This is a genomic window from Flavobacterium poyangense, from assembly GCF_011751075.1.
Classification (GTDB): Bacteria; Bacteroidota; Bacteroidia; order Flavobacteriales; family Flavobacteriaceae; genus Flavobacterium; species Flavobacterium poyangense.
Genome location: NZ_JAALLN010000019.1, coordinates 1 through 57,671 on the forward strand (window position 1 = coordinate 1; position 57,671 = coordinate 57,671).

Genomic DNA, 57,671 nt, shown 5'->3' on the forward strand with positions numbered 1-57,671 from the left:
TAGTAGTAGGTACTGCAGCAGGGAATGTACAAATCACATCAAGTACGGTTCCAGTAGGATCAGGACTAGTAGTAAATGCAGATGGAACAGTAACAGTTCCGGCCAACACCCCATCTGGAAACTATGCAGTAAGCTATACGATTTGTGAAGTAAACAACCCATTGAATTGTAGTACAATTAGCTCTACGGTAGTAGTAAGTGCCCCGGCGATTGTTGCGGTAACAGAAACGACCCCTTCGGTTAATGGATTACCAGGTGGCACCACCACGGCATTAACGAACAACGATACCTTAAATGGAAGTCCAGTAGTAGTAGGTACTGCAGCAGGGAATGTACAAATCACATCAAGTACGGTTCCAGTAGGATCAGGACTAGTAGTAAATGCAGATGGAACAGTAACAGTTCCGGCCAACACCCCATCTGGAAACTATGCAGTAAGCTATACGATTTGTGAAGTAAACAACCCATTGAATTGTAGTACAATTAGCTCTACGGTAGTAGTAAGTGCCCCGGCGATTGTTGAAGTTCCATCAATTGCCATAATTAAGACAGCGGTATTTAATGATGAAAATAGTAATGGGAATGCTGATGCTGGCGAAACAATAACTTATAACTTCAAGGTTACTAATACTGGAAATGTTCCTTTGTACAATATTACTGTTTCGGATCCATTAGCTGGTATTATTATGTCAGGAGGTCCAATAGATTTGAATGTAAATGATACGGATGAAGTTTCTTTTAGTGCTCAATATAGCATCACGCAAAATGATATTAATAATGGAAGTATTAGTAATCAGGCTAGTGTAATGGGTAGTGCTCTAAGTGGAATTAAAGTTGAGGATAAGTCCGATAATATAAATAATCTAGGTGACAATCCAACAGTTTTATTATTAAGTGGTTGTGTAATCAAAATTTTTAATGCCGTTTCAATAAATGGTGATAGTATGAACGAAAGATTCTATATACAAGGAATAGAATGTTATCCTGACAACACAGTTCAAATTTATAATCGTTGGGGTGTATTGGTTTTTGAAAGAGATCATTACAATAATACCGATGTTGCCTTTAGAGGAATTTCAGAAGGACGTGTTACCATTAAAGAATCAAAAGGATTACCAGAGGGAACATATTATTATATCGTAAAATATAAAGACCATCAATCTACTCCTCATCAGGAAGCGGGTTATCTGTACTTGACCAAATAATATTCTATGCTAATTAATTGGCTTGTTGAAGTTGAGCTGTAATTAAAAATGAAAAAAATGAAAAAGTTAATTTTAGTTTTACTGTTTTGTTCAACTGCGAGCTTTGCACAGCAGGATGCACAATTTACACAATACATGTACAATACCATTAATGTGAATCCTGCTTATGCGGGATCACGTGGAGTACTGAGTATTTTTGGTATATATCGTACCCAATGGGTTGGGTTAGATGGCGCGCCGGAAACAAGTAGTTTTTCTGTAAATACACCAGTTGGCAATAACGTTGGGTTAGGAGTTTCATTAATCAATGATAAAATAGGTCCAACGAATGAGAATAACTTATCGGCAGATTTTTCGTATTCTATACCAACATCGGCTACAGCCAAATTATCTTTTGGTATAAAAGGATCAGCAAATTTATTCAAATTAGATCCGACTAAATTAACACCAGAAGATCAGGGAGATCCGCAATTTCAGGATTTTAAAAATAAATTCACGCCTAATATTGGAGCCGGAGTTTACTGGCATACAGATAAAGCTTATGTAGGTTTATCGGTTCCTAATTTCATTCAGACCAATCGTTATGATGATAATGATGTTGCGATTTACAAAGACAAAATCAACTATTATTTAATCGCAGGTTATGTATTTGAATTAGATCGTTATGAAACCGTAAAATTTAAACCGGCTATAATGACAAAAATGGTCGAAGGTTCACCATTGCAAGTAGATGCATCGGCTAACTTTATGTTCAACGATAAATTTGTAATTGGAGTGGCTTACAGATGGAGTGCTTCGGTAAGTGCACTGGCTGGTTTTCAAATCACAGATGGTTTGTATTTGGGTTATGCTTACGATCGTGAAACAACCAAATTAGTGAATTATAATTCAGGATCGCACGAGATATTCCTCCGTTTTGAATTCTTAAATAAATATGGACGTATAACTTCACCAAGATTTTTCTAATTATGAAAGTTAAAAATATAATTTATGCTGCTGTTTTGTCGTCTGTTTGTTTTAACGGAACGGCTCAAAAAACAGTTTTAAATAAAGCAGAGAAGGAGTACAATCAATATGCTTTTGTAGACGCTATCGCTATTTATGAAAAAGTAGCAGAAAGCGGATATAAGGATGAAAAAATGTTTCAGAGATTAGGAAACTCCTATTATTTTAATGCCGAATTACCGAACGCTGCAAAGTGGTATGACGCCCTTTTTGCTTTTAACGAGCAACAAGAACCTGAATATTATTACAGATATGCTCAGACGTTGAAATCTGTGGGTGATTATGCCAAAGCAGATAAAATGCTTGAAATTTTTAATGTGAAAGTTAAAACTGATACAAGAGGCGTTTTATTCGAAAACAATAAAAATTATCTGGAGCAGATTAAAGCGAATTCAGGAAGATTTGATATTGCAAATGCCGGAATTAATTCGAAACAATCAGATTACGGAAGTACAATTTATAATAATAAATTAGTATTTGCTTCTGCTCGTGATACTGGAAGTGTTATTAAAAAAACATTTAAATGGACAAATAAATCGTTTACGAATTTATATGCTGCGGAATTAAAAGCGGATGGAACTTTAGATAATCCAATTCGGTTTGAGAAAAAAATCAATTCAAAATTCAATGAATCTTCTCCGGTTTTCACCAAAGATGGAAAGACAATGTATTTTACCCGAAACAATTTTTTAGGAGGTAAAAAAGGAAAAGACAAAAAAAGAATTACATTATTAAAGTTGTACAAAGCCGAATTTGTAAATGATAAATGGACAAATATTATTGAGTTGCCTTTTAATAGTGATCAATACAGTATTGCACATCCGGCTTTAAGTCTGGACGAAAAAAAGCTGTATTTTGCATCAGATATGCCGGGAACTTTAGGACAATCGGATTTGTTTAGTGTTGTTATTAATGAAGATGGAACATTCGGGAAACCGGAAAATTTAGGAACAGCAATTAATACCGAAGGAAGAGAAACATTCCCGTTTATATCCGGAGATAATGAACTTTATTTTTCAAGCGACGGACGTCCTGGATTAGGCGGACTTGATGTATTTGTGGCAAAAATCAAGGAAGATGCTACCTTTGATCTGGTACAAAATATTGGAGAACCCGTAAATACCAAGTTGGATGATTTTGCCTTTATAATTGACAGCAATACACGTAAAGGTTACTTCTCATCCAACAAAGAAGGCGGAATTGGAAATGATGATATCTATAAATTCACAGAAACAAAAAGACTGGATTGTGAAAAAAAATTATTTGGAATTGTTTCAGATTCTCAAACGAACGAAGCTTTAGCCGATGCAAAAGTAATTTTGCTTGACGATAAGTTTAAGGAAATTGCAACAATAATTTCGGATAAAAACGGAAATTACAATTTTGATGTAAAATGCAATCAAACTTATTATGTAAGAGTTTCAAAACAAGATTATGAAACTAATGAAAGTCAGGTTACAATTCAGCCAACAAATGATAAACCCGAAGTAGATATTAAATTAAATAAACAAATCAAGCAAATACAAGTAGGGACAGATTTGGCTAAAACCTTAGAGATTCCTATTATTTATTTTGATCTGGATAAATCATTTATTCGTGAGGAAGCTGCTTTTGAATTAGAGAAAGTACTTGCTGTAATGAAACAATATCCTAAAATGAAAATCGATGTTCGTTCTCATACAGACAGTAGACAGACTCTGGAATATAATATGAGATTGTCTAATAAAAGAGCAAAAGTAACAATCGAATGGTTTGTAAAACGAGGAATTGCCCCAACCAGAATATCAGGGAAAGGATATGGCGAAAGTCAGTTAATCAATAAATGTTCAGATAATGTAGCTTGTACAGAAGATGAACATCAGTTAAACAGAAGAAGTGAATTTGTAATTGTTTCAATGCAATAAGAACTTACAAATCATTATCGATAAAAACACAGTCATAAAATGTGTGAGTTTTAAAAATAACGGGGTTTAACTTTTTAAATAAAGTTGAACCCCTTTTTCAAATATAGTTAAGAACTGATTGAGTATTAATTCCTAATTATGGATTAGAATAGCCCGTTTTTTGGTCAGTTCTATTCAAATAGACCTATATTTCTTAAAAGGGTTCTGTCGCATTTGGGAATAGCTTTTATCTTTGGAATTTTAAAACTAAAAAAAAACGAATACCAAAGGTCAGAGCTATCCAAAATCTATTATTCTTCGGGCAGTGTATTTTAAATTAAGATTTACCCCTAAGTTACCGGGATGTATAAGAGATCATGAACATGTGAGGAGTTCATGTTGATCATGCTACCATTCAGCGCTGGGTTTATAAGTTTACACCTTTCATCGAGTTAGAAATGAAGAAGAGAAAAGGCAGAGTGGGGACGAGCTGGAGATTGGATGAGACCTATATCAAAGTAAAAGGTATATTGTGTTATTTATATCGAGCGGTAGATAAATTAGGTAATACGGTTGACTTTCTTTTGACCAGAAAAAGACAAAGAATGAGCGCTCAGTCTTTTCTAATTAAAGCAATTAATAATAATTGCCGGCCAAGAGTAATAAACATTGATAAAAGCGGTTCTAATACTGCAGCGATCAAAGTCTAGAACAAACGTTCATTCTCAAAGATTAAAATCCGGCAATGTAAATATCTCAACAATATTGTTGAACAGGACCATCGATTTATAAAATGGAGGATACAAAATGGGTTAGGTTTTAAAAGTTTTGAATCGGCCAGACGAACATTGAGCGGAATTGAAGTTGTACATATGCTAAGAAAGAATCAGATGGTCAGACCAGGGGTAACTATGTTTAAATCATTCTGTAAATTGGCGGACTAACTTTAAAAATACTTAAAGTGTTATATTTGATTCTGACAGATGCGACAGAACCATTGTTGAAGGATTTCTTTATGAAATGTAATAATCAAAAAAATTAAAAAAGCCCTTTACAAAGAGTAAAGGACTTTTTGTTTAAATTCAAATCTTCCAAATTTAAATTTGTTTAGGGGACTAAACTAAAGTAAATATAGATAAATTAAGCTTTAGTTTAGGTTTTTATAAGTAAAATAAATAGAAAAAGCTGTCAAAAATTTGACAGTTTTTTTATCAATACTTAACGCGTTTAAAATGTTCAATGTTTTAATCTATATTTGGATAAAAGTCTGAGGCTTTAAGTATAAAAATATACCCTATAAATAAAAATGAACATAAATACAATCCAACATCACAGCTATGAAAAAGGACTTCCTCAAGAAGGAAATTTTATACTTGGACAAAAACACGGAGACAATATATTTGTATATCAGGCATTCAATGATAAAATTGCAGACTATGCTATAGAAAAACAAAAATTTGGAGGACAAGAGTACAGCTTTGACAGAATGACTTAGATAAAACCAAACTTTTTGTGGATGATGTACAGGAGTGATTGGGCGAACAAAGACAGCAACCAAAGTCGAATTTTAGCTATTGAAATGACTTTTGAAGGTTTTCAAGAGTTTCTTGCCAAAGGCATTTTAACAAGCTATAATGAAGCCTACGGCGATGAATCTGTATGGAAAGAAAAACTAAATACTAGCAACGTAAGAATTCAGTGGGATCCTGACCATAATATTAAAGGAGAAAAGTTAAAACGCAGGGCTGTTCAAATAGGAATTAAAAATGAAGCTTTAAAAAAGTTTAATAGCAAATTTATAAAATCAATTCAAGACATTTTGTGGCGCAACTTTGAACTTTAAAAATGCGCCACGAATGCGCCACAAAGTTTTTGTTCGATTTTATAAATATTGAAAAGCGGTATAAAAGAAAAAAACCTGCAAATCGTTGGATTTGCAGGGTTTACCGCTCTTTTTGGCCATTTTTGAAAACTTTGAAAATCTTATTTTTCCTTTGTTTTCGAGCCTTCGCGGAGAAAGAGGTTCCTCCTTCATTTATTAAAACCCTAGTAAATACTAGGTTTGTATGCTATTTAAGAGCAGGAACAGAAAAAAAAGTGTACCTCGAAATATTAACCGATTTCTTTAAGCAAAGATAGGTTAAAAACAGCAGAAACTGCAAATTTCAAATGTGAATTTTAAGAAATTAGAAGATCGAAAACCGATGTTTTTTTGTCATTTGATACATTTTGAGCTTCTCCTTAAAGCATTGTGATAAGGACTTTTGAGTAATTAGAGATATTATGATGTCGTTCTGTTCTAAATTTTTATTTTATGGTTTATGGGAATTCTTTGCGAATGCAAAATGTTTTGTTAAGCAAATAAAAACTAGATTTCAATTTATTATAATATTCTATTCTGAGTCTCCAGTTTTTGTTTGCATATCCACTAAAGATAAGCGATAAACTAAGGCTTAAAGCAAAAAGGGTATCACGAAGACTTAATGATGAGCACTTTCAGAAGGCTCATGTAACGTCAGTTCAGAAGGGGGCTAGTCTCAGCGAAGATCAGCACGAACTGGAGAAGATAATTATGGAAGGAGAACGCGAAATCTACTCCTACAGCGTAAAGAGATTAAAGGAAAAAACAGATAAGGCTGAGCTTTTCAAGAATTACAGAAATGTTTTTGGATTTCTCGATTTTCAGGGATGTATTGACATGGTTACAAAATCGTCGAGAATTGATACGTTTGACAGGATTTTTATGAAATCTAAAAATGAGTTTTTAATTAGTTTTGATTTTCGTGACAGGACGTTGACAGGAGAATTGAAATTTGAGATTTACAGACATTTTTTAGAAAGTATTGATGTACAGGTGGAAGATGTTCTTCAATATTTTGTCAATGATTACCTTAATGCAAAATTCGAGGTGGATACTTTTAAATTGTATCTTCCCAATGCTACAGGCAGACCGTTGGAGAAAATAAGGTTGTTAGTTCCTGAATTTGAATCTATTATTGAGCAATACCGGCTTTATGCGCTTGAGGGTTTTATTGACTTTGAACTCTTACAGGTCACAACTAAAACATCTGGCTTTGAAAAAATACCTTCACGAGTTAAAAGGAAGTATGTATATCCGTGCGGAGATGAGTACGTAAAACTAAGCAGATATTTTTTTACAAGTGGAAGTTTGCTATTTGATTTTCAAAAGTATGGCTCAAAATACAGCTGTTTCTATCACTTGATTATTTCTGAGGATTTGACCGTGACTGATTTTGACAGTTATGAAAAAGAGATTATACAAAAATTTATTGATGAAAACTACCTCATCCTTGATCAAAATGCTGCTGTAAAACCTAGAAACAATATCTTTTTCACTGTAATTGCGATTCTTCATAATAATGATGTCCTAAGCTATTACCATTATCCGCAACATCTTAGAGACGAAATAGACAGGATGGAAAAACAAAAGATTGTTTCTTTTTCAGCTTCTTTATTTACGAAAGCGGAAAGAGATTTTTTTAATTATTACCTAAACAACCGCTTCTCTAATGGGCTTTGGCTTCGTAATAAATATGTACATGCAACAAACAGCCACGACGAGGAAACACAAAAAAATGACTATCGCATACTGTTGAAATTACTGGTTTTACTTGTTTTAAAAATAGAAGATGATTTAAGGATTGAAGCACATGTCAAAGCATTAAAATTTGAAAAGGCATAAAAAATGCGATGTAAATATTGAATAAGAAATCTGAGCTATTTTTAATATAAATAATGTTAATATTGTTTTGTTTCAAAATGAAATTGAAAATTATTTTATAAAACAAAAAGGCCGGAGAGCAAAGTTTCCGACCTTTGTTTTAAGCAATTTAAGATCTTAAAATCTGATTGAAGTCGAAATTAAATCCTTTCGATAAAGAAATAATGGCTTAATATTTTTTCAGATGCGGAGCTAAGCGTAGGAACAGTAATGAAAAGTCTATCCCTTGCTCTGCTGGCTGCAACATATCTGACGCGATGTTCTTCATCATTCTTAATGTCAGGTTTTACCAGGAATTCGATATCCTTTTCTTCGTCCAAAACTACAAGGACATTCTCAAATTCATCTCCTTTGGCCTTATGCATTGTCTTATCGCAACTTTTGTCTTCGGGAATTTTTACGCAAAGTGCCATCTGCTTATAGGTATGACTTTCATAAAAAGTTTTAGGTCCGCCCGTTTTTAAAGCTGTAATTTCAGGTTTTATGTGCTGTTTTACAAAAGTAAAAAATTCTAAAAGTGTTCCGTCTTTGAAGGTTTCGTACTTGGAAAGAAGGACAGCTATAAAATCAAGGCTTTTTTTTCTCCCGGCTAAAGGATCAGATTTGCTCTTGAACTCTTTGAGCATCTCATTTACCGCGTCTTTGAATTTTCCTTCTCTTGCATATTCTATTGATTTAATGCAGATAGCCACAATTTTGCTTCTGTATTTGTTGCCGCTTCCCGGCTTGTCGATAATGTCAAGCTTTTCAAAGAGTTTGGAATCTTGAACCCCTCCAAGCTGTTTTTTCATTAGGTTGGCCGTAATATTGTCTCTGGAAAGTGAGTACAGTGGGGAGTTACCGCATAAAGCCTTGGCCTTCTGGGATGATAAGGCAAGCTCACCACAGATGATGTGCGGTCTTGACCCCAATTCATTTCTGTATTTCTGCTGGGTAATATCTTTTCTTATCAGGTTGAGAACGTCAATTATCTCGTTGGTACTCCGGCGGTTTTCTTCCATTACATAATCAACCATCCCAGGAAGTGTAAAGCCCATGAATTGATCTGGGTTTGCACCCTGAAATTTATAGATGGACTGTGCATGGTCGCCGATGATGCCAATTATGGATTCCGAAGCACTTATTTTCTTAAGTATTTCGATCTGAATTGGACTGCTGTCTTGAAACTCATCTATAAAAATATAGGGGAATTTTGATCGTAATACTTCTAGTACGAAAGGTTTTTTAATAATGATCTGGTAGCTGAAAAACAGTACATCATCGTGATGCACGACACCTTTTTCCCATGCCATTTTCTTATATTCCATAAAAGAATCGGACTTCAGGCTGTATCCTCCCACTTTATGAGGGTACTTTGTTTGGGCCTTTAATTCGCCGCTGCTGTCAAATTTCCAGATAATATCATAAAAGGCTTTCATAATCTTATCATTATCTTGTATACGCTTCTGTTTGGTTCTGGTTTTCCAGTCCTCAATAAAGCCATAATTCGTAAGCACTCTGTCGTCGTGACCATCCATTTCAGCTGTATTGAGCCCATAATCGACTGAAATTGCAGATGCATAGGGTTTTACAACATGTTTGTAGAGGAAACTATGTATTGTTGAGATTTCTGCTCTTTCCGCTGATGTCCCAATTCTAGAAAGTATGGTTTCAACAGCCGTGTTCGTATAGGTGATACAAGCAATTTTTCTGGTTTTTTCCAGACGTTTTGAGTTATGCAGAACATTTTTGATATGTCCGCACAGCCAATGCGTTTTTCCTGCTCCAGGGCCAGCATAAACTCTGAAATGCTGTTCAATATTGTCCAGTACGGTGTCAGATGTGATTGAAGTTATTTGCATATCCAGTCAATAGTTTGTTTGATATAATCTGGTACGGTAAAATCTTTGTATGCGGCGGTTGAGCGCAGTTCAAGATTTTCCAGTAGTGAATATGATAATTCTAAAGCATTTTCACCCTTTCCCACAGAATTCAGATAGCGTGAAGCAATAAGCGCTTTCATTTTTGACTCTTCGTCCCATTGGGAGACGTCAGCTTTTGCCAAGCTTTCTTTGATCCTAGTGTTCTCGTCGGTTGCTCGTAGTTTAGTTTCCAAATCAGCCAGTTTTTTTCCTGCCGAGTAAAGCTGCATCAATTTGCTAATTTCATCGCTATTGCTGATTGAAGGGGTCAGTAGTAACTCCAAGGAAGGATTTGACAGCAGGATATCATATTCCAGAGTTTTTCCTTTTATCGGATCCTGTGTAAAAAAAGTTATATTTTTATGGGTGCCGATCGGATATTTGGCTGAAGATGTATTGAAACCGTAATCATAATTTGCTTTATCCGCTCCGTATTCATAAGGATAGCATTTTTTGAATTTCTCTTTTTTTCCTGTGTTGATTTTGCTCTCTGGGTCACGGTCAGTTATGCAAGCCACCTTTTTATTGATGGTATGAGGCTTTGAAGAGTCAAATAAATGCAGGAAATGGTCAAAGTGGCGACCACCCACATTAATCACTGCGGTGTGGCTGTCCTCCAGTGACTTGTTTTCATATTGGGCAAATACCGATAAGAGAAGCTGTTCTGCAAGTCCTTCAACCAGAATCACGTTTTTAGCAAACAGCATATCTGATTTGGTTGCATCTAAAAAGCGCTGAACATACTTTTTGCTGTGCTCGTCTGGAAAAACCCTTCCAGGATAAGCCGCAATAGTCTTCTCGTCCTCTGTATTTAGGCATATTATTTCATCCAGTGATACAGCCGAAGTTATATTAGTGGAATGTGAAGTGACAAAAATCTGTCTCACTTTCCTTTCTTTTCTGTTCTGCTTGAGGAATTTTAAAAATTTGTACTGCATTGCAGGATGCAGGTGCGCTTCGGGTTCTTCAATTGCAAGGGTTGCGTATACCTTTGCATTGCTTCCCATATAATCGCCGTCTGAATTCACCTGCATTTTGGCAAGAAGCAGCGACATGTATATAAGGTTGTTGTAGCCTAAACCATTGTGGGTGGCAGGAATTTTTATGCCGCTTTTATGCTCGACAATCAGTTTTAGGACAGAGAACATCTCAACATCGCTCATGCTGCCTTCGAAATCGGGTGTGGCATCGTTAAAGGATGAAGCGCCGGTCTCCTTAGCATAGGAGAGAATCTGTTCTTTACCTTCCGCCATTCGTTTCTGAAGTATATCTATAAGTTCGTCCGCTTTATCGGAAAACTCTATTTTGCGCGTTTTTATTTCAGCATTTTTTGTCTTCTTTGGTTTTACGGATTCAGGTTCCTTCTTAATTTCGTAATCCATAAAAAAATCAAATACATCTCGAAGAAGGGTATTTCTTCCTGTGAGCATATCCCTTTCTACATCCCTGATGGCATCCAAAAACTGGAAATCAAATTTCTGAAGCGATTCGCTCTCAGCGGTAGCTTGGTTTACGATATCTCCTCCCCAAATTTTGTGGGTGTAAAGTCGGATGAAGTCGTGCTTTATGATTTTCCAGGCCTTTGCCGCTGCTTTTATCTTGTCTCTTTCCGTTATGCTTTTCATAGCTTCAAGATAATGTGGCAGCTCTTTTTCAGGGAGAAAGAATTCATATGTTAGAAGCGCCTCATATGTGGTATCCAGTTTTGTAAGCCATCCTGCAATGGTAACCAAATCATCAGGTTCAGAATGTGTGCCTTTCACTATCTTAAGGGCAATACTGATTTTCGGAGGCGCTTTCTGTAGGTCGTCTATTGTAAGAAACTTGTTAAAATCATCTGTTTCCAGACGTTTGGTTCCCTTGTGGTCAATAACAAGTGATAGGGCCTTTAGCAGATTTGTCTTGCCTGCATTATTGTGTCCAATGATCACATTAACTCCTTCGTTGAACTGGATTTCACATTCTTTGAAGTTTCTGAAGTTTTTGATTTCAATCTGCGATATATACATTTTAAAAGTTATTGGTTAGTTGTTTCCTCACCTTTTGGGATTGCCAGTAAGGCAAATATAATGGTTCTTGCGTTTTTTTTTTTACGGATTTCCGTAAAAGCGCCAATATGAATCAGCATGCGAAATAATATACTAACGTAGCTAAACCTAATTTTTTTTTACATTGGCATCGAAAAATATTGTAAATCATGATTTTGGACAGATCAGCTAAATTTAATAATTAAATTTCCCTCTTAGTATCATGTAAAGTGTTGATATGTATGGTTTTGTAAATTAATATGCTTTCGTTATAAAAAAAGATGTGCTTAAATTTAGTTAAAAATAAAATTAATAAGGGCAGTGTGACAAGATGGATATTAAAAAATTGACGGCTCAGGATAACTATAATACATTTCTGGATGAACTGATGCATGAGCATCTTTTTCTTGCTGCTAAAGATGTCAATGAAAGAATCGCTGCAAAATTTAGTGTTACATCAGATAACGCCAGAAAGATCGTAAGTCGGGCAGTAGCCAAAAGGGTCATCAATTCTTCCAAACCCTCCACCTTCGGAAATGGCCAGTTTATTTACTACTGCAATACCTACATGCTGGATCTAACTGCAGTCATGAAAATTACTGAAAAGGCAAGACCACCCATCTATAGGCTGATTATGCTCCTGAAGCTAAATAACGGCATCATTTCCTATTATGAAGGCTTAAAGATCACTGCTTCTCCAAGTGAAAATACTTCTTCAAAGATCAATTCACTTGATGATATATTAAAACTGCTCAGCAGACTGGATTTTGTATACGAGAAGAGGGATCAGAGCAATAACCGTTATATCATACAGAAGGACTTCAATAAGATCCTTGACAAAGCTGATGAAAAAATCAAAATTAATCTTCACAACCAGAAGATGATGACCGACTGCAGTTTGATGCCTGATATTTTAAGTTGGCTTGTAAATGCAAACATAATAGATAACACTTTTTTTCTCTACCGCAGCAAAACCAATCCCGGTATTGGAATAATTCATAATTATCTTTATTGGGATGCGTGTGCATATACTAAAACAACAGGGATAAATGCAATATTAGGAGCAAAGGCAGATTCTAAGGAGAAGCAGACCTTGGTGGTTTTGGATGTTCTCCTTGCATCAGAGTACACATTTGTTCATCTTAATGCATTTCTTGCAAGAATCCAGATTAATATGAATTCCGTAAGAGACGAAAAACGAAAAACGCTGCCTGTTATTATCTACAGGGAATGCAGTAGAGAAGTTTTCTTCACGATGAGGAAAAATGGAATAATGTCTTTCAATATAAGTGCGATTTTTGGTTCTAAAATTTATGAAATCATAAGGAAAACCAGTCAGCTGCCAGTTATGCTTAAAAACGATTTGAATCTCGACCAGTCAGTGGAATCGATTTTGGAGGCTATCAAAAGTTCAGGGCAAGAAGGGGCTTTAAAAGATCTCCGGGGTACATTGTTTGAATACCTGATGTTTGGCTATCTGAGTTCTCTGTATCCAAATGCTGGAATAGAGCAGAATATGATTTTAAAAAAAGGTGACAGAAAACATGAATTTGATTACATTATCACTTCCACCCATCCGCCTGAATTAGTTTTTGTTGAGCTGAAAGGACTGCGCGAAGGGACTTTTGTCGGTTTTGGGGACAGTAAAACCAAAGCTACCCTTAAATGGTTTTTCAATAAATCAATGGGACTTGCAAAAGAATTTTATAAAGATAAAAATCCAAAAAACCTGAAGATAAAAGCTATTTTTATCACAACGGGAGGTTTTTGGAACAATACAGCAGAATTTAGGGAGCAAATGGAAAGCAGCTCGTTCAAATCTGCCAAATCAAAAGTTATCATTGAAAGAGGCGAGTTATTAGAACTTTTGGAAAAGGATGGTTTTAGTAATGAAGTTAAAACTATAGAGCGATATTATTCAAGTTTGGAGGTGGAAAATACAGGACAATCAGATCTTAATCAGGATTCAGATGGCGAGCCGGACGATTTGCCATTCTGATAGTTAAGATTAAGAAGATTTATCGTTTGGCGATGAAATTAATATAGATTTATAGGAAATTAATTTAACAACGATTTTAGATGCAAAATTATGAAATGAATGCTCAAACCAAACAGCTCATGGTTTTCTTTAATGATAACTATGTGCCGTTTACAACATATCATTTAAATAAAGAAATTAAAATTTTCTTAGGAAATGAAAAAGAAAGAGTATGCAGATTTTGTAATAAAGATGAAAGTGAAACAACCTTTAGCACAATTGCCCATGCAATTCCTGAATTTATCGGAAACAAAAAACTTGTAGCAAATTATGAGTGTGATGCCTGCAATAGCAAATTCTCTCGTCTGCTTGAAAGCCACATGGGTAATTACATGAACCTCTGGCATACACTGTCACAGGTAAAGGGAAAAAGAAGTGTCCCATCATTTAAAACAATTAATGATAAATCGCGGATTGATATAGGATCTAAAAATGTTGAAATTGCTGAATACACTGATGATAATATTATTAGCGTCGATCCAGAAACCAAAACTATAACTTTTACTGCAAAAAAAAGATCTTACGTGCCTATTGCTGTTTACAAAACACTTACAAAGATGGCACTTACAATTATGCCGGAAAGTGAACTAATTGACTATAAAACTACAATGGCGTGGATTAATGAAGAAAATCATCAGGAAAGTCCTCAGAATTTGAAAAATCTTATTGTTTTTATGTCAATTGCAGGAGGTATTAGACCCATTCCATTTGTTAGCTGTATGCTTTTCAAAAGAAAGGATGATCATAAAAATCCTGTTCCTAATATGCTTTTTGTTTTAGCTTACAGTAATTTCGTTTTTCAGATTTATCTCCCTTTGAGTAAAGCCGATTTAAAGCTCCAAGGAGGAACAATGGAGTTGTCATATTGTCCAACATTCTTAGATTTAGAGGGTGTTTATCTTACTCGCAAGCAATTAAATATGAGCGATAAAGAAAAAGTTGTGGAAGAAGAAGAAAAAATCGAAATGCAGTTTGAGCATATGGAACATATTCCAGTTCCTCAGAAAACGGACCGCAATGATTAAAAATAATTTTCTAATTGATATTAAAGATGACACCAGAAGAAAAGGCAAAATTTACTGATTTATTTCTTATAGGACTCTCCGAGTCTTCCTTTGCGAGTTCTTTGGCAAATATTTTAGAATTGAGCCGCCTGCCAAGTGAATTAAACAGACTTAAATTCAAGGCTTTGGAATATGAACTGGAAAGATTTAGTCTAGTCGAGTTCGTAAGAGGACGTGATAACTCGACCTTAGATGGTCAATGTGAGTATTTTATCAGTTCTAAAGGAATGGATTACGTTTCAAATAATAAGTCAACAATAGCATTATTTAAAAACCAAGAGAATAGTAATATGGAAGAAAAAAACTGGGTAAGAGCTTTTAACAGATTGTTTAAAATTTTAAATGGATCAGCGTACATGACCGGATCAGTTTTTTTAGACATTGCGAGAGAAGTTGATGATTCAATTCCTAGCTACAAAGTGTACATAGAAGAAAGGAAATCTGAAGGAAAGAGCCAAAGCAGAAAAGATTTCTTTTTTGATGTTATCAACGAAATGCCGGAGGATGGTAAAATGGAGTTTTATGAGACAATAATAAAAGATCTTGAGAAAAAAGTGCCTGATGAATTAGAAGATTTAAAAAGTTTATTTGAAAAGAAAGAATCTGTTATCAAAAAACGTGAAATTCCAAGTAAAGATTTTTCTGCAGAACTTTATAATGATGTCCTTAGTACTATTTACAAAGCTTATCGTGGTGCTGAGCAGAAACCTTCAATTTATTCAGGAAAAGGAGAAGAAGATTTAAGGGACTACGGTCTGGCTTTTCTGGAATCAAGATATATAGGTGCGGTTGCTGCTGGTGAAGCTTTTAATAAAAATGGAAAAACAGATATAATATTAAAAAGCGACGACGGAAGTAATCTGTTTGTAGCTGAGTTTAAGGTATGGCATGGAGCAGGACAGTTTCATCAGGCTCTTGAGCAGTTATTTGGTTATTTAACATGGAGAGATACAAAATCCACACTTGTACTTTTTGTTCGAAATGCTGATTTTAACGCGGTCTTAGCTAAAATTAAGGAAGAAGCTGCCAAAAGTATTTATTATGTTAAGCATCTAAAGGATAGGGAAGAAAGCAGCTTTTCTTATATTTTCAGACATAAAGACCACCCGGATAGGGAAATTCAGGTAGAAATTATGGCATTTTCATTTCCTAATTAGAATTATACATCATGGTAAACAAAGATTTGGTTTGGTATGCGGCGTATGGCTCAAATATGTCAGAAGAAAGATTTTTACACTACATAAACGGAGGAATTCCCAGCGGATCCGAACGAAACTATGAGCCATGCTCTGATTTGACCCCGCCTAAAGATATCCGTCCCTATGAAATCAATTTTGAACTATTTTTTGCAAGAGAGAGCAGTTCTTGGAATGGCGGGATAGCATTTATTGAAACTGAAAAGAATAATGAAATTAAGACTCTTGCAAAATTGTATTTGATTTCTAAAACGCAGTTCAATCATCTGGCCAAAGGTGAAACACAGGCACAAGGCATTGTTGAAATCGACTTTGATCAAGCGGCAAATGAAGGAAGAACAGTTTTTAAAAGACCATCCTGGTATGGACTGGTATTGTTTTTAGGATACTTTGAAGATATACCAGTGTTTACACTTACAGGAGAAAGGCCGATTGACGTGTTCACAAAGCCTAATGAAAAGTATCTCATTATAATAGCTTCTGGCTTAAGACAGACACATGGTTTAAACAACCAGGAAATTTTTCAGTATTTCTCCAACAAAAAAGGTATTCGCTGCCACTATAAGAACTATGAGCTCTATGACTTAGCTTATGAACGCACTAATAAAGAGGTGGAGTTTGTGCGTGCCTTATTTGACCAGTATACCAAAGATTTTAGTTCCATGCTTGATGGCGATTTGAAAGAGAAGAAAAGAAAGGAATTAGAAAATCTGATGAAACGGTACTATGGCGAATTTCATATAGATAGCCTTGGAGAATCATTTAATATTTAAAAACTGATTATTTGTTAGCAGCTCTATATTTTAATGAATTATTAGGAGGTTGATTGAACAAAGACCAAGCAGATTTCTTATTTTGAAATCGAAAGTCCTATGTATTATTATTCATTTTCAGAAAGTGAGGTAGATCGGAGTCTATTTGATTTCATTGCAAAATCAGATGGAATTAAAATGAATCTAAGCGAAAAAGTTATAATGATATTTCTATAAATCCTTTTTTTCTTCAGGATTGCTGTCATTTGGTTTTTGAAGCAATGAATGGCTGTCCGTGTCGGGATTCGGCGGCGGTGAGGCTTCAAAGTAGCGTTTTATTTCTTCAGGATTCATAGGTCAAAAATACTTAAAAAACCAGAACAGAGCAAGGGCATGAAAGATGAAAACGCCCTTAAAAGGCGCCTTCATCTGCAAAAGAGTAATAGGTTTCAGGTGTTACGATCAGGTGGTCGAGCAGCGGAATATCCAGCAGTTTTCCTGCTTCGCGGATTTTTCGGGTCATATTTCTGTCGGCCTCGGAAGGTGATGTTTTTCCTGAGGGATGGTTGTGGGTGATAATTATCCCGACGGCGGCGGCTTTAAGGGCTGCCGCGAAAAGCAGGCGCATATCAACCACAGTTCCCGAGATGCCTCCTGAGGACACCTCGTAGATTCCCAGAACCCTGTTGGACTGGCTGAGCAGCAGCACTTTGAACTGCTCAAAGAATTCTATTTTGCCGGGATCCCAGCTGTCAAGCAGTATGCGGTAAGCATCTCTGGAAGAAGTGATACACGGTTTTTCAGTGCTTTTTACTTTGGTTTTATAGATCAGTTCGATTTCTGATACTTTCTGCCATTCTGTGTTTTGATGTTGATTTTTCATAATTGCTGTAGTTTTAAGATTAATTACAGCACCGCTGTGCGGGCAGGGACGAGCGAACGCAGAAAGCAACGCAATAAAGCAGGAGCGCAGCCCTGCATTTATGGGGGAATTTTTTGCGGAGAACCGAAGGACGTGCCCGAACTTTGTGATGAAATTGACTTAACATTCCACAATAGCCCCTAAGCCGGGACTGGTCCGTGCACCTTAAAGTGTCTGCGCGCCAAAAAAAATACCGCAGTGTAAAATCTGCGGTATCAATAGTAAAATGGGTTAAGCAGGAGCAGTCTGTTTTTTCTGCTTTTTCAACCGCCGGGCAATCTCAGGCAGGTTTTTATTTATAATCCTAAGAATCCTGCTGTGATATTTAGTGGCTTTATTGCGATGCCCTCTGCACTGGATAATTTCCATTCTCGAAAGGGAGATTTCAATGGTTTCCACAGGTCTGTTTTCAATCTGCGCCGAGAGGATCAGAGAATCTTTCTTTTTATAATACTCATTGGTAAATACGCAGTGGTGGAGCGTGTCGCCCTCTTGGAGAAAATCCTGCACACGGTCAAGGACTTTTACGGTAAGGTCATTATCGGTAAAAGAAAGTCCGAAGAACTGTTTTTTATCATTTTCATAAATCGGCTCTGCTTTCTGTATTTCAGCACGCATCTGCTCAAGATGTTTCTTGCGCTGAATATCCCTTTTTTTGGCAACAAGCCTGTCGTGCGCTTCGTTTAAATCTTCAGGGCAGACAAGTGCAGGGGAGCTGAGGTCTTTTTTAAACCATCGGAGCAGGACAATATAATCCTCCCAAATTTTTATGTCCTGAATCTGATAACGCTGTTTAAGGCAGGTTTTTACTGCCTGCCAGTTTTCACGCAGATGCTGTTCATGGGAGGTGAGATAATGCTTGAGCAGAGAGGTCTGCGAACTTTTTAAAAGGGTTTCTGCAATGGGGTCTTTTAAAAGAGCAGTAAAGAGTATCTGCGGTGCAATGCCGTGTACGGAAGACTTAAAACCATTTCTTTTCAAAAGCGGAATCACTTTCATGTGCGGATAAACCTTGTAGGGATTTATGCGGTATTTTGGCGAGTTCTGAAAATCCTTTGGACGGATTTCTAAAGAGGAATAGTACTGCCATGCATCATAGGCATTGGAAAAAACATTGGTGCTTCTTGAGATGGTGCGCACTTCCCCTTTTGGATTTATCCAATGCTGCATGACTTCCGTGTGGGAATAGTCGGGAAGAAAGTTCTTTTTCATGTTCTTGTGCGAGCAGATGATGCGCACTACCTGATAGCCAGAGCAGGTAGCGGTGAGGGCGAAATATTCGATTTCTTTGAAATGCACCTGATTGTGGTGATGCATTTTAAGTTTGCCCTGACAGGAGGCGCATTTGATAAAGTTCTGGCATGACTGGCTTTCACAGTCAGGCTTCCACGAGCGGGTGCATTCCAGACAATGGAATTTTCCCCTTGAGAGCACCGCCCATTTCAGGAAAATGTATTTTTCCGCCCACTGATGAATCTGCGCTGTGATTGGGGCTAGGGTGGTGCTTAAGGCGCTGATTTCTTTCTCTATAACTGTTTTTGGTGTCATACGTCAAAGAGTGTTAGGGTTTTCTGTACAGGCTTCACAGGTAGAACTGTCTGTGTTTTTTGAACTGTGGTTTCAGATACTGCGGTGGCAGTCGAGAACAAATCAGGTTTGGCAGGGGGGCTTACTGCTACTCTGCATTGAACAGGGGCAGGCGTTCCAATCGTGGCGTCTGTGTAGTACTTCACAGCCATGTCAAAGATTTCCTGATTGTCAAAGGCACATTCCCCTGTTTTTTTGACCTCGCCGAAAATGTAATGGAAACAGCTTTCAAGGTTTTTGCTCTCTTTTTTATAGTCCGCTGAAAAAACGGCATCGTTCTGCGCTTTTTCGCTCAGGTAGGTTTCTATAGCAGTTTTAAATTTATCTGATGCTTTCATAAAGGAAGTTTTAAGATTGAAAAAGCGTTATTCAAAACTGTTTCTGTAGATGTCAAAACAGTATTCTTCAAAGCAGAGCCAGCATACAAAAGTGTAATGGGGCAGTGGATGGCGGTTTTTGACAGATTTCCCAAGGGAATCTTCAATTTCATATCGGATATTTTCCAAATCATCCAAATGCTGGATATAGAATTTCCTGCAGTCCGAGTTGTAGACAAACTCTGAAATCATTCCGCAGATGCATCCATTTTTCTGCAGGTCTTCCAAGAAAGATTTTAACTGCTCTTTTTTTGTTCCGTCATAAGATTCCATATTGGAGAGGACTATTTTTTTGAACTGGGCGGATACGGGATATTCTATGTAAACTGATTTTTCAAAGGCTTTCATGGCGTATAAATTTTGATGTGAAACGGTATATATTCCAATTAGAAAGGCAGGTCGTCAGGGGTGTCCTGATCCGTATTTTTCTTTTGGACTGCGGGAACTTCAGCGGTGTTTTCTGTTTTCGGGAAAACCAGTATTTTAATATTACTGGTGTGAAAGGTCAGTGAACCGAGCGCTTTGCCCTCGGCATTATTGTAGACATTCAGACCTATACGCCCGAAGAGTTCAACCACGGTTCCTTTTTTAAGCCACTGCGCCATTTTGGAACCCATCCAATAGGAGCAGTCGATGTAGGTTACTATCTTTTTTAGCTCGTCAGCCCCTTTTGGTCTGTAGCTGTCGTTTATGGCAATGGAGAAATTTACCACCTCCCTGTCATTTGAAACTTTTGCCGTTACGGCATCTTTTGTAATTCGTCCTGAGATTTCCATGATGTAAAATTTTAAGTGAATATTTTTTCTGTCTTTTCTCAAGCCCCGCATGAAATTTTTCAAAAGAAAAACGGGAAAAAAGAAAGCACAAAATCAAGCGCCCGATCAAGGATCCGGAGTGCTATAAGTCCCGAAGGGCGGCAAGGCCGTTATGCGCATGCAGGAGCCTGCGGGTGCTATTTTCGCGGCTCTTTTAATCCGTTTTCATTGAAAATTTCCTTATCAATCTTTACAGCAGGCTGAACCCCTATTTCAGATGCCTGTTTTGGGATCGGCATTGAAATATTTTGTAATTTCAGGTGACAAAAAAGCAATGCAATGGAAAAGCGATATGATCTGAACCGTTTTTTAGAGGCACAAAGGGAAACGTATGAGAATGCACTGCGCGAGATCAGGCAGGGAAGCAAACAGACCCACTGGATGTGGTTTATTTTCCCCCAGTTAAGAGGACTGGGATTCACGGATTATAACATCTTTTACGGCATTGAAAACCTAAAGGAAGCTTCACTGTATCTCAATCACCCGATACTGGGAAAACGTCTGGTGGAAATTACCCAGGCAATGCTTGAGATCGAGAATAAAACGGCACTTGAAATTCTGGGCAGGCCAGATGAAAGGAAACTTAAATCCTGCATGACCCTGTTCGGACTACTGCCTGAAACGCCTGAATGTTTCAGGCAGGTGCTTGAGAAATATTACAATGGAGAGCAGGACGAAAAGACACTGGAGCTTATAAAAGAATCCGGCAGCTAAAAAAACATTTCTTTTTTTCTGCCTCAAGAAAACATCGAAGGATTAAAAGTTATTTTTCTTTTTTGAGAACCAGTGACGAAAGTGCCGGGCTTTTAATTATCCGTTCCATTTCGCTGTGGATTATTTCCTGAATCTCAATTTTAATCTGCAGATAATTTTTCTGGATGATAACATTGTCAATTGTTCGTATGATCGGAATTTCTTTATAAGCAGCTGTTTCTTTTTTAATTTTTTCGTGGTCGTTGATAATTTCGCAGTGAAAGGTTTTTAGCTCAATTCTGCAGTCCGGGTTATCGGCTGTCATGCCTACAAATTCTCCCGAACTCAGCGAAGAAATCTTCGAAGGCGGCACTGCGGATTCCAGCTGTCGGGAACGGCTGATGGAGGTGTCGCTGCTGTTTATGGAGAGGCTTTCCCTATCCTGCATTATCTTTCCGAAACGCTCTGAGAGCTGTTTGGCCGTATCCCCGCTGACCTGTCCGCAGACAATATTTCCGACTATATTAATGATAACATCAGCCTGCTCGCGGCCGTAGTCTTTGCGAAGCTGGCTGAAGTCCTGTATTCCAAGACAGGTGCTCACTCTATTGCTTCTTGCCGTTGCAATCAGACTGTCAATATTATTGAGATAGATGGTGGGGAACTCGTCAAAAATAAGACTGCTTTTAAGTTTTCCCTTCTGGTTTACCTGTTTGATAAGACGGCTGACAAAAAGGGAAAGCACTGCCCCGTATGTCTGTATTTTCTGCGGATTGTTCCCCATTGAAACAATTTTCGGGTCGGATGGATTATTGATGTCAAGGGTAAAATCACTGCCCGAGAGTACGTAGTAAAGCTGAGGAGAGGAGAGTTTCGCCAGCGAGATTTTAGCCGATGCTATCTGACCCTCCAGCTGGTCGACTGCCTCATTCAGGAATGCGCTGACAAAGGGATTGATCAGCACTTCGATCTCTTTTTCTGTTCTCAGAATCGTGAAAAGGCTTTCATAGTCGGTCTGGATCATTTCAATGACATGGGGCAGGGTGCAGAACTCGCCATCGTTGTATTTTCGAAGGTACCAGATGACGGCTGTCAGGAAATTTATAGGAGATTCCACAAAGAAGTCGCCCTGTTTTTTAATCCACTCCCGATTGAGTCCCATAAGGATTGTGCGGGCAGATTCAGCGGCATCGGTAATGTCTGTCATTGCCGCAGGATCAAGAGGATTACAACGGTGGGTTCTGGAGAGGTCGTCAAAATTTATGATGTAAAATTTGGGTTCCACGGCATAAAGATGACGGAATTTCAGCCAGGCATTATAGGCGATAACAGTGAGGTCGTCGAACTTGAAATCATAAATGAACATAGAAAAGCCTTTGGCAATATGCTGGGTGATTATATGGCGGATTACAAAGTATGATTTTCCCGAACCCGGCGTGCCTGGAACCAGAATGCCTCGGAAGGGATTTATAATGTTAATCCAGCTGCTGCGCACTTTGTCTTTGAGATGATAGCGTGCGGGAAGGTTAACGGAATATTCGTTTTCAATAAGCCTTTCCTCCTGAGGGAAAGTTTCATTTTCCTTATTAAAAATATCTGTTGAACCCAGCTTTCTGCGGATAATGCGGGAGAGCAGGGTGCCCCCGGAAAGCGTCATCAGATAGCCCAAAGAACACAGTGAGATATATAGTACGGAGCAGACCTTAGCATCTGCAAATATTACAAAAGCCAGATAGGATCCAAAGTAAAGCAGGAGACCCATTGAGATATAATAAAAAGCAGTTCTAAAATGGAGTTTTTCATCTTTTCTTCCCCTGGCCCCCATGAGGGAAATAACCAAGAGTCCAAGTGCAAAAAGCTTTGATTTATGGAAGCTGTCCAGAAGCCCCGTACGATAAATATTCTCCAGTATCCTGCAGGCAAAATCAGGTGCAAGATTCCACTGCCTGAAGGAATCGAAGCAGTAATAATAAAAATGGATGAGCAGCAGTGTGATGCCCATCAGTCTAGTCATATCTAAAATTTTTCTAAGCGCCTGTTCATTTTCTCCCGTCTGCATACTGTTGATTTTTATGTGTTAATTATTATCTGACTGTCCTTTTCTTTTTATTTTTTTTCGCTTGTTTTTAAACTCTCTGGGAACGTAATCTGACGGCGTTCCGGCGTAAAGCACTTCATCAATTATCCGCTGCACTTCCCCTGCGGAAATAAAAGAGCCGTGCTTCTGAGCGGTACCATCAGCAACTGTATACTGCTTCTCATAATGGGAGGAATGGCCCAGACGCTGCAGGAGACCTTTGGCTGCATATTCAGGTCCGAGACTGCTTCCGTTGAAAACGCATCTGGTGTTATGATCTATGTAGGTCATGCCGTATATAAACCCCTGTTCATTTTTTCTGACAACTGCCGTAATGCCCTGGTTAGCCAGCCGCGTTTCAAGCTGCGAGAGCGTAATTGATGGGTATTTCAAAAGCAGCAGATCCACCGCATTTCGTGTTCTTTTCATGTTTATCATGCGAGAAGTTTTGGAGGCGGCAAAATTAATTTCAAGCCGGGAAAGGGTAGGCTTGGAATAAAAACTGCTGGCTTTTATAGGAACCCCGACCGTCTTTTTGCTCTCATCCAGAATCTGGTAGATCAGTCCTTTATTCTGAAACATTTTTGAATTTTCCTTTCCCCTTTCCGCCTTCACGTTATAGAGGTTCAATACTGCGTTCAGCTCACCCAGGGTTGTGTATTTGTAGTGCGGAATGACCGCATTTAGTACACTGCCGATGGCTCTCTTGGAATCTATTGCTCCATATTTTATTTTTTCCGCATCAATGGCATTAATTAGCGCCGGACTCTGTTTTTTTCTCGAGTCCGCCCGAACCAGATTAAAAGAAATCTCCAGTTCTCTGCGGGCCGTTTCGGACTGATTTCTTCCAATATTGTGCATGTTAATCCTGGATCCGTCTGCCCTCACATTTATGGCTGCGATATGCAGGTGCGGATGTCCCGCATCGTGGTGCTGGTAAACTAGATAAGGCTGTGCGCCGAATCCAATTTTCTCCATATAAGAAGAGGCAATCTGCATGAGTTTCTCTTTTGATAAATCCTTATCGGACCGGTCAAAATTCAGTGAGATGTGCACAGCGCCGCGCTTTACATTTTCATTGAGATGGAGCTGTTTTAGAAATACGCCGAGCTTAAAAGATTCTGACATTTTTTCAATATCGATTGGATAATTTCCCTCGCCGATGCAGACAGCTGCACCCTGAGAAACTTTATTCTCATTGTACATGAAGATGCCTCTAATCGAGTGTCCTGTGTTTATGACTGCAACCATTTTTGGGCGAGATTTTCAATGTGTTTTTTTATTTCTTCAACCAACGAAAAATATTTGTTCCTGTCGGAATCAAAAGCCAGAATCCAAATTCTGAAATCGGCAATTTCAAAAAGGGTGTGGAGTTTTTTAACGCTCTGATTGAAATTATTTCCCATGAAATTCAGCTGTGTTCTGAGCTGGATAAGCTCCTGAAGCAGCTTATCCAGCGACTCGTTTCTATATCTCATTACAATGGGTTTTCTCAGCAGATTTCTGCGCACAAAATCACTTCGTTTGCGGCAGACTGAAGCTTTAAAATTTCTGTCTATCTGCTCGAATTCGTCTTTGGTCAGCCGGATGTGCAGCCATCTGTTTCTGCCGCTGTTTTTCTCTTCCATGATCTTTTCTTTTTCATTGTTTCAATTTCATTCAATTTTAAAGTTTCACTGCCAGCGAGTTCCGAGCAGAGGGGCAGCAAGATTTTTGGTTGTGATACAACCAGACATCTTGCTGACTGCAAAAAACTGCAGTCTGAAAGCTTCTAAAAGTCCTTTTTCAGCTGTAGCAATCAGCTAAGAAGAAGCTGTCATCCCTATTAAAAATTAAAGGAAATCCATTTCAGGATCTGCTTTAAAAATCTAAATGCACCAATTGAACAGGTACTAGGGATTAACCTGAGAGCTAAATTAGAAAAGGCAGACATACCCTGCAATCCTCCCCAAATTTTGAGTAGGGTAAATAGGGATGATACTTTATAATTTTACGGTAAGTGAAATATTAATTTAAAATGATGAAGTATGATTACAGCAAATGATGCGGCCAAGGTTTTTGATACGGTGCTGAGTATCCCTGGCATGAATGAGCCGGTGAAAATGGATTTGAAAATTTCACGAAAAAATGTGCTGCTTTTAAGCCATTTGATACAGGATGGGCTGAAGATCAGGGAAGGATCTTCGGTACTATTGGAGAGCATAAGCGAGCAGGGAAGGACAGAACTGGAGAGTCTTTCGCAAGAGTGCCTTCAGAAAGCGGGGCTTGTAGAGCTGCATGAAAAACTTGCCGGAATCAGCGCTTCGATAAAAGGCTGATTTCAAAAACAATTACAATGATGTAATGCCTGCGCAATTCTTACAAAGTGCAGGCATTTATTTTTTATGCCAGATAAAATGTAAAACTGCCTGATTTTCAAAGTTTTTGGCTTGATTTTTAAAGTGTCTATAGGAATTATCTCATTTAAATTTGTAATGCATAATAAAAAGATTCACCTCTAAAAAGTAAGCTTAATACAAAATATTTGAGAAATGAATTCAATTGGCCCCATAAAGAAGAATATTATTTTAACCATATCCTATCTGTATATATTATTGTTTGTTTATGCGGCAATAAGCAAGCTGCTGGATTTTGAAAGTTTTAAAGTGCAGATTGGGCAGTCTCCCATGCTTAGCATATATGCAGATTGGATTTCTCCTGCAGTAATCGTCATAGAACTTCTTATCGCTCTGATGCTTTTGAACCGACGGACAAAAATGACAGCGTTATTCTTTTCTCTGGGATTAATGACGATGTTTACGGCATATATTTTTATACTGCTCCATTACAGTTCTTTTGTGCCTTGTTCCTGTGGCGGCGTGCTTGAGAAAATGAGCTGGAATACACATCTTATATTTAATATAGCCTTTGTTTCGCTTGCTGCATTGGCTATTATATTAAACGCCAAACCAGCAGATAGCAATAATGCTGGAAAAAGAAATCTCACAACCATTAAAGCAATTTTGGGAACTATTATGGGAGGTATTTTTACGGTAGTGATTTTGTTTCTTTCATCAGAAAAAGTAATGTACTATGATAACCCATTTATAAGACGCTACCCGCAGCATCCTGCTGAATTTAAAAAGAAAATAAATCTGGGATACAATTCATTTTATATAGCTGGTGAATCAGACGGCAGAATATATCTGGCAAATTACGATTACCCTTCATACATACAGTCTTATAGTGCATTGCTTATTGACAAAAAAGAAGAAAAAATATTAATGGATCCAAAGAAAATCCCATTTAAGATGATAACGACAAAAATCCAAAGTCCTTATTTCTATCTGACGGACGGCAGCGTTCCGATCGTTTTAAGAGGAGATTTAAAAAATTGGAAAGTGGATAGAGAATTAAAGGGCAGTCCATACTTTACAATTGCGCAGCCAGTAGATTCCACTAGCGTCGCAGTCAGATCCAACAGCTCAAATAATATGCAGAATATGCTTGGGATTTTTGACCAGTACACTGTTCCAAAAGCTAAGTTTAACAGAACGTTACTTCAAAAACAGGTAGACGGTATATTTGATACTGACGGTGTACTGCTTTATTCTGCAGTAAGCAAAAAAATGGTGTACGTACACCGCTATCGCAATGAATTAATTATTGCTGATCAAAAAGGCAATCTCATTCGCCGCGGTCATACTATCGACACCATATCTAAAGTAAAAATGAAGGTGTCCAAATTAAAGGAAGGGAAAAGATATGCCATGTCTACACCATCTTATGTAGTAAATGAAAATGCTGCAATGTCAGGAAATCTATTGTTTGTAAATTCAAAAGTGAAGGGAAAATATGAAAGGGATAAGCTTTGGGAGACCTGCTTTATTATTGATGTTTATGATATAGAGCGGAATACGTATCTGCTGAGTTTTCCAGTTTTTCATACTGCTTCAAAACAGCTTCGTTCAATAATGGTAAATGGGAAGTATTTATATGCCATAATTGGAACTGATCTAGTGGTTTACGAGTTAAAGAGCAAGCAGATTAAAAAATATAAGTCAACGAATTAAAAATATACTGATCAGTATCAGGAACGAAGATCGAACACCTGTAGATAAAAGTAGATCCTATATAAATTAAAAATTAGAAATCATGAAAAAGTTATTTTTGAAAAACATGATGCCGGCAGCTGTTATTGCTTTGGCATTGGGTGGGGCTTTTGCTACAACTTCCATGCAGAGTGCCCCAAAAGACGAGGCCTTCAAATGGGGATACTTCCCTAGTGCAACTGCAGGCTGTAGTAATGTAAGAATTGAATGTGATGACACGCCGACTCCAAACCTTTGCCGTGTGGACGACAACAGTCCTATCGCATACGATTTGGACACAAACTGCGTGCAGCCGCTGTACAAACAAAATCCGTAATATGGATTTAGAATCTGCATTTTTAAATGGCAATGCAGTTCCATTTTGGAACTGCATTGTTTTTATTATTGTGATTAAAGCGGTGAAGGAACAGTAATCCATTCGCTTTTTTTATCCTTTAAAAAATGATCGAACCATTCTAATGTCCTTACTGAAAGATCTTTCTGTTTTTCTTGATTTATAATGCCATGCCCTTCGTCAGGATATAAAAGTATCATGCTTTTTTTACCTGCACGACGCATCGCAAGATGAAATTCCATACTCTGGTGAGTATCCACCTGATAGTCATTTTTACCGCTCCAGAGAAGCACTGGGGTCTGCACATTCTGAACAAAATTGATAGGCGAATTATCGTAATATGCTTTGGGTATTTCATAAGGCGTGCCGCCCATATTCCATTCTTCATTATGGAACCGCCACATATCTGGTCTGCCATTGCCTTTATTTATAGTATAATAGAAGGAGACGAGATCTGTAATGGCACCGCTTGCTATAGCCGCCGCAAATAATTCAGTCTGTGTTATTATGAACGAAGATTCGTAACCGCCGAAAGAATGGCCCATGAGTCCGATCCTTTTTTCATCTACAATGCCAGATTGCACAACCTTTTTTACTGCGCTAATGACGCAGTCAGCCGCAGAAATTCCAGGATTTTGAAATTGCAATCTGATATCAGGCTGCAATACAAAATAGCCTTCAGATGTAAATACAGACGGATTAAATCCACCTTCCACAAAATAAGTTGGATTTTGATATTTATGAAGTTCATATGACTTTCGCTCATAGATATTGACAATCATTGGATATTTTTTCAAAGGATTGTAAGCTGCGGGATAATACAGGGCTCCCTTTAGTTTTATTCCTTTTGAATTTTGATATTCGATGAGCTGTGATCTGCCCCAGAAAAATTGATCCTGCTGGGGATTACTTTTAAAATAGTATTTTGAAGGTGATGAAGTACCTGCAATTGCCAATCTTGGAGACATGTCAAATTTCTGTTCGCGAAAGAATATATATTTCTTCCCTTCGCTATAAATTATCTGGTCGCATAAAGCATCTTTGTAAATAATGGAATTTTCTCCAACTTTTTTACTCCAGATATAAAATCCTGTTTTTTCATCGTTTCCCCTTGCGCTCAAAACTAAATCCTTATCTAGGTTAAAATTATCCTGTATCAGTCCATCAAATAAATGATTAAATCGAGATTTATCATGCGAATTTGCAATTCTAAATTTAATGCCCGATTCCCTTCCTCTAGTAAGTTTTTTAAAAGAATTTCCGTCAGGACTTACTGCCCAGAGATCAAACTGGTCATACAGCAGTATTTCCGTATCATTTTGGGTCCATCCTGGACTGCCACATACAGATTCAGGCACCAGTGACTGCTCTTTGGCAGTGAACTTAATGCCGATTTTAGCGGTGATATTTTTATGAATTCCAGTACTAAAATTATAAGTCCACCAGTCTCCATCTTTAAAATAAGCAAAGTATTTACCTGCAGGTGATGCAATAAAACTATGAGGCTCAGGTGTGATGTTCTTAAGGAATAATTTTTTCTCAAAATTCTGCAGATCCATTACGTAAAAATCTCTTGGCGCTGTGTATTTGAACTGAGGCTCATAATCTGCTGGATTTGATAAAACAGCATATCTCATATCACCGCTTAAAATTAGATCAGGAAGATCAGATGATGTGATGTATAAAGCTTTATTTATAACTGGAGTCCAGACTGCAACTCTTCCTTTTTTTACTCTGTCTGCATTCTGCTGCTGAATATAAGTTCTTTTATCAGCTGAACCCCACAGCTCAACATTTTTTGATTCATTTTTGTCTGATTGCGGATTAAAAGAAAAAGTAGAGAAAAACAGCTGCTGCAGATCGTCCGATATTATAATTGGACTTTCTGAGTCAAATGCTGTATCTGCATTAATAATCAAATTACTGTCAGGCATGAATTTAAAAGCGTGAAGTTTTTTTTCAGATGCAATAAAATGATAAATAGCTTGAGGATGCTGCGGATCATTTCCTGTCGTAAAAGCTAGTGAGCGTCCATTTTTCTGCCAGCTGAGGTTGGAGAAAGGAAGAGCGCCTTCAGCAACTTCAAAAGTTTTGTCTTTCTGCAAGTTGGCAATTGAAATGGCACTTTTGCCTTTTGAAAATGTGCTGTATGCCAGCATACCCTTTTCTTTATTAAGTGAGAACTGGTCAATATTGGTGATTTGCCTTTCCTTTCCAGTCTTTAATGATCGGATTGTAAGTGTGCGGTTTTTATTTTCGAAGGTAGATAGAATAACGAGCTTTTCGTTTTTTTCATAATAGTTAAAATTACTTATTTCTTTAATGATTTCTTTTCTGCCATTTGAAAGGTCTAGTATGATCAGATCTTTTCCAGTCTGGCAGAAAAACATCCCGCCAGAAGAGAAAATGCTGTTTTTGGCAGCAGGAAAATTGAAGGTTTTAAGACTGGAGACATTTCGCACCAACAACGTATCTGAGCCATTTTTGTATCTCATTCTAAAGCTTGCCCATTTCTGGTCAGGCGATATATTTTCTAGTTCAACATTACCCCACTGCGCATAAGAATCAGGTGTCAGATTCTTTTTTTGCACCACCTGTCCCCATAAGGGACAGGCTACTAACGGCAAAATAAATAATAAAACTAAAAAAGGTAAAAACAATGCCCTGAAGGCATATAATCTTTGATAAAAATATCTTGTAAGCATAAGTTTTGTAATTAGTATCCCGGATTCTGCGGTTTTAGATTAGGATTTGCATTAATTTCTGCCTCGGGAATTGGAAAAAACTGGTCGGTGGCATTCCATCCGGCCTTTATATTTACAAGCGAGGTGTTAAGCTTTCCATTTCTTTTGAGGTCAAAAAAACGGTGGCCGTATTCTGTGAAAAGTTCATGTTTTCTTTCTTCAAGAACGGCATCGAGTATTTCGCTCTGTGTCTGTGCCTGGGTATCTGGCAGGCCTGCTCTTTTTCGGATTTTGTTCAGGTCCTCTTTGGCTCCGATAAGATCTCCCTGCATAACCCTTGCTTCAGATCGTACTAAAAACTGTTCGGAAAGCCGAAGCACCACTGTGTATTCCTTCGAGACTGATGTATCAAAATTTTCTTTATATTTATAAGGATGGTGCCAGGTTCCCGATGCATCCTTAACTTCTTTTGTCCAATACGTTCGGCGAAGGTCGCCGTCCGTAAATGAATTGTACAGGCTGCTGCTCATCCAGACAAACTGCGGTGGGCCTGCGGTAAATATAAAATAGGCGCCATCAGCGGTGTTTTTGCCGGCTGTGCCGGAATGAAGCTGCCATAATGTTTCTTTAGAGTTTAAGAGAAATGCAGAGTTTATATTTTCGACGGCATACAGGCTATGATTATTTATCACTGCTGATGCTGCATTTGAGGCTTCAGGAAATTTCCCGCTAAAGAGATAGATTCTGGACAGAAGCGCCTTTGCAGCATACTTATTTGGACGAATGCGAGGTGCGGCTATATAGGATTCAGGAAGCAGATCTGAGGCAGTTTCCAGATCAGAGATAATTTCTGCATACATCTGTTCAGGAGCCATTTTTGAAATTTTACTATTTGTTTTGTAATCCGTACCCGAAACATACGGTACGCTTCCAAAAATGTTCAATAAATAAAAATGCTCCAGAGAACGAATAAAAAGTGCTTCGCCGGTCAGCTGGTTTCTTTGGGCCTGCGTCAGCGACAAACTGTGTTCGCAACCGCTGATAATTGAATTGGCGGCATAAATCTGATTATAAGCAGAATTCCAATAGTCCGCGACTATAGTATTGGTAGGAAGGAGTGCATTAGCGTAAAAGCTGAAACTTGGATTTGATACACTCTCATTGCTTATCATCTCATCGGAATAGCAGGCAAGATGATTTGATATTCCAATGCCATCACCTGTTAGCATTCCCCTGTCTCTTATTTTTGAATAAATATCGGTAAGAGCCGCTTCGGCAGTGTTATAATTTTCAAAAACAGATTCTGTGGTTAATTGTGATTTTGGCAGATCTACTTCCACAAAAGAATCGCAGGAAACAGCGACTAGCAGAATCATAAATATTAAAGATCGGGATGCAAATAAAAATTTTGTTTTCATAACCGGATATTAAAAAGTTAATTGAATTCCTGCCGTAATTACTTTTAGCGGAGGAAGGTAGCCATAGGTTGTAAATTCAGGATCACCGTCATCATATCTGGTAAAAGTCAGCAGATTTTGTCCCTGAAGCATTATCGTGCATTGCGTATCATTAAGGCTCAAAGGGAGTTTATAAGAAAGGGCAATGTTTTTAAGTCTTATAAAGGAAGCGTCGGTAATAGAGGCAGTGCTCTGGTTGAACAGGCTGTTTGCGGTTACTGCCGAACTGTTAAATCCTGCTGTATAGATCTGATATGGACCAGTATCCCCCTGCGAAGACCAGCTATCCAAAAGCCTGACATGTTTGTTGGACATTGTTCCAGCTGACGACATGGAATAGGCTTTGCTGTCCTTGCTTACAAACTGGAAGAGGAAATCCAGCGACACACCCTTATAAGCCAGCCTGTTTTGAAGGCCACCGTAAAATTTAGGATTCAAATCTGCAATTATCTGCCTATCCTCAGCAGCTGTCAAAAGCCCATCCTTATTGAGGTCTTCAAACTGATAGATTCCCGTCTGTGGGTTGACTCCATTAAATTTGTATAACAGCTGTATATTAAGCGGCTGACCGACCCTGTACTGCTGGCTGTAGGTTGAACTAGCAAGATTAGGAAAAGAAAGGAGTTTATTTTTAGCAACAGTTAAATTAAAGCTGGTGGTCCAGTTAAAATTTCCGCTGTTAAAATTGACGGTTCTCAATGTAAATTCAAATCCCCTGTTTTGTACGACCGCATCCAGATTGGCCTGCATGGATGAAAAACCGGTTGTTCCGGGAAGCGGAATGCCGACCAACTGATTGGAAGATTTGTTCTGATACCATTCCACGGTTGTGAAAATGCGGTCTTTGAAGAAACCTAATTCAAGCGCGGCTTCCAGTTTTTTATTTGTCTCCCATCCAAAATCGGAGTTAAAGAGCCTTGTCGGCGATAGGCCGGAAATTCCGTTATATAATACACCATTGACAGAATAAGTGTCGAAAAACTGATAATCGCCAATTTGATCATTCCCGGTGGTACCATAACTGCCTCGTATTTTTCCAAAACTAAGGTACCTCGAATTCTGGAGAAATTTTTCGTTAGAAAACAGCCACGCAAATCCCAATGCCCCGAAATTCGCAAACTGGTTGCCTGGTCCAAATCTGCTTGAACCGTCGCGTCTAGCGGTAAGGTTTGCGATATATTTCTGTTGATAGTTAAAGTTAATTCGTCCAAAGAAAGCCTGATATTTATACACTGTTTCCTCATCCAGCAGTACCCTTACCGTTTTCGCTGCTGCCAAGTTGTATATAAGGCTGTTGGAAGTGAAGCCCGATCCAAAATTGGATATTTTTGTACCGCGCTGGCTTTGAAAAGTAGAACCAACAAGTACATCAATTTTAGCATTCTTCAGCTGCTTAATCCAGTTTATCTGCGGTTCTACAATCCATGAAGATCTATTTACATCATTCGTGAAAATAGAAGATTGTGAAGGTCCGACATTAAATGCGGGATTATATATAGTGGATGGAACAATTCTAGTTTCGGTATTGTCAAGATAAGTGAATCCGAAGTTTCCTTTGACTGAAAGCTCTCCTATTAGAGCATAAGAAAGAACCGCATTTCCTGTAAGATCATTAACAGCAGATTCTGCTTTTGTGTTTAGATTTCTAAGCGGGTTCTGCCAAGTATTGTTCTCCCAGTTAAGATTTCCGTCCGTCGTATAAAGGGCGGGAGCATTTGGAGGAAGATTTCTGGCATCGCTTGTAAAATCGTAAGAAGGCAGGTTGTTATCCTGTGAATTGAATCCCGCAGAGAAGTTAAGTGAAAACTTTTCATCTTCGGATTTGTGGTTCAAACTAAAATTGCTTCCGCCCTTTTTATATCGAAACTGACCCGGAAAAACGGTTGTTTCTGTATGATAAGAGCCATTTAATAGAAATTGGGTATTGTTTGTACCGCCTGACACTGATGCCTGCAAATCATTGATCAATGAAGTACCTCCTATAAGTTCTTTCTGCCAGTCAGTATAACGGTTCTGGTCCCAAATGCCGTTAATGTCGTAATCTGTAGCACCGTATGCAGTTCTGCCATCATTTATAAAGGCCTGCCTGCGAACAGCCAAGTACTGATCGGTATTCATAAGGTTAAGAAATTTAGTTACCCTGCCGGTTCCTGTGGAAGCAGAAACATTAAATTTTGTTTTTCCTGCTTTTCCTTTTCTGGTGGTAATCAATACCACACCATTTGCTCCTCTTGAACCGTATATAGATGTTGCATCAGCATCCTTGAGCACTTCAATGCTTTCGATCGCATCAGGATTAATGCTGTTGATAGGGCTCACCAATGTAGGAAATGTGGTTCCCGTATAAGAAGAACCGATGGGATCTGAAGAGATTGGCACACCGTCAATAATATAAAGCGGTGAATTAGCATCGGATCTAAGACTGTTCTGTCCCCGTATTTTTATATCAAAACCTCCGCCAGGCACGCCTGTAGTCTGTGTGATACTTACTCCTGCCATACGGCCCTGCATTGTGGCCAGCACATTAGTCACGGGCTGGGTTTCAATATCTTTCGAGGTAATTCGGGCAATGCTCCCTGTTCGGTCACTTTCTTTTACGGAATAATAACCAGCATTCACCCGAACCTCCTGCAGCGTGGTTGTATCGTAGAGAAGTTTAACATCGACAATTTTTCTTCCACTGATAGGAATATAAGAAGTTTTAAACCCTATAAAAGATACAATTAAAGTATCGGATGGTGATGCCGTAATTGAATACTGTCCACTGTAATCTGAAATTGCAGCGGAATTCACTTTATTCTTAATGGCTATCGTTACACCCGGCAGAGGACTTGAGCCATCGGTTACTGTTCCGTTGACCTGAAATTGCTGAGGTGTAAATTTGAAATGCCGTTTTGAGCTGGCGGCATGAGTTGACGAAAAAGCTAAGGTAATGCCCATAAAAATTAGGCAATAAAGAGCTCTTCCATCCTTGTAAAATGAAAAATAATTCATAATATTGGGATTGGTTAGTTAAATATGATTTGATTAGCTATCGGTCCTCTATGGTTGTTTGGCGACGAAGTAGAGGGCCATTTTGTGTTTTTAATACAGCACTGAAATTGACTAATTCAAAATAAAGAATAAGGAAGTGCATGTTTTAACTGTCAGTAATTCTTTTTAATTCATATGCACATAGATTTATTGGTTAGATAATAACTAATTACGAGACTATTAAAAAGAATGAAGTATGCTATGAATGAAAGTGAGGAAGCAATTCCTAAAAAAGAGGCGTGGGGTGTTCTCACTTTATTACACTAGAAGGATTTACTGGACTACCTTGCGCGCATAAGTGAGCCCACGCCATTTATGGCGTGAGCATTTACACTTATCTTCTTGCGCGCGGTTGAAAAAGTGTCCAGTTTTTTCTAGTGCAAGATTCAAAGCGAATGCTTCAAATATTTTATATGAAGAATCGCAAAATTACATTTTTACATGTAAGATGTTGTGACAAATATAACAAAATAACTTATTCGACGCAAATTTGTATCGAATAAAGTGATCTTTTTTCTCAAATTTTACTTTATGAGAAAATACAATGATGTAGAATTACATTTATTAAATATTCAAATTGGATGCGTGCTCAGATTAGCCAGGTTAAAGAAAAAGTTATCTCAGCATAATCTTGCTATACTATTAGGTTATAATTCAACCTTGATTGGTAGGGTTGAACGATTTGAAAATGTAAGTAGTTGGGATAAAATATTTTCAATCAGCCAACATCTAAATATTGATTTTTGTACTTTGTTTATTTTGAAAAATAAAGATGATCTAATTTCAATTGTTGATGAATCGTTTGAGTTGGAAGAAAAGTTGACTGAAGAGAAAACACATTATTACAATTTTTTAAAAAAGACGATTATCAGTAAGTTTGACTTATTAGACAAACATTAATGTTAATGATTTTTTTTAATAAAATTCTATGAAAGATGCTTAGGCATCTTTTTTTATGCTTAATAAAATTTAAAACAGGTATTTATACGGTGGCCTTTTCATTTTTAAATGGATTATTTTGCTTGATAGATTATGGAAAGCCGTAAAATAAAACAAAAGCGGCTTTGTATGTTTGAGTATTAAAATTTTTACCATGGCAAAGCCAAATAAAATAGAACTTATTTAAGCAATTTTATTACTTAAACAAGTAACTTGTGAGACACTTTGGAAATACTAAATTAAAATAAAATGAATTTTTACATCGAAAAATCTAAAGAAATAGTAGAAAAAACCAACGTATCAATTTCCGATATTTTAAAATTGGAAGACCGCCAGGACCAAGATATTTATCTAAATCTTTTCAAATTTTGCTATGAGAATTTAAAAGTAAATGGTCGTAAATTCGGTATTGAACCTTCTTTTTTTTTCTTTTATGACAAAGAGAATCATGTAAATGCGGGTGCTACATGTAATAACGGAAACTACATAATTTACATCTCAAGTGCACTTGTACAAAAACTAAACGCTAGATTAAATGTCGAAAGAACAATTTTTGAAAATGAAAGGCTAAGTAACTATTTAGAGTTATCAAAAAAGATATCAGTTTCCTTAGAAAACTTAATGTTTCAAAGCTCTATTCTTTTTACTTATTATCATGAACTAGCACATTTAATTCAAAAAAAAGAAGGGAACTTTTCATTAAATGAAATTTCTGAAAATCTACCGTTTTTTATTCCTGAAAAACATCTTTTAGAATACGATGCTGATTTGAATGGCTGTCAATTTGTTTTGTTTCACATAATGGAATATTTTGAAGAATTAGATAATCAAAATAAAAATTCAGAAAATTTAAAAAACTTACTTTCATTAGGTCTATCATCAATATTAATTACTTTTCTCCTTTTCTTTAATAGAGAATTTGATGAAAATGACAAATATGTTGACGAGTTCTATCTAGACCAAAAAACACATCCACATACAATAATTAGAATTTCATATCTCATTCAGCATTTTCAAGGTGTAGCTCAAGAAAACGGGATTAATATTAATATTGCAGAATTATTAAAGGAGACATTTTTAATTAGTGAAATTTTCTTCAATTCAAATTCATTTGTCAAAAACTGTTTTGACATACTTAATGAGAACCTAAACGAAATCAATTATTATACAAATCTATTGTTCGATGAAGCAAATAAATTGGATTATTTAGTAATGCAAAAACACAATTTTTTTAATGAATAAAAAGTGATCGCACAAAAGCTACTAAAACGGAATTGGACAATTGGTTTAATGTAAAGTTGGCTTTCAGTGTGGAGGATATGGCGAATCCGAAAATATGGCAGAATTAAGTCTAAACCCGCTGTAGTACGACGATTTTAGGCGATATTTTAATGGAAAAATCGAATAATCAGGAATCAAACGAAATATTATAACATAGAATCAATAAAATCACAATATGAATAATAAAGGCTCTGAATGGAAAAAATGGAACTTACATGTACATACAAAAGGAACAAATAAAAATGATCAATTTACATCAGCTACTCTAGATGTATTCTTTGATACATTCTTCAAATCTGCTTATTATAATCAAATAGAGGCAATTGGTATTACTGATTATTTCTCAATTGATAGGTACAAAGACGCTTTAAAATATATTTCGCAAATAGATACTAGAATTGATAAAGATAATGGAACCAAAATATTTACAGAGCCTGAGATTGAGTTTATCAAAAACATCTTTTTATTTCCAAATGTTGAATTAAGAATGTTGCCAGCAACTGACAGAGGAAGATTGATAAACATACATTGTTTATTTAATCCTGACTATGTTGAACATCTCGAAAATGACTTTTTTGGCCATATTGAAAATCAAGATGGAAAAAAAATGAATCGTCATGGATTAATTAATTATGGTCAGAGTTTAGATTCAACACTTTCAACAGATGATTTAAAATATAAAAAAGGAGTTGACAATTTTGTAATTGACTTAAAAACATTAAAAAATGTTTTAGCCAAAAATAAGGATTTTCAAAATAATTGCATTTTGGTAGTAAGTAATTCAAATAATGACGGTGCTTCTGCCGTACAAAAACATTATGATTTATTTGAAAATGAAGAAGGTTCATTAGATGGATTGAGAAGTTCAATTTATAAAATATCACATTCTATTTTTTCTACAAATCCTAAAGATATCAAATATTTTTTGGGAAAAAGATTAGAAACAACTGACGGTTATAATGATGAAATCTATAAAAAAGAAGTTAATGAGGTAATTGAAAAAAGAGGTTCCTTAAAATCTTGTCTTGTAGGTTGTGATTCGCATACAGAATCAACTCTTTTTAATCGATATACTTGGATAAAAGGTAAATTAAATTTTGAAGGTTTACGCCAAATATGCTTTGAGCCAGAACAAAGGGTTAAAATTCAAAATTCCAAGCCTGATTTTAAAGAAGATAAAGTAATAATTGATAAGGTTAAATTTTTATCCGCTTCAAAAGCTTTCAGTGATAAGGAAATTCATTTAAATCAAAATTTAAATGTTATTATTGGTGGAAAGTCATCAGGTAAATCAATACTTCTTTATTCAATTGCAAAAACTTTGTTACCTGATCAATCTGTTTTATTAAATGATAATGATGAAGAAAAATACGATCTAAAATCAGTAGTTTCTGATTTTAATTTTGAGATTACTTCCATGGCAGGAATTTCACAAAAAATGTATAGAGATTCGAATGAAAACTCAATAATTCCAGATATTAAGTACATTCCTCAAAACTATTTAGTTAAACTAGCAGAACCAGACTTAAACAAAAAAGGAAAACCTTTAAATAAATTAGTTAGAGATTTAATTAATGAGGAAATAGATTCGAAAAGTAAATATGATAGTTTTATTAAAAATGTCAAGCAAATTGATAAAGACAGGGAGATATTAATTGAGAAATACTTTGAATTAATTGATGATACTAATATACTTGAAATTGATTTAAAGACTAAATCCAATAAAGAAGTATTAGAAACTAATATATCTACAAATACGAAAAAAGTTGAAGAACTTAATACAGAAGCAGGATTAACGCCTGATGAAATAGAAAAATATAAGGTGGTTCAAGAAAGACAAATCTTGAATGAACAAAAAAGGTCTGATTATAAAGCTGATTATTTCCTCGCTAAAACTACCATTAATGAAATAAAACAAGTAGTTGATAATTTACATGATAGTAAGGAAATTTTGTTAAATAGTTTTAAATTAGAATCTGTAAAGCAGAATTACAATGAAAAGTTAAATTCTATTAATTTACTGAGAGAAGTAATTAATGGATTAGTTGAAGAGCTGAAAATCGAATCAAGAGAAGATGATATTAAATATTTCGTTCACGATAACATATTCAAAAGTGAAAGTGAAACAATTGATTCTGAAACCAAAATAATAAATGCAGAATTAGTCCCATTCAAAAGAAACGATGAAATTCAAAAACAGATAGAAATTTTAAATGAATCCATTGCAAATGATAAAAAATTTCTTTTAGAAATTGAAACTCTGAATAAGCAAATTGCAGAGAAAAAAGTATCGATTCAAAAATGCCACGAAGACATTTTTGAATTATATGACAAATGTTATTTAGAATACACTCAGATAATTGATGAATTAAAAGAAAGAACTACTGAACTTGAAAAAGATGGATTAAAGATAGTAGGAATTGCTCAATTTAATTTTTCTAAATTATATAAGAACATGTACGATATCAGTGACGGAAGAAAAGCTTCTTATAATTCCTATACTGAAATTCTTAATCAAAAGAAAAAAGCGACTGCAAGCTTTCATTATGAGATAATCAAAAAAGAAATTGAAAAAATTTTCAACGATATCATGAGTGAAAATTATGCTATTTTACCAAGAATTGATAAGAAAAATTCAATCAAAGTTCTTTTAGAAGATTACTTCTTTGATTATTGGAAAATAACATACAAAAATGACAAACTTGGAGAAATGTCAACAGGAAAGGCAAGTTTTGTTATTCTAATGTTAATAATCGGTTTAAGCAAATCTAAATCTCCGATCTTAATCGATCAACCAGAAGATAATTTAGATAATAGGTCTATAACAAGAGATTTGGTTAACTATTTAAAAAATAAGAAACTAGAACGACAAATAATTGTAGTAACCCACAATGCAAACATTGTAGTTAATTCCGATGCGGAAAATGTTATAGTTGCAAATCAAAAAGGTCAAAATGATTCGGAGTCAACTAGTGAATTTCTTTTCGATTATATTAATGGTGCAATTGAAGATACATTTCCAATAAACGAAACAGAAAAAGATTTACTTATATCTATGGGTATAAGAGAACATATTGCAGAAATTGTGGAAGGAGGTAAAGATGCTTTTATGCTTCGAGAAAAAAAATATCGATTCGAAAAAAATCTCTCCTAAGACACGCTAAAAGCAAATTGGACATTAGGCTTAATTTCAAGTTGCCTTTGTAGTAGGAAGATTCGGCAAATCCAAATAATGAGCTTAATTTAGTCCCATACCTGTAATTGTAACTGTAAAGTGATGAGCAAGCTTATCACAAAATCAAGAATCTAAAACAATTTTATAAATGATAAAGGTATATTTAGATTGGAATGTAATGGCTCAGATCAAGAATAATCAACATAATGAGCTGAGAGAAGTGTTTTTAGAAAATGATAAATTTTTTCTGCCTTATTCTACTTCACATATTGGAGATCTTTTATCAGGTTTAAAAGAAAATGAGACAATAAACGATTATATCAATTCGGATTTAGAATTTATTGGCAAATTAACTAAAAACAATTGTCTAATAAATACAGGAGCAGATATAGTTTTAGATCTCTATCAACCGCATGAATTATTTAAAGAAAGAGCTGAGGAAAGAAATTTATTTAAGGATTTGAGTATTGATGGACTTGAAAAATTATTTGCAGAAGATGATGCAACTAAAGGAATTAGCTCCATCTTTTCAGAACTAATTAAAGCAATGCCCTTAGACAGTGCATTTAAAGAAGCTTTAAAAAATCCAGAAAGCGCAGAACAATTAGAAAAAATTTTCCCGGGATTAACTAATAATCCAACAATGGAAGGTTTTTTCAAAAGCTTCAGTGATATGAATATAGGATTAAATGAAGGTGAAAATTATAAAGAATTACGGCAAATAGTTCAATCTGGAGTGGGAATTAATAGAGATAGTATTTTTAACACTGAAAATCCGTTAAAACTGATTGAGGATAAATATTCCAAATTAAATATTGATCAAAAGAAATATATTAATAATTCTAAGAATGCCCCTGATTGGTTTAATGAAATCTCAAATGAATATTTATTATTAGATATTCATGGTTATCAAGAAGACAACGTTAATGTAAAAAAAGGCAGAAAAGAAACTTTTAAAAATACAACGGAAGATGCTTTTCATGCCGCTTTTGCTTCGACATGCAATTTTTATGTCGTAAATGACAACAAATCTTACAATAAAACAAAACGAATATATGAGAAATTAGGAATAAATACATTTGTTTTTAAGCCTGCTGAATTTTTAAACTTTTACAATAAATATCTAAATATTAATGACATTGGTTTTAATTTATCATACCCTTTGAGACTTTTGATAGATGGTGAATATTACGAAGAAAAAACAGAAAATGATAAATGGAAAACATATTATTTCCCATATTTTTTATTTGATTTTTTTAATAAAATGACCGTAGTCACATCAAATAACAAAAGCGAAGATCCTATAATCGTACTTGGGCAAATTAATTCAAAGCATTATAAAATTTATTCTATGGAAATAAAACGTTTAGTTAATAAAATAAGTGAATTACTTGGAACGGACATAGAAAATATTGGAGAGATTAATTTTGATGAATTCCAGAAAGAAAAATGGATTGGAAGAAAATGGAAATTAAAAAATATTAGCTTTAGACTACAGAGACTTAATGGACATTTTCAATTTTATATTGATTTATGAAAGATTAAGTAGTTATGCATTCATAAACTTTTACAAAAAGCCCTTCAGATTCTGAAAGGCTAATTTAGTAAAAGTAAGAATGAATTTATTTTTTAGATTCTTCAATAGAAACTTTTCTAAACTCTTTTAAAAGTTTTTCAATTTCAAGTGATGATTTTCTTGCTCTAGCTCCGGCAGCTTTAACTCCTTTTTCAGCTAAAGCTTCAGATTCTGTTTTAAATGTTTCAATTTCAGCGTTGATTTTTGCAACTAGGTCTTTCATTATACAATTTTTTTAAATTAATCGGGCAAAAGTAAAATTTTGCCTTAAATGAAAACGGTATTATTATAAAAATATTTTCATGAATTCTCTTTTTTCAATTCCTTAAGGAAATAACTGAACGAAATTCCTGTTTTTGAGTGGAATGCATTAGTAAACCGGGGAGTGGAAGTAAAACCGGCTTCCTCCGCCAGTGAGCCTATGGAGTAATTTCTATGCATGCTTGAGTTTTGGAGCAGTTCTACCAGATAATCGATTTTTAGGTCATTGATATAATCAGCAAAACGCTTGCCGCTGCGATGGTATATCACTTTTGAGAGGTATTTGCTGTTAGTATTAAACCGCACAGTTAAAGTGGCTAGTGTTGCCTCTTTGTGCAGGAATTTTTTGTCCCTTTCAAATTTTTCTAGGTGTCTTATTATCTGCTGTACAGTCTCCTGCGAAATATCGGTTATTTCGAATTTATCGGTTGCCTGATTCTGTAAGCTGCTCTGTTCATTTTTTTTCAGAAGCAGATCAAATTTGATCTTATTGCGCTTTTTAGTTTCAAAATGGTTATAGGTCCCGTAAATGACAGCGGAGAACAGAACGACAACGACGCTGATCAAAATGACATCATAATATTTCGCTTTTACAAGCTGCTGCTGTATTTTTTCTTTTTCAAGCAGAATTTCCTTCGTGTCATATTCCTTGTGAATTTTGCCCATTAGGTACTTATTGGTATCTGTTAATATAGAATCTGCTTTTAAAAGCTGGTCTATATAATACAACTGGGATTTCAGGTTATTTTCTTTCTTGTAATATTTAATCATTAATTCAAAAACTTCTCTTAAATCCGGACGAATGTAACCTTTCTCAATAAATACTTTTTCCACCTTTTTAAAGTAAGGAACTGCTTTTGCCTGACGCTGTAGTTTCCAGTAGTTTTTTCCAATGTAAAAATTGGCGATTGATTCATTTGCAAATTCTGTCATGCTATTTAACTGCGGCATGACTTCCTGAAGCAATTGAATCGAAGTATGATAATTATTTAGAAAGAACTGGTTGATTCCTTCGGAGTGCTTAAAAAATAATTCCATTTCTGGTATATTAAGCCGTTCACATTCTTTAATTCCAAATGCATTAGTTTCAGAGCATTTCCTGTAATCTCCAATCTTATTGTAACAAACACTAAGTGAATGCAGTGAATTTAAATAGGGGCGGGGCTGATTTTTTTTAAAATATTCAATGCATCCATTAAAAAGAGAAATAGCCTCATCATAGAAGCCGAGATAATATTTAATCTGAGCAATATGATATTTGGTTTTGTACATTAGGTAATCATTTTCGGTTTTGGAAATGCTTTCATTTGCTTTAATATAATAATCATAGGCTTTTACATAGTTTTTCTGGCTGTAATAGACTATTCCTTTGGATAGCTGAGCAGATCCAATCAGTTCAGGACTTCTTGACTTTACAGCTGTCTGCACCATGCTGTCTGCGTATTTTAAACGGAGAGTCATAGGTGATTGATGCAGAATATTTTGATATGCATTAACTAACTCTTCATGATTCTTTTCCCTTCGGGCTTTTCTTAAATAGGCATATAAATATGGAGATGCTTTCAGACTGTCATTTTTGTATTGATAAATTTTATCATCCAGATATCCATAACTTTTAAAAATAAGGGAATCAGGAATTCTGTTCGGAGTATTCTGGGCAGTTAAAGATTTAATTAGAAATAGAAGCAGCAGTACCGATAAATTACATTTCATAATATATAGAAATTTTGAGTTTATGCTCTGATGAAAGCATAAATCAGATTAATAAAAAAAAAATGTAGAAGTCGCTATAGAGCAACTTTCAAAAATAATGTAATTATTTGAATTTCAATATTTAATGTAAGAAAAATACATTATTGATTTCATGGAAATCGATAGTGGATTTTCCGAAAATCCACATACATGCACTTGATTTATGATTTTTTGCAATTTAGATTTGCCTTGAATTCAACAGCAAAAGATTCAGTAAAGTACTGAGCAAAAGTTCTGCTGGCCCGGGTAAAATGGACTGAGACAAGTTCTCAATTAACCAAACCATTTTACATTATGAAAAATTTATTATTAACTGGTTTAATTATTTTATTAGGTTCATGTTCAAATGACGATTTTGACAATTCTGATTTAAGATTGGTTTCCAGCCAAGCAATCAGCAAAGAGAAAACTGCAGATTTTAAAAATGGGTCTGCTTTAGAGGAAAACTTTAAGGAAGTTCAGGCGGGAGATTACGTACTTCTAGTTCCTGCCCAATTAAAAGAAAAGATCATTTCAGTATTAAAAGCCCAACATGGGCTAAATGAACTAAAGACTTTTGAGAAAAGCACTTCTGATTTAGATACAATTTCTTCTGCGGAGGATCCTTTCTCAGCATTATTTATAATTGTTGATGAAAGTACACTGGGATCATCATTGAAACTTGATCTGAAGGGGTATATAGTCAATCTCGGAAATCTTCGCGGCCAGCAGTACCACATCGTGGATGATTTTATAATTCAATACGAGATTTCAAAAAGACAGGATTCAACACTTCTAACAGATGAAAAGGAATCCATTTTATCTATTTCCTCAATTTCGGAAGCAGTTTTATTTAGTGAAAAGGACAGAAAGGACAGAGATTGGGAGACATCCACCACCAGTAGGAGTATCGGACATTAATGATGTAACGACGTGATTGAAGTTGAATCACTTCCTGCTTTAATATAGTTGATTAATAATTTTCTAATCTATCTGATTTATGAAAAAGAGAGCTTTGTTTTATATTTTATTGTTCCTTTTTAATCTTTGCAGCCTTTATTTTATAATGAAGCTTTTTGCTGCTGATCAGCTGGTTCAGTACGTACTTTACGAGGACAATATAATTGAGAGTCCGAGATTAACAGCGTATATTTTATACGTCTGCTGTTTGTCTAATTTATATTTCCAGTTTTTTACATGGATGGAATATTTTTTCAAGGATGAAATTTAAAAGGAGATCTAAACTAAAAGAGCAAAAATGATTAGAGAAATCTTAAATACTGAGATTAAAAGCATTGAAAATGATGGTATTGATGTAGTATACATTACAGACTATAGGGCAAAAAATATTGTACCGGTCCCATTTTCCATTTCAAATTTTTCAGTGCTTTTAATCAAAAGTGGTAAAATGAACATCAGATTTCATGACGAAACTAATATAGTTAATCGGAAAGATTTATTGGTAATCCCATTTAATTCCATTTGCACCAGACTTGAAGCGACGGATAATATCCAGCTTTATCTTGTAAGGACAAATTTTGATTTTGCATTTAATAATTGCTATGAAAAAGAGCTTTCGGATGCTTTTAGTTTTCTAATGTTAAAATCAGATCGAAAGATTAGTCTTCATGAAACGGATTTTAAAGTTTTGTCACTTATTTATAAATTAATGTATGTATTGCAGAACAGCAATGACAAACCGGAAGTAATTACTAAGCTGCGCCGGATATGCTTTAATTTATTTATATATGAACTCAAGTTTATACATTCTAAATATAAACCCGACTTAAATCTTGACTTTTCAAGAAGGGAGAGCATTGTAATACAGTTCCTGACTCTATTATCAATACATTTGAGAAAACAGCATCATGTTCAGTTTTATGCAGGAGTATTATTTATCACTCCAGGACATTTGAATAAGATGGTAAAAGAAAGCACAGGTAAAACAGCTAAAGCATTTATAATTGAAGCTCTTGTCAATGTTTCAAAAAATCTTCTTACGGACTCAAGCTATTCCGTGGCTAATATTGCCGATGAATTAGAATTCAGCAGCGCTGAAAACTTTGGAGTATTTTTTAAAAGACATACTGGTATGCTGCCAACCGAATTTCGTTCTAATAAAAAGTAAGCTGCCAAGATAGCTCCTTATTCTGCCAGAGATTGTTTAATTAAAACGATAAGACGATGATTAAAATGTATCCTTTGGAATGGTTTGATTCGTTGATTATAAATTCATTTGATACTGATAATTCTTCTGTAAAAGTATCGGAATATGAATTGGAGAATTTGAGTAAAACAATAGTATCTGAATCAAAAAAAATTAAAATTCATATTAAAGATTCTTTTTTCAAACTGAAAAGTAAAAGGCAGATTAGACTTCTTATAAGAAAATATCATTCTTCATTGGTTTTTTTAATAGACAGGGTAGTAGAAATAAGAATGATCGAAAAATTCAATTCTCCTGAATTTTTTAGAATATTTGACCTGATTGTTAGTTCCCTGGACGATTTGCTGTCATTTGTAGAAATCAGATATTCGTCCTTTATAAGTTTGGACCAAAGGGTGTCCTTCAGCTATTTTTCGATTTGGAAAAAAGAGACACTTGAGGTTTTAAAGAATCTGATTAAAAAAAAAGAAAATAATGAGGAGAATGATCTCGAATTGGAATATGTTGTCAATCTTCTTGCTGCGCCACTTCATAACAGCAGAAATAGTAAGTATACCTATCGCCAGATTTTGTATTATAGAGAGATAATCATCGAACTTGAAAAATTAAATTATCCAGTTACAGAATCAGAAGGTTTTTCAAATCTGGATCTTGTGCTTATAAGAATGAATTTTAATTCCAGAGAATATACCGATAGACTGGTAACTAGAATAGGCAGGTATTTAGAAGGTTTTGAGAATTTATCTGAAAGACTTGAAAAGCTGCTGTACTTCTGCAAGAAACTGTCTAAAATAAACGCAGATTTAAAATTAACCTTTAATCCATCTCAACAGAATCTTATTTCATTTTTGGAATACTGGTTTTCCAGTGAAATCAGATTTGCTGAAAAAAAGGCTGCAATTCTAATTCAGGAACAGATTGATGCTTCTGTCGGAAGTGAATTTGTAGAGAAGGCAGACTCTAAGATGGAATGCATGCTTTCGGGAGATCAGATTGCTCTGATCCTTAGAGCAACAGACGAAGCGAGAATTATAAAAGCGAAGTCGATGAATTACATTTTTAAAAGCATTGTGCCTTATCTTTCTACCCCTGTCAGAAGAAATCTTTCCTATAAATCTATAAGGGCCAAATCTTATAATCCCGAAGAACGGGATAAAGAACTCGCCATAGAAAGTCTTGAAAAAATAATCAGCAAGATAAAAACGTACTAGTTTTCATTTGAAGAAGCATTCAAAATGCCTTTAGAATCAAGCATTTTGATAGGGAACAAAAAAGGCTCAAGAAAGTTGAGCTTGTAGAAAATTTATACTTATCGTTCCTTTGGCCTGTAGAATAAATCCCATCAACTTTTAACTGGTGGTGATTTTCATAGAGAAGATAAATGTTGAACGATAAAATGAGGAGCTATGTTTACAAATATTTCATGGGGCAGTTATCTGACCGCGGCTGGTATTGCTATAATTTTCTGGTATCTAATAATTTTACTGAAATTTCACAGTAGTGATTTAAAAAAAATCTTATCAGGTGAAAAGAAACTGCAAATACCATTTCTAAAAAAAACTTCAAAAAATTTACAGGAAATAAAATCGATATCCGATTCATTTCCGAAATCTTTTGATACCCTGGAAGATGCGGAAAATCTATCGCAGCGTATTAAAGAAGCAGTTAAAGAAAGTGCAGAAAAGAGACTAACAAAAGAGCAGTTTCAAAACTACCTGCGAATGCTTCTGGATGAATATCCTTATGTCAAAATTTCCTCCCTCAGAGAAAACATTAACCAACAAATGGTCTTTGAATCTCAAAAGCATCCCAATCTGCTTTTAACGCTCAGCGAAGCAGACAGTCTCTGGGAAGGACCGGTATTTTAAAAAATTCAGAGGAGGAATATTCCCCGTTCTCTCTTGTGCGGTATGGCTTTATGTGACAGGAAAAATAGAGCAGCAACGGCGGTATTCCTCTTCTTTTTATTAAAAAATAACTTTAAAAATGATTTGTGATGAAAAAATGCAGATGGAAATTAAAAAGTCTTTTTAGACGATTTAGAGCTATGGGATCGTCCCTCCTGATGATTCTGGTTAGTAATGTTATTTACAGCCAGGACGGTGTGGCGGGCATTAATGAAGCCAACCAGAAAGTGAGAAGTTACTTTGATGCCGGCACTGAATTAATGTATGCAGTAGGAGCGATCCTCGGGCTGATCGGGGCAGTAAAAGTATACCAGAAATGGAATGCCGGAGATCCTGATACTGGAAAAGTGGCAGCAGCCTGGTTTGGAAGCTGTGTGTTTCTGGTGGTAGTCGCTACTGTAATTAAATCCTTTTTCGGGGTTTAAACGATAGAGAAGATGAGTAACAGCGTTTATTCGATCAATAAAGGAATCAATCAGAGTATAGAATTTAAGGGACTTAAAGCGCAGTACATCTGGTATTTGGGCGGAGGTGTTGTAGGTCTTATGATTCTGTTTGCTGTCCTGTATATAATTGGAATTCCTTCCTTGATATGCATTGGTTTTGTTGGAACGGCGGGAGGTTTTCTTGTTTTTAAAATATACGGAATGAGTAATACTTACGGAGAATACGGCATGATGAAGGCTCTGGCTAAAAAACAGATTCCTAAGTGGATTAAAGTTTACAGCAGAGAGGTTTTTATGAAGTTATAGCTGTAGAGAGTTAATTATATAATAGAGAACGGATGGAGAAGAAGATGGAAGAGCAGCTGCCGGTTATGGCAGTGGAGCATGACTGCATTTTATCAAAACAGGGCGATGTAACTATAGTTTTTAAGGCAGAACTGCCTGAAATTTTTACGCTGTCAGACCAGGAGTATGAAGCTTTCCACCAATCGTGGATAAAGGCGTTAAAGGTGCTTCCTAAGTTTTGTGTTTTTCATAAACAGGACTGGTTCTTAGAAAGTGCTTATAAAGCTGATTTTTCAAGTGAAGACAGCAGTTTTCTGACCAGAAGCAGCGAGCGTTTCTTTAACGAAAGACCTTTTTTGGATCATTCCTGCTATATCATGCTGACCAAGAAACCAGTGGGAAGGAGAAATGCAACCTCATTGTTTTCCAATCTGCTTAGAAGTTCCATAGTTCCAGAGGAAACCTTAAAACCCCAGCTTCTGCAGGATTTTGCAGATACCTGCGGGCAGTTTAAAAGGATTATGGAAGACAGCGGATTTATAAAGCTGGAGCGTCTGCAAAATGAATCGCTTAGAAGCGAGAGCAGAAGAATCGGGCTGGTGGAAAAGTACTGTTTTTTATCAGAGCGTGAAGATTCATTCGTTTTTAAGGATATCAGGTTTGATGAAGGATTAGCAGTAGGGGATAAACACTGCCAGATCTTTACGCTTGGTGATGCGGCTGATCTGCCCGGATTATGCGGATCAAGAATCAATTTTGACCGTTATTCGACAGATAAAACCAAATTCAGCATTGGTTTTGCTTCAACCCTTGGTCAGCTTTTATCCTGTAATCATATTTACAATCAGTATATCTTCATTGAAGATTCACAGAAAACCATCCAAAAGCTGGAAAGCAAGCGACTCAGACTGCAGTCACTCTCAGCCTACAGCAGGGAGAATATGATTGCCAGGGATGCGACGAATGATTTTCTGAACGAGGCAGTATCACAGCAGAGGCTTCCGGTTAAAGCTCACTTTAATATACTGGCCTGGAGCTCTGATAAGGAAGAACTAAAAGAGATTAAAAACAAAGTGTCATCAGCTCTTGCGCAGATGGATGCGGCTGCCAAGCAGGAAACTGTCGGAGCTCCTCAGATCTATTGGGCTGGAATGGCGGGAAATGCTGCGGACTTTCCCATGAATGACACCTTCGACACCTTTACTGAACAGGCGGTATGCTTTCTGAATATGGAAACGGGATATAAATCTTCGCTGAGTCCCTGCGGTATCAGGCTGGGAGACAGGCTGACAGGAAAACCAGTTCATGTTGATATCAGTGATGAGCCTGTTAAGATGGGAATCTGCACCAATCGCAATAAGTTTATATTGGGACCTTCGGGCAGTGGCAAGTCCTTTTTTACCAATCATATGGTGAGAAGCTATTACGAGCAGGGAACGCATATTGTGCTGGTGGATGTTGGGCACAGCTATAAAGGGCTCTGCGATATGGTAAACGGGTATTATTTCACTTACGATGAAAAGAATCCTATCCGTTTTAACCCATTTTATATTTCAGAAGGAGACAGTCTGGATACGGAGAAAAAAGAGAGCATTAAAACGCTTCTGCTTGCACTATGGAAAAAAGACGACGAAACCTTTAACCGGAGCGAGTATGTAGCACTCTCAAATGCCCTGCAGCTGTATTACGAGAAATTGGATATAAACTCAAAGATATTTCCCTGTTTCAACAGCTTCTATGATTTCCTGAAAGAGGATTTTATCTCGATTTTGGAAGGCGATAAAGTAAAGGAGAAGGACTTTGATCTGAATAACTTTCTCTATGTGCTCAGGCCATATTACAAGGGAGGCGAGTTTGATTATTTGCTGAACGCGACAGAAAATCTGGATCTTCTAAAAGAAAGGTTTATTGTCTTCGAGCTGGATAATATCAAAGATCATCCGATTCTTTTTCCAGTAGTGACCATCATAATAATGGAAGTTTTTATAAACAAGATGAGAAAACTGAAAGGTATCCGAAAAATGATACTTATTGAGGAAGCATGGAAAGCACTGATGAAGGAGGGTTTTGCAGATTACATTAAGTATCTTTTTAAGACCGTGCGTAAATTCTTCGGGGAAGCGATAGTGGTCACGCAGGAGGTAGAGGATATTATTTCTTCACCAGTGGTCAAGCAGGCCATTATCAACAACAGCGACTGCAAGATCCTTCTGGACCAGAGCAAATATCAAAATAAGTTTAACCAGATTCAGGAGCTGCTGGGACTAACAGACAAAGAAAAGGCACTTGTACTTTCTGTAAATAAAGCCAATGATCCAGCCAGGAAATACAAAGAAGTGTTTATCTCTCTGGGAGGGATGCTTTCAAAGGTCTACAGAACCGAAGTTTCGCTGGAGGAATACTTAGCTTATACAACAGAGGAAAGCGAGAAAGTGAAAATGAATGCCTATGCGAAGAAGTTTGGCGGGGACATAAAGAAAGGAATAGCCGCAATGGCTCAGGATATGAGAAATGGAATTAAATGAAAAGGAATAATGAAAAAGAAATTAATACTCTTGATGGTCTGCCTGCTGCTAGTGGGCACCTCGGCAAGACCTGCGGAAAAAGTTGCGGCACTCCCGATATTGGAAATTGTAAAAGCAGTAACTAAGAAGGTAATCAAAGCAATCGATCTTAGAATCCAGAAACTGCAGAATAAAACGATCTGGCTTCAGAATGCACAGAAGCAGGTGGAAAATGTACTTTCCAAATTGAAGCTCGATGAGATCTCGGACTGGACCCAGAAACAAAAAGTTCTTTACAAAGGCTACTATGAAGAGCTGGCAAAAGTAAAGTCAATTATCACCTACTACCAGAGGATAAAAGAGATTACCAAAAAGCAGACACAGCTTGTTCAGGAATATGAAAGAGCCTGGAATCTTTTCAAGCAGGATACCCATTTTAAAGACAGCGAAATCCAGTATATGGAGCGCGTATATACAGGAATACTCGAGGAAAGTGTGAAGAATATCGACCAGATTTTTTTGATTCTGGATTCTTTTGCCATCCAGATGAGCGATCTCAAACGTCTTGAAATCATCAACAAGGCTGCTGATCAGATTGATGGGAACTACGACGACCTTACAATGTTTAACCAGCAGAACATACTGCTGAGTCTTCAGAGGGCCAAAACAGAAGCAGATGTAAACCAAGTGAAACAATTTTACGGAATTCCATAATTCAATAAAAAAAAACATGAAAAAGATAGCTGTACTACTAGTAGCGCTCTGTGTTTTTAATCAAAGTATGAGCGGGCAGGCAAAGCAGAGGAAGGAACTTTTACTTCAGATAGCGGCACTTCAGGTTTATATTGACTATGCAAAGAAAGGATATTCGGCAGTATCAAAGGGGCTTAATTTCATAGGTGATGCCAGAAAAGGAGAGCTAAACCTGCACGGTGATTATTTTACCTCACTTTTAAAAATCAATCCAAAGGTTAGGAATTATTATAAAACTTCTGAGATCATTTCCATGCAGTTTAAAATAATGAAACTCTGTAGAAAGACTTTGGCAGATCTTAAAACTGCTGATTTGTTTCATGGTAAGGAACTGGACTATATAGAGAGGTCTTTTGCGAAACTTCTTCAGAACTGCAGCCAGACTCTCGATCAGATGCTGGTTATTACCACCGATGCAGAACTAGAGCTAAAAGATGACCAGAGGCTTGAGCGCATTGATCTTCTGCACAAAACTATGCTGGAGGATTATAATTTCTGTCTTTCTTTCAGCAGGGATGCCAGACTGCTGTCGGTTTCAAAATCTGCCGATAAAAAGGATTCTAAGAATGTTGATGAATTATATGGATTATAAATTAAGCTACTATGAAAAAGATTTTGATTTTGACAATATTGATCACTTTGTTAATGATTCCAGTTAAATCCATGGGGCAGTCAGCAGAAATTCAGCAGCTGATTTTGAATATCGAAAAGCTATCCCAGTTCAAGAAAATTCTCAGTGACATGAAAAAGGGATATGAGCTGCTTTCAGGTGGATACAAAACGGTGAAAGATATGACGGAAGGAAACTTCAGCCTGCATAAAACTTTTCTAAATGCACTTATGCAGGTAAGTCCAGCGGTAAAGAATTACAAAAGGGTAGCAGAGATAGTGGAATATCAGATTTCAATAGTCAAGGAAAGCCGCAACGGAATGAACCTATTTATAAAAAGCGGAAATTTCAGCGGACAGGAAATAAATTACTTTGAGAAAGTTTACGGAAACCTGCTTAATCAGAGCCTGCGAAATCTCGATGAACTTACGATGGTCATAACAGCTGATAAGCTCAGGATGTCGGACGACGAAAGACTAAAGGCAGTTGACGATATCTATGAGCAGATGCAGGATAAACTGCTTTTTCTCAGAAACTTTAATACCACATCGAACGTGCTGGCTCTTCAGAGATCAAAAGAGAAAAATGATGTTTATATCTCAAAGAGTTTTCAGGAATTTAAAGAGTAGAGTATGAAATGTTTATTAAACAAAAAAGCAGTTTGTGTGATGCTTATCATATTACTGCTTCCTTACAGAATAATAGCGCAGGGACTTGGTGATGATATGACTAGTCTTCATGGGGTCTTAGACCAGCTTTATGATGAAATGATGCCGTTGTGTTCTAACCTAATTGCTGTAGGGCAGGGAATAGCAGGCTTTGGAACTATATGGTACATCGCCTCACGCGTGTGGAGGCATATTGCAAGTGCCGAGCCCATTGATTTTTATCCGCTCTTCCGTCCCTTTGTAATAGGATTCTGCATTATGATTTTTCCATCGGTCCTGGCACTTATTAACGGAGTTATGAAACCAACTGTTACAGCTACTGCAGCTATGGTAACAGGCTCTAACAATGCAGTTGCTGTTCTGCTTAAAGAGAAAGAAAAAGCAATTAAAGAAACCGATCCATGGAAGATGTATGTCGGGACTGCAGGTACGGGTGATCGCGACAGATGGTATAAGTATACGCATGACGGTGCTGATCCATCGGATGAGAGCATGCTCGCAGGCATAGGCAATGATGTCAAATTTGCGATGGAAAAAGCTTCTTACAGTTTTCGAAATTCGGTCAAGGAATGGCTGAGCGAGGTGCTGAGGGTTTTGTTCGAAGCCGCCGCCTTATGCATTGACACCCTTCGGACCTTTCAGCTCGTGGTGCTTTCCATTTTAGGTCCGCTGGTATTTGGAATCGCAGTATTTGACGGCTTCCAGCACACGCTCACTGTCTGGCTTGCCCGATATATCAATATTTACCTCTGGCTTCCTGTTGCCAATATATTCGGAAGCATAATCGGAAAGATTCAGGAGCTCATGCTCAAGCTGGATCTCTCACAGGTGCAGGCTACAGGTGACACTTTTTTCAGCAGGACCGATATGTCATATTTAATTTTCATGATAATAGGTATCATAGGCTATTTTACGGTGCCTTCTGTTGCCAATTATATTGTTCATGCAGGCGGAGGAGGAGCCCTGGGTCATAAGGTGACAAGCATGTTTGGCAGTTCAGCTAATTCCGTTGTGAGAACCTCTTCAAATGCGGTTGGAATGGCTGCTGATGCGATGGGAGATGCGGATCGGAGAATGACCAGCAGCATGGCTGCGACAGCAGGAAGCAGTCCTTATTTTACTGATAAAGGAAACTATATGAATGATAGGCTTAAAGGAAATTCTAAACAGACTTAATAAAAGGAGCATATGTTTACCAAAATGAAAAACATTGATACGGCATTTAGATATGTGAGAGGTTTCACGATGCTTGTAATTGCAGGCTGCATCATAATAAGCTGCTATGCTGTCTATAAAAGTTTCCAGACAGTGAGCCTTATGCAGGATAAAGTATATATTCTGGCAAACGGCAAAGCGCTGGAAGCTTACGCTTCGGAAAGAAAAGATAATATTGCTGTTGAAGCAAGGGACCATGTGAAAACCTTTCACAAGTTTTTCTTTACCCTTGATCCTGATGATAAGGTCATTAAAACCAATATCACAAAAGCCTTATATCTGGCAGACGACAGTGCAAAACGGATTTATGATGACCTGAAGGAAAACAATTTTTATTCGGGTATTATATCAGGAAATATCAGCCAGACAATTCAGATTGACAGTGTGAGTATTGATATCCGTGAATATCCCTACCGTTTTAGATGTTATGCCGGACAGAACATTATCCGTACTACCAGTATTTTAAAAAGAAGCCTGCTTACAGAAGGTGCGCTTCGCAATGTATCAAGAAGCGATAATAATCCGCATGGTTTTCTTATCGAGCGGTTTAATACGATTGAAAACAAAGATCTTTCCGCAGAAACCAGAAAATAGAGATTTATGAAATCCTTTTTTACAAGACAGACTGAGCCTTTTGTGTATCACAAGTATTATCTGCTATTGCAGAAAAGATGGGCAGAAAAAATGAAGAGAGTCACAAATGGGCTCTCTAAAACAAAACTGATCTGGGGACTTCTGTTCTTTACGGTTTTGACATCGGGTTATTTAATTTATAACCTGTATAGGACATTTTATAAACAAGCTGAGGTTTCAACAGCTTCAAAAATTAAGACAATCAATTTAAAAAACTAAAATTATGCAAGAGAAAACATTATCTCCAAAGGAATCTAAAAAGAGAAAGATGCTTTTAATGCTGCCTCTTATAACATTTCCATTTCTCACATTCTTATTTTATTCATTAGGCGGCGGAAGAATGGAATCCAAGATGGCAGGGAACGATGAAAGGAAAGGATTTAATTTTAATCTGCCACTGCCCAAATTTAAAGAAGATTCAGCATTGGATAAGATGAGCTATTACGATCAGGCGGCAGTTGATTCGATAAAACTGCGAGAGCAGATGAAAAAAGATCCTAACTATATTGATAATAAAGTCTCGGAAGATAAAGCAGATTCTTTTTCCACAAGTGATTTTGAATCCCGCATGCTTCCAAAAAACAGATCAGCTTTTAATTCTCAGTCTTTTCAGGACCGCAATGAACAGAAAGTTTATGAGAAGCTGAGGGCTCTTGAAAAAGTAATCAGTCAACCTGCTGTCTCTGCTTACGGTCAGGACATGAGGGAATTTGAAAATTACGGCACTTCTCGTGGAGAATCGGAAGAGATTAAAAAACTTGAAGGGCTAATGTCGACGATGAGCACACCCCAGGAACCTGATCCGGAACTTCAGCAGTTAGGCGGTATGCTGGAAAATATTTTGGATATACAGCATCCGCAGCGCGTGCAGGAAAGGCTTAAACAAACATCTGAGAGCAAAAAAGGCACAATATATTCAGTGCAGAAAAAAGAAGCAGAGAATAACATAAGCTCACTTCAGCGGAATGCCGATTTGCAGACCTCTTTGAAAACAAATGAATTTTATTCTCTGGACGAAGCACAGCCTGCTGTAGAAATACAAAATTCTATTGAGGCAGTTGTGCATCAGACGCAGACTATTGTCAATGGTTCGGTGGTTAAATTAAGACTTACGGATGATATTTTTCTTCAAGGAACAACTATACCCAGAAATACTTTTCTGTATGGTACGGCGGCTTTAAAAGGAGAGAGGCTGGAGGTAAAAATCACAAACATCCAGTACAATAATTCGATATTTCCCGTCGAGCTGGCAGTCTATGATATGGACGGGATTGACGGCATCTATATCCCCGGAGCGATTAACAGGGATGTGGCTAAAGCATCAGCGGACAGATCCATTCAGACTCTCGGTCTTACCGGGATTTCGGATTCATGGGGAGCACAGGCCGCTGGTATGGGCATCGAGGCAGCCAAAAGTCTTATGAGCAAAAAGGTAAAACTCATAAAAGTGGTTGTAAAGGCGGGGTATCAGGTGCTGCTGTATGATGAAAAGCAAAAGAATTTAAAACCTTAAAAGAGAGAAAATATGAAAAGAGCGAATTATTTGTTTTTAATCAGCTTACTGCTGGTTTGTGTTTCAGTTAATCCACAGTCAAACGCAAAGGAAACTGCCTTTTACGAAGACCAGTATAAAAATCTACAAGTAGGTTTTTCTAAAACCACAAGCATTATTTTTCCTTATACAATCAAGAGCATAGATAAAGGAAGCGCAGAAGTGCTTGTCCAGAAAGCAAAAGGAGTTGAGAATATACTACTTGTAAAAGCTGCTAAACAGCATTTCTTCCAGACCAATCTGACAGTTGTTACAACTGACGGGAAATTGTACGTTTTTGTACTGAATTATGATGAAACGTGCCCTGACTTAAATTTTAAGGCTGAAAATGCAGTGGCTGCAAGCAGGGATGTGCTGTTTTCTTTAGAAAACGAAAATCAGAAAAGAATTGAACAGTGTGCTTTGGCTGCGTATTCCAAAAAGAAAAAAATCAGTGGTCTAAAAAAATCAAAGTATCAGATCAGACTGGAGGTGAACGGGATCTTTATCCAGCAGGATGTTTTGTATCTGCGTGTTGTTTTTGAAAACAAATCAAAGATTAACTATGATATTGATCAGTTTCGTTTTTTTATCAGGGATAAGAGAAAATCAAAACGAACTGCCTCACAGGAAATTGAATTGGAGCCTTTGTATGCAACTTCATCGTCTTCTGTAATTCCTTATAAATCTGAAATAATAAAAGTCTATGCGCTGGAGAAATTTACTATACCTGAGAATAAGTATCTAACGATTCAGATGATTGAAAAAAACGGCGGAAGACATTTGGAAGTAGATATAAATAATAATCTGACTGACCTGGTTTTTCCGATTTCCGAATTAAGCAGTGACACTTTTTAAGCTTTAAAATAAATTATGATAATCAATTTAGCTGACACTGAAATGATGCTGTCGTTTGCTGAGGAAATGGCTTATAACGGCCATCGATTTGCTGCCTTTAATACAGATGAGGTGACTGATACCAACACAATTGAGTTTTTTAGAAACCCATTGGATGCGAAGGAGTACTGTCTGGTTATGACCAATGATGTGAATTATTTTCAGAGCCTGCCGATTGAATCAGTTATCGACGACTTGCGAGCAGTTTT

General features: G+C 36.5%; 47 protein-coding genes and 2 pseudogenes (1 of these 49 running past the window's edge). 33 read left to right on the forward strand and 16 right to left on the reverse strand.

Annotated features, from left to right (window positions below; all coding sequences use genetic code 11):
- The 6 genes and pseudogenes from G3A47_RS19585 to G3A47_RS19615 form a co-directional block, all read left to right on the forward strand.
- On the forward strand, positions 1-1,205 hold a 1,205-nt coding region (locus G3A47_RS19585; RefSeq protein ID WP_166925480.1), incomplete at its 5' end, for a gliding motility-associated C-terminal domain-containing protein.
- A 57-nt stretch (positions 1,206-1,262) separates the two neighbouring features.
- Positions 1,263-2,171, forward strand: coding sequence for a PorP/SprF family type IX secretion system membrane protein (locus G3A47_RS19590; RefSeq protein ID WP_166925482.1), 909 nt, complete (start codon positions 1,263-1,265; stop codon positions 2,169-2,171).
- Between the two features lie 2 nt (positions 2,172-2,173).
- The gene (locus G3A47_RS19595; RefSeq protein ID WP_166925484.1) at positions 2,174-4,114 is read left to right on the forward strand and encodes an OmpA family protein; all 1,941 of its coding nucleotides are present in this window, start codon (positions 2,174-2,176) and stop codon (positions 4,112-4,114) included.
- Between the two features lie 289 nt (positions 4,115-4,403).
- A pseudogene (locus G3A47_RS19600) lies at positions 4,404-5,037 on the forward strand (IS6 family transposase).
- Positions 5,038-5,399: 362 nt separating this feature from the next.
- A pseudogene (locus G3A47_RS23905) lies at positions 5,400-5,936 on the forward strand (DUF4291 family protein).
- Between the two features lie 570 nt (positions 5,937-6,506).
- The gene (locus tag G3A47_RS19615) at positions 6,507-7,796 is read left to right on the forward strand and encodes a hypothetical protein (RefSeq protein WP_166925490.1); all 1,290 of its coding nucleotides are present in this window, start codon (positions 6,507-6,509) and stop codon (positions 7,794-7,796) included.
- Positions 7,797-7,975: 179 nt separating this feature from the next.
- Here G3A47_RS19615 and G3A47_RS19620 read toward each other — a convergent pair whose 3' ends face one another.
- A complete protein-coding gene (locus tag G3A47_RS19620; RefSeq protein ID WP_166925492.1) occupies positions 7,976-9,676 on the reverse strand; it encodes a UvrD-helicase domain-containing protein in 1,701 nt (566 codons plus the stop codon).
- The gene (locus G3A47_RS19625) at positions 9,667-11,745 is read right to left on the reverse strand and encodes an ATP-dependent nuclease (protein WP_166925494.1); all 2,079 of its coding nucleotides are present in this window, start codon (positions 11,743-11,745) and stop codon (positions 9,667-9,669) included. Before G3A47_RS19625 ends, G3A47_RS19620 begins: the two co-directional genes overlap by 10 nt.
- A gap of 349 nt (positions 11,746-12,094) precedes the next feature.
- On the opposite strand from G3A47_RS19625, the gene G3A47_RS19630 reads away from it, so the two are divergent.
- The 4 genes from G3A47_RS19630 (at position 12,095) to G3A47_RS19645 (ending at position 16,834) form a co-directional block, all read left to right on the forward strand.
- Positions 12,095-13,762, forward strand: a complete 1,668-nt coding sequence (locus G3A47_RS19630) for a hypothetical protein (RefSeq protein ID WP_166925496.1) — start codon at positions 12,095-12,097, stop codon at positions 13,760-13,762.
- An 80-nt stretch (positions 13,763-13,842) separates the two neighbouring features.
- Positions 13,843-14,826 (forward strand): HNH endonuclease, encoded by a 984-nt coding sequence (locus G3A47_RS19635; RefSeq protein ID WP_166925498.1) that lies wholly within the window; start codon positions 13,843-13,845, stop codon positions 14,824-14,826.
- 26 nt (positions 14,827-14,852) lie between these two features.
- A complete protein-coding gene (locus tag G3A47_RS19640; protein ID WP_166925500.1) occupies positions 14,853-16,022 on the forward strand; it encodes a hypothetical protein in 1,170 nt (389 codons plus the stop codon).
- 11 nt (positions 16,023-16,033) lie between these two features.
- Positions 16,034-16,834, forward strand: coding sequence for a hypothetical protein (locus G3A47_RS19645; RefSeq protein WP_166925502.1), 801 nt, complete (start codon positions 16,034-16,036; stop codon positions 16,832-16,834).
- A gap of 210 nt (positions 16,835-17,044) precedes the next feature.
- Here G3A47_RS19645 and G3A47_RS23970 read toward each other — a convergent pair whose 3' ends face one another.
- From G3A47_RS23970 to G3A47_RS19670, 6 genes are all read right to left on the reverse strand, one after another.
- The gene (locus G3A47_RS23970) at positions 17,045-17,167 is read right to left on the reverse strand and encodes a hypothetical protein (protein WP_256371228.1); all 123 of its coding nucleotides are present in this window, start codon (positions 17,165-17,167) and stop codon (positions 17,045-17,047) included.
- Positions 17,168-17,225: 58 nt separating this feature from the next.
- Positions 17,226-17,696 carry a JAB domain-containing protein gene (locus G3A47_RS19650; RefSeq protein ID WP_166925504.1) on the reverse strand — a complete coding sequence of 157 codons (471 nt, stop codon included), beginning with the start codon at positions 17,694-17,696 and terminating at the stop codon, positions 17,226-17,228.
- Between the two features lie 270 nt (positions 17,697-17,966).
- On the reverse strand, positions 17,967-19,283 hold the full coding sequence (locus G3A47_RS19655; protein ID WP_166925505.1) for a PcfJ domain-containing protein: 1,317 nt from the start codon (positions 19,281-19,283) through the stop codon (positions 17,967-17,969).
- Entirely contained in the window at positions 19,280-19,660 is a 381-nt protein-coding gene (locus tag G3A47_RS19660) for a Cas9 inhibitor AcrIIA9 family protein (RefSeq protein WP_166925508.1), read from the reverse strand. The genes G3A47_RS19655 and G3A47_RS19660 overlap by 4 nt, the downstream gene beginning before the upstream one ends.
- Before the next feature lie 27 nt (positions 19,661-19,687).
- A complete protein-coding gene (locus G3A47_RS19665; protein WP_166925510.1) occupies positions 19,688-20,047 on the reverse strand; it encodes a DUF7222 domain-containing protein in 360 nt (119 codons plus the stop codon).
- 38 nt (positions 20,048-20,085) lie between these two features.
- Positions 20,086-20,475, reverse strand: coding sequence for a single-stranded DNA-binding protein (locus tag G3A47_RS19670; protein WP_166925512.1), 390 nt, complete (start codon positions 20,473-20,475; stop codon positions 20,086-20,088).
- Between the two features lie 318 nt (positions 20,476-20,793).
- Between G3A47_RS19670 and G3A47_RS19675 the strand changes: the two genes are divergently transcribed.
- On the forward strand, positions 20,794-21,228 hold the full coding sequence (locus G3A47_RS19675; protein ID WP_166925514.1) for a DUF1810 domain-containing protein: 435 nt from the start codon (positions 20,794-20,796) through the stop codon (positions 21,226-21,228).
- Positions 21,229-21,277: 49 nt separating this feature from the next.
- On the opposite strand, the gene mobC is transcribed toward G3A47_RS19675, so the two are convergent.
- The 3 genes from mobC to G3A47_RS19690 are packed head-to-tail and all read right to left on the reverse strand — an operon-like array spanning position 21,278 to position 24,912.
- Positions 21,278-23,266 (reverse strand): conjugal transfer protein MobC, encoded by a 1,989-nt coding sequence (gene mobC, locus G3A47_RS19680; RefSeq protein ID WP_166925516.1) that lies wholly within the window; start codon positions 23,264-23,266, stop codon positions 21,278-21,280.
- A gap of 18 nt (positions 23,267-23,284) precedes the next feature.
- Positions 23,285-24,535 (reverse strand): relaxase/mobilization nuclease domain-containing protein, encoded by a 1,251-nt coding sequence (locus tag G3A47_RS19685; RefSeq protein ID WP_166925517.1) that lies wholly within the window; start codon positions 24,533-24,535, stop codon positions 23,285-23,287.
- Positions 24,520-24,912: a plasmid mobilization protein gene (locus G3A47_RS19690; protein ID WP_042565366.1), complete on the reverse strand. Its 393-nt coding sequence runs from the start codon at positions 24,910-24,912 to the stop codon at positions 24,520-24,522. Before G3A47_RS19690 ends, G3A47_RS19685 begins: the two co-directional genes overlap by 16 nt.
- A 399-nt stretch (positions 24,913-25,311) precedes the next feature.
- Between G3A47_RS19690 and G3A47_RS19695 the strand changes: the two genes are divergently transcribed.
- From G3A47_RS19695 to G3A47_RS19705, 3 genes are all read left to right on the forward strand, one after another.
- A complete protein-coding gene (locus G3A47_RS19695; RefSeq protein WP_166925519.1) occupies positions 25,312-25,602 on the forward strand; it encodes a hypothetical protein in 291 nt (96 codons plus the stop codon).
- A 213-nt stretch (positions 25,603-25,815) separates the two neighbouring features.
- Positions 25,816-27,336 carry a MauE/DoxX family redox-associated membrane protein gene (locus tag G3A47_RS19700; protein ID WP_166925521.1) on the forward strand — a complete coding sequence of 507 codons (1,521 nt, stop codon included), beginning with the start codon at positions 25,816-25,818 and terminating at the stop codon, positions 27,334-27,336.
- A gap of 82 nt (positions 27,337-27,418) precedes the next feature.
- Complete coding sequence (locus G3A47_RS19705) at positions 27,419-27,691, forward strand: DUF6520 family protein (protein ID WP_166925523.1); 273 nt, start codon at positions 27,419-27,421, stop codon at positions 27,689-27,691.
- A gap of 74 nt (positions 27,692-27,765) precedes the next feature.
- Here G3A47_RS19705 and G3A47_RS19710 read toward each other — a convergent pair whose 3' ends face one another.
- Genes G3A47_RS19710 through G3A47_RS19720 form a run of 3 tightly spaced genes read right to left on the reverse strand, consistent with a single transcriptional unit; the run spans position 27,766 to position 34,790 of the window.
- Positions 27,766-30,414, reverse strand: coding sequence for an alpha/beta hydrolase family protein (locus tag G3A47_RS19710; protein ID WP_166925525.1), 2,649 nt, complete (start codon positions 30,412-30,414; stop codon positions 27,766-27,768).
- 11 nt (positions 30,415-30,425) lie between these two features.
- The gene (locus G3A47_RS19715; RefSeq protein WP_243860522.1) at positions 30,426-31,811 is read right to left on the reverse strand and encodes a RagB/SusD family nutrient uptake outer membrane protein; all 1,386 of its coding nucleotides are present in this window, start codon (positions 31,809-31,811) and stop codon (positions 30,426-30,428) included.
- Between the two features lie 9 nt (positions 31,812-31,820).
- Positions 31,821-34,790, reverse strand: coding sequence for a SusC/RagA family TonB-linked outer membrane protein (locus tag G3A47_RS19720; RefSeq protein WP_243860523.1), 2,970 nt, complete (start codon positions 34,788-34,790; stop codon positions 31,821-31,823).
- A 624-nt stretch (positions 34,791-35,414) separates the two neighbouring features.
- Between G3A47_RS19720 and G3A47_RS19725 the strand changes: the two genes are divergently transcribed.
- From G3A47_RS19725 to G3A47_RS19740, 4 genes are all read left to right on the forward strand, one after another.
- The gene (locus tag G3A47_RS19725; protein WP_166925529.1) at positions 35,415-35,783 is read left to right on the forward strand and encodes a helix-turn-helix domain-containing protein; all 369 of its coding nucleotides are present in this window, start codon (positions 35,415-35,417) and stop codon (positions 35,781-35,783) included.
- A gap of 288 nt (positions 35,784-36,071) precedes the next feature.
- Positions 36,072-37,064, forward strand: a complete 993-nt coding sequence (locus tag G3A47_RS19730) for a hypothetical protein (protein ID WP_166925530.1) — start codon at positions 36,072-36,074, stop codon at positions 37,062-37,064.
- Positions 37,065-37,278: 214 nt separating this feature from the next.
- A complete protein-coding gene (locus G3A47_RS19735; RefSeq protein WP_166925532.1) occupies positions 37,279-40,257 on the forward strand; it encodes a TrlF family AAA-like ATPase in 2,979 nt (992 codons plus the stop codon).
- Positions 40,258-40,426: 169 nt separating this feature from the next.
- Positions 40,427-41,815, forward strand: coding sequence for a hypothetical protein (locus G3A47_RS19740; RefSeq protein ID WP_166925534.1), 1,389 nt, complete (start codon positions 40,427-40,429; stop codon positions 41,813-41,815).
- 85 nt (positions 41,816-41,900) lie between these two features.
- Here the strand turns inward: G3A47_RS19740 and G3A47_RS19745 are convergent, their stop codons facing one another.
- On the reverse strand, positions 41,901-42,077 hold the full coding sequence (locus tag G3A47_RS19745; protein WP_035628595.1) for a histone H1: 177 nt from the start codon (positions 42,075-42,077) through the stop codon (positions 41,901-41,903).
- A 77-nt stretch (positions 42,078-42,154) separates the two neighbouring features.
- On the reverse strand, positions 42,155-43,828 hold the full coding sequence (locus G3A47_RS19750; RefSeq protein ID WP_166925536.1) for an AraC family transcriptional regulator: 1,674 nt from the start codon (positions 43,826-43,828) through the stop codon (positions 42,155-42,157).
- A 333-nt stretch (positions 43,829-44,161) separates the two neighbouring features.
- Between G3A47_RS19750 and G3A47_RS19755 the strand changes: the two genes are divergently transcribed.
- The 15 genes from G3A47_RS19755 to G3A47_RS19825 all read left to right on the forward strand — a co-directional run.
- Positions 44,162-44,767 carry a hypothetical protein gene (locus tag G3A47_RS19755; protein WP_166925538.1) on the forward strand — a complete coding sequence of 202 codons (606 nt, stop codon included), beginning with the start codon at positions 44,162-44,164 and terminating at the stop codon, positions 44,765-44,767.
- 337 nt (positions 44,768-45,104) lie between these two features.
- The gene (locus G3A47_RS19760; RefSeq protein WP_166925540.1) at positions 45,105-45,974 is read left to right on the forward strand and encodes a helix-turn-helix domain-containing protein; all 870 of its coding nucleotides are present in this window, start codon (positions 45,105-45,107) and stop codon (positions 45,972-45,974) included.
- A 56-nt stretch (positions 45,975-46,030) separates the two neighbouring features.
- Positions 46,031-47,224, forward strand: coding sequence for a hypothetical protein (locus tag G3A47_RS19765; protein WP_166925542.1), 1,194 nt, complete (start codon positions 46,031-46,033; stop codon positions 47,222-47,224).
- 195 nt (positions 47,225-47,419) lie between these two features.
- Complete coding sequence (locus tag G3A47_RS19770; RefSeq protein WP_166925544.1) at positions 47,420-47,881, forward strand: hypothetical protein; 462 nt, start codon at positions 47,420-47,422, stop codon at positions 47,879-47,881.
- A 179-nt stretch (positions 47,882-48,060) separates the two neighbouring features.
- Positions 48,061-48,345 (forward strand): DUF4134 domain-containing protein, encoded by a 285-nt coding sequence (locus G3A47_RS19775; protein ID WP_223704658.1) that lies wholly within the window; start codon positions 48,061-48,063, stop codon positions 48,343-48,345.
- 12 nt (positions 48,346-48,357) lie between these two features.
- Entirely contained in the window at positions 48,358-48,672 is a 315-nt protein-coding gene (locus tag G3A47_RS19780) for a DUF4133 domain-containing protein (RefSeq protein ID WP_166925546.1), read from the forward strand.
- A gap of 32 nt (positions 48,673-48,704) precedes the next feature.
- Positions 48,705-51,176 (forward strand): TraG family conjugative transposon ATPase, encoded by a 2,472-nt coding sequence (locus tag G3A47_RS19785; RefSeq protein WP_166925548.1) that lies wholly within the window; start codon positions 48,705-48,707, stop codon positions 51,174-51,176.
- A 9-nt stretch (positions 51,177-51,185) separates the two neighbouring features.
- Positions 51,186-51,869, forward strand: coding sequence for a conjugal transfer protein TraI (locus G3A47_RS19790; protein ID WP_166925549.1), 684 nt, complete (start codon positions 51,186-51,188; stop codon positions 51,867-51,869).
- A gap of 16 nt (positions 51,870-51,885) precedes the next feature.
- A complete protein-coding gene (locus G3A47_RS19795; protein ID WP_166925550.1) occupies positions 51,886-52,500 on the forward strand; it encodes a hypothetical protein in 615 nt (204 codons plus the stop codon).
- A gap of 11 nt (positions 52,501-52,511) precedes the next feature.
- On the forward strand, positions 52,512-53,147 hold the full coding sequence (locus tag G3A47_RS19800; RefSeq protein ID WP_166925551.1) for a TerB family tellurite resistance protein: 636 nt from the start codon (positions 52,512-52,514) through the stop codon (positions 53,145-53,147).
- 3 nt (positions 53,148-53,150) lie between these two features.
- The gene (gene traJ / locus G3A47_RS19805; protein WP_208328378.1) at positions 53,151-54,362 is read left to right on the forward strand and encodes a conjugative transposon protein TraJ; all 1,212 of its coding nucleotides are present in this window, start codon (positions 53,151-53,153) and stop codon (positions 54,360-54,362) included.
- 24 nt (positions 54,363-54,386) lie between these two features.
- Entirely contained in the window at positions 54,387-54,995 is a 609-nt protein-coding gene (gene traK / locus G3A47_RS19810) for a conjugative transposon protein TraK (protein ID WP_241687457.1), read from the forward strand.
- 262 nt (positions 54,996-55,257) lie between these two features.
- Complete coding sequence (traM, locus tag G3A47_RS19815) at positions 55,258-56,547, forward strand: conjugative transposon protein TraM (RefSeq protein ID WP_166925552.1); 1,290 nt, start codon at positions 55,258-55,260, stop codon at positions 56,545-56,547.
- A gap of 12 nt (positions 56,548-56,559) precedes the next feature.
- The gene (gene traN / locus G3A47_RS19820; protein WP_166925554.1) at positions 56,560-57,423 is read left to right on the forward strand and encodes a conjugative transposon protein TraN; all 864 of its coding nucleotides are present in this window, start codon (positions 56,560-56,562) and stop codon (positions 57,421-57,423) included.
- Positions 57,424-57,438: 15 nt separating this feature from the next.
- Positions 57,439-57,671, forward strand: partial view of a hypothetical protein gene (locus tag G3A47_RS19825; RefSeq protein ID WP_166925556.1) — the start only. Its footprint extends 919 nt past the window's final position; 233 of the gene's 1,152 nt are visible here — the first part of the coding sequence; the start codon lies at positions 57,439-57,441; its stop codon lies beyond the right edge, outside the window.

What these genes read in the sequence shown, in the direction of transcription:
- G3A47_RS19700 (WP_166925521.1), top strand. Translation starts at nt 25,816, where the DNA reads ATGAATTCAATTGGCCCCATAAAGAAGAATATTATTTTAACCATATCC.
- G3A47_RS19635 (WP_166925498.1), top strand. Translation starts at nt 13,843, where the DNA reads ATGCAAAATTATGAAATGAATGCTCAAACCAAACAGCTCATGGTTTTC.
- G3A47_RS19640 (WP_166925500.1), top strand. Translation starts at nt 14,853, where the DNA reads ATGACACCAGAAGAAAAGGCAAAATTTACTGATTTATTTCTTATAGGA.
- G3A47_RS19670 (WP_166925512.1), bottom strand. Translation starts at nt 20,475, where the DNA reads ATGGAAATCTCAGGACGAATTACAAAAGATGCCGTAACGGCAAAAGTT.
- traK (WP_241687457.1), top strand. Translation starts at nt 54,387, where the DNA reads ATGAAAAACATTGATACGGCATTTAGATATGTGAGAGGTTTCACGATG.
- traN (WP_166925554.1), top strand. Translation starts at nt 56,560, where the DNA reads ATGAAAAGAGCGAATTATTTGTTTTTAATCAGCTTACTGCTGGTTTGT.
- G3A47_RS19675 (WP_166925514.1), top strand. Translation starts at nt 20,794, where the DNA reads ATGGAAAAGCGATATGATCTGAACCGTTTTTTAGAGGCACAAAGGGAA.
- G3A47_RS19735 (WP_166925532.1), top strand. Translation starts at nt 37,279, where the DNA reads ATGAATAATAAAGGCTCTGAATGGAAAAAATGGAACTTACATGTACAT.
- G3A47_RS19650 (WP_166925504.1), bottom strand. Translation starts at nt 17,696, where the DNA reads ATGAAAAATCAACATCAAAACACAGAATGGCAGAAAGTATCAGAAATC.
- G3A47_RS19590 (WP_166925482.1), top strand. Translation starts at nt 1,263, where the DNA reads ATGAAAAAGTTAATTTTAGTTTTACTGTTTTGTTCAACTGCGAGCTTT.
- G3A47_RS19630 (WP_166925496.1), top strand. Translation starts at nt 12,095, where the DNA reads ATGGATATTAAAAAATTGACGGCTCAGGATAACTATAATACATTTCTG.
- G3A47_RS19765 (WP_166925542.1), top strand. Translation starts at nt 46,031, where the DNA reads ATGATTAAAATGTATCCTTTGGAATGGTTTGATTCGTTGATTATAAAT.
- G3A47_RS19770 (WP_166925544.1), top strand. Translation starts at nt 47,420, where the DNA reads ATGTTTACAAATATTTCATGGGGCAGTTATCTGACCGCGGCTGGTATT.
- G3A47_RS19740 (WP_166925534.1), top strand. Translation starts at nt 40,427, where the DNA reads ATGATAAAGGTATATTTAGATTGGAATGTAATGGCTCAGATCAAGAAT.
- G3A47_RS19775 (WP_223704658.1), top strand. Translation starts at nt 48,061, where the DNA reads ATGGGATCGTCCCTCCTGATGATTCTGGTTAGTAATGTTATTTACAGC.
- G3A47_RS19625 (WP_166925494.1), bottom strand. Translation starts at nt 11,745, where the DNA reads ATGTATATATCGCAGATTGAAATCAAAAACTTCAGAAACTTCAAAGAA.
- G3A47_RS19745 (WP_035628595.1), bottom strand. Translation starts at nt 42,077, where the DNA reads ATGAAAGACCTAGTTGCAAAAATCAACGCTGAAATTGAAACATTTAAA.
- G3A47_RS19760 (WP_166925540.1), top strand. Translation starts at nt 45,105, where the DNA reads ATGATTAGAGAAATCTTAAATACTGAGATTAAAAGCATTGAAAATGAT.
- G3A47_RS19790 (WP_166925549.1), top strand. Translation starts at nt 51,186, where the DNA reads ATGAAAAAGAAATTAATACTCTTGATGGTCTGCCTGCTGCTAGTGGGC.
- G3A47_RS19750 (WP_166925536.1), bottom strand. Translation starts at nt 43,828, where the DNA reads ATGAAATGTAATTTATCGGTACTGCTGCTTCTATTTCTAATTAAATCT.
- G3A47_RS19710 (WP_166925525.1), bottom strand. Translation starts at nt 30,414, where the DNA reads ATGCTTACAAGATATTTTTATCAAAGATTATATGCCTTCAGGGCATTG.
- traM (WP_166925552.1), top strand. Translation starts at nt 55,258, where the DNA reads ATGCAAGAGAAAACATTATCTCCAAAGGAATCTAAAAAGAGAAAGATG.
- G3A47_RS19780 (WP_166925546.1), top strand. Translation starts at nt 48,358, where the DNA reads ATGAGTAACAGCGTTTATTCGATCAATAAAGGAATCAATCAGAGTATA.
- G3A47_RS19595 (WP_166925484.1), top strand. Translation starts at nt 2,174, where the DNA reads ATGAAAGTTAAAAATATAATTTATGCTGCTGTTTTGTCGTCTGTTTGT.
- G3A47_RS19620 (WP_166925492.1), bottom strand. Translation starts at nt 9,676, where the DNA reads ATGCAAATAACTTCAATCACATCTGACACCGTACTGGACAATATTGAA.
- mobC (WP_166925516.1), bottom strand. Translation starts at nt 23,266, where the DNA reads ATGCAGACGGGAGAAAATGAACAGGCGCTTAGAAAAATTTTAGATATG.
- G3A47_RS19795 (WP_166925550.1), top strand. Translation starts at nt 51,886, where the DNA reads ATGAAAAAGATAGCTGTACTACTAGTAGCGCTCTGTGTTTTTAATCAA.
- G3A47_RS19705 (WP_166925523.1), top strand. Translation starts at nt 27,419, where the DNA reads ATGAAAAAGTTATTTTTGAAAAACATGATGCCGGCAGCTGTTATTGCT.
- traJ (WP_208328378.1), top strand. Translation starts at nt 53,151, where the DNA reads ATGAAATGTTTATTAAACAAAAAAGCAGTTTGTGTGATGCTTATCATA.
- G3A47_RS19755 (WP_166925538.1), top strand. Translation starts at nt 44,162, where the DNA reads ATGAAAAATTTATTATTAACTGGTTTAATTATTTTATTAGGTTCATGT.
- G3A47_RS19715 (WP_243860522.1), bottom strand. Translation starts at nt 31,811, where the DNA reads ATGAAAACAAAATTTTTATTTGCATCCCGATCTTTAATATTTATGATT.
- G3A47_RS19645 (WP_166925502.1), top strand. Translation starts at nt 16,034, where the DNA reads ATGGTAAACAAAGATTTGGTTTGGTATGCGGCGTATGGCTCAAATATG.
- G3A47_RS19690 (WP_042565366.1), bottom strand. Translation starts at nt 24,912, where the DNA reads ATGGAAGAGAAAAACAGCGGCAGAAACAGATGGCTGCACATCCGGCTG.
- G3A47_RS23970 (WP_256371228.1), bottom strand. Translation starts at nt 17,167, where the DNA reads ATGAATCCTGAAGAAATAAAACGCTACTTTGAAGCCTCACCGCCGCCG.
- G3A47_RS19695 (WP_166925519.1), top strand. Translation starts at nt 25,312, where the DNA reads ATGATTACAGCAAATGATGCGGCCAAGGTTTTTGATACGGTGCTGAGT.
- G3A47_RS19720 (WP_243860523.1), bottom strand. Translation starts at nt 34,790, where the DNA reads ATGGGCATTACCTTAGCTTTTTCGTCAACTCATGCCGCCAGCTCAAAA.
- G3A47_RS19800 (WP_166925551.1), top strand. Translation starts at nt 52,512, where the DNA reads ATGAAAAAGATTTTGATTTTGACAATATTGATCACTTTGTTAATGATT.
- G3A47_RS19785 (WP_166925548.1), top strand. Translation starts at nt 48,705, where the DNA reads ATGGAGAAGAAGATGGAAGAGCAGCTGCCGGTTATGGCAGTGGAGCAT.
- G3A47_RS19725 (WP_166925529.1), top strand. Translation starts at nt 35,415, where the DNA reads ATGAGAAAATACAATGATGTAGAATTACATTTATTAAATATTCAAATT.
- G3A47_RS19660 (WP_166925508.1), bottom strand. Translation starts at nt 19,660, where the DNA reads ATGAAAGCATCAGATAAATTTAAAACTGCTATAGAAACCTACCTGAGC.
- G3A47_RS19655 (WP_166925505.1), bottom strand. Translation starts at nt 19,283, where the DNA reads ATGACACCAAAAACAGTTATAGAGAAAGAAATCAGCGCCTTAAGCACC.
- G3A47_RS19685 (WP_166925517.1), bottom strand. Translation starts at nt 24,535, where the DNA reads ATGGTTGCAGTCATAAACACAGGACACTCGATTAGAGGCATCTTCATG.
- G3A47_RS19730 (WP_166925530.1), top strand. Translation starts at nt 36,072, where the DNA reads ATGAATTTTTACATCGAAAAATCTAAAGAAATAGTAGAAAAAACCAAC.
- G3A47_RS19665 (WP_166925510.1), bottom strand. Translation starts at nt 20,047, where the DNA reads ATGAAAGCCTTTGAAAAATCAGTTTACATAGAATATCCCGTATCCGCC.